The sequence below is a fragment of the Candidatus Methylomirabilota bacterium genome (assembly GCA_035764725.1).
GTDB lineage: Bacteria > Methylomirabilota > Methylomirabilia > Rokubacteriales > CSP1-6 > DASRWT01.
Window position 1 is genome coordinate 1 of record DASTYT010000046.1, and the last position, 56,064, is coordinate 56,064.

Below are 56,064 nucleotides of genomic sequence, written 5' to 3' on the forward strand. Positions count from 1 at the left end.
CCGCCACCGCCGCCGGCACCACCGCCGCCGCCGCCAGCACCACCGCCACCGCCGCCACCGCCCTTGGCAATGAGGGTCATTCCATCTGGCAAGGCGGTTCCGTCCGATGACCGAATTACCGTCCGGTCCTTCTTTGACTCAGTAGTAAATGCGAGCGCGCTTATCGCGGCTAGGGGAATGACCGCGCCGAATGCAAAGAGAACCGCCAAGATAAGTGGAAGGATGACGCGCGCTGTGGGACGCATCGGCGGAGGACTCGTGCAATCGTTGTGCCTCCGGCGTCGACGAGCCGCAGTGCCCACGAGATGCGACCAGAGGCGCGGTCTGCTCGCGGTGGGGGAGGGGAGCGGAGCCTGTCACGTCTTCGAAACGCTCTGAACCTCCACCACCGACAGGTGACTGGCAGGACGCGTGGTTCAGTCAGATCCAGATATCATTCGCGGCAGTCCGCCCCCCACCCTCGTGACCTGTATTGAGGACCCCGCGAGGCTCGATGAGGAGTAACTTGACCTCCCTCTCCGCATACGGCTTGTGCTCGAGGCCCTTTGCGACGACGAACATCTCTCCCGCCGAAACGTGGACGGCGCCATCCCGAAAATCGATCCGGAGATCACCTTCCAGGACGATGAACGTCTCATCGGTATCTTTGTGGTCGTGCCAGATGAAGTCGCCTTGCAGCTTCACGACCTTGAACTGGTAGTCGTTCATCTCGGCGATGACCTTGGGCTGCCATTGCTCGTTGAACAGCCCGAACTTCTGGCGAAAGTTGATCGATTTGTAGTCCACGTGGTTCCTCCATCATCCTGCTAGCGTCCGAGGTCGATGCCGAACCGTGAACCGACGACCGCGCTCATTCGATGAGCTGATCGGCCCGGATCAAGAGCGACTGAGAGCCTTCGCGGTCTTGAGGTTGATGATGAGCTCAAACTTCGTCGGCTGCTCCACGGGGAGGTCGCCAGGCTTGGCGCCTCTGAGGATCCGGTCGACAAAGAAAATGATCCGTGCCCGGTGAGCCAGGAACATTCCGTCGGGAGGTACCGAGAGAGCTTGCACGCGCTCACGGGTCATCGCCGAGAACGCACCCTGAAGCTCTTGCGGGTCCTGCACGGGCATCGCATGAAGCTGTACCTTGAGGCGCTGCGCTGCGTCTTCGATCACCTTCAAACTCGGTCCGTGTATCGGGTTGGCGGGGTTCCAGAGGACGGCAATCCGACCGGCTTCGGGTACTGCCTCCTTGAGGATCTCCAGACGTTTCGCGTTCAGCTCCACACCTGCAAGGTGTGTCCAACCCGTGATATTGCCCCCAGGCCGAGCCAGGCGACCGACAAGTCCACTCCCGACGGGGTCGGCGACAAATCCGATGACGATTGGTATCGTCGTGGTGGCTCGCTTGGCCGCCAGCGCGGATGGCGTTGTCGAGGCGAAGATAATGTCAACCTTGACGCTCACCAGGTCCGCCGCAAGCTCGGCGAGGAGATCGTGTCGCCCGTTGGCGTGTCGAACCTCCATGACCAGGTTCTGCCCGTCGATCCCACCCCGCTCGCGAAGCCCGCGACGGAACGCCTCCACGTGCGGCGTGCCGGGGGCCGCCGATCCGAATTCGAGATAGCCGACACGGGCTATCCTTGGGGCCACTTGTGCCTCAGAGGCAGGTCCGGTACCGAATACGGCGAGAACGACGACAGCGACTGCCGCCAACGTCTTGTGGGCTGGGCCAGTCATATCGTCAGAGCGCGCCTCCTCGTCCCTTGGCTAGGCTGCCTTCCCTCTGAGGGCGCGCCGACTATAGCGCGCCCAATCGCGGGCCAGCAACGCTTGGCCGTCACAGCGGAGACGGGGACGGGGGTAGGTCGGACTCTCAGTGCGTAGGTGAGACGGTCCCGCTCTCAGCCCCGACGCCCTAGCACCCAGGCTCGCACTCTTCCGCTCCCCCAGATGGGCGGGGGTGTGAAGGCGGCGAGGCCGGTGTGCTCGGCGAGCGCGCGAATCAGCGTGCGCAGATCGCCCTGGGCGCCCGGATCGTGCAAGCGAAGCGAGAGCGCGGCGGAAGCCAGGCGAGCCGCCGCCGAGAGCAGGAACAGGACGTGGAGGTTGGTCCACGGCTCTCCGGCCAGCTCGAAGTGCGAAGGGATGTGGCTGGCGAGCTGACCGGCCAGCACCGACGCCGCGCCGAAGCCAAGGCCTCCGGCGGTGGCGAAGGCGCCGACGTAGAAAGGCCGCGACACCCGAGGAGCGAGGCCGATGGTGAGATCGAAGGCCGCGATGCCGTGACCTGCCCACAGAAAACCGGCGAGCACCGCATCGAAGGCGATCAGCCATAGGTGGTCGGGCGTGATGAAGAACCACGTGAGCGGGGATGACGCAATGCCGAAGGAGCAGAAGACCAGCACCGGTCCCGCGCCCACTCGGTCCACCGCGTAGCCCCAAAGCCCGGCCGAGACGATGCGCAGCGCGGCCACCCCGACGCCGTGGGCCGCCACAACCAGGAAGCCGGTGTGAAGGTTCGTCAGCATGTGGTAGGCGAAGAAGCTGGCCGAGATGCCTATGGCCGCGTTCCAGGCGACGAGATAGCCGAGGAACGGGAGGATCTGCCGGTCGCCGAGCGCGAACCGGAGCGCCTGCCGGGCGGACATGCCGGGCTCGGCGGGCCCGAGGGGCTCGTGCTGACGCCGCATCAGCACCACGCTGGCCACGCCGGCGAGGCAGGCGACAAAGGTGAGCGCGCACAGGGCAGCGCCGGTCCATCCGATGAGGGCAAGGCGGTCGAGCAGGACGGCGGCCCCGAGCGAGGTCAGTGTGCCCGCGACGCTGATGTAGATGGTCCGCCGGCCGACGAAGCGGCCACGGATGCGGTCCGGCACCAGGTCGCCCATCCAGGCCACCCACGCGCTGTTGCCGACCACGCTGAACATCGTGCTGACGGCCACGATGACCATGAAGAGGTGGAGCTTCGTCGACGCATCCACGGCGAGTGTCGGGAGGGCGAGCAGAGGCAGGAAGGTGAGTCGCGAGATGCCGACGGCCCAGAGCGTGACGGCCTTGCGGCTGCGCGTGCCGGTCAGCCACGCCGCGGGCAGGCTCACGACCTGAGCGCCCAGCGGGAGGGCGCCGAGGAAGCCGATCACCGCCGCGCTCGCGCCGAGGTACAGCGCCCAGCCGACGATCACGGCCCCGCTGGCGCAGGCCGCGAAGACCTCGGCGGAGGCGCCCTCCGCGACGGCGGCGTTGAGCGAGCGGCGGAGGGGGCGGGCCGGCGCGGGAGTCCGGGCCGCCGTCCGATCGGATCGCGGCGAGCCGGTGAGGGCAGGGCTGGAGCCGGGAAGCGGTTCGCCGGGCTGGGGGACCGAGAAGGCCGAAGCGATGCGAGCGAGCGACGCGAGAACGATGGAGGCGCGGAGTGTCTTCACGACTGCAGAACGCTATGCACGTCCTGGGCCAGGCGCGTAGCGTGGGATTTCGCGGAGAAGCTTGTGGCTCGCCTAGATCGGGAATCCTGACCCGACGATCGTTGTCAACGCGTTGACGTAGGTGGGCGGTGCGTGGGGCCCAGGGCGGTCAGTCCTTCGGTTTCTGTCTGAGCACCGTGATGATCGCCCCTCCGATCACTACCGCGGAGGCGAGGCTCGCCAGGGCCAGCAATCGCGCGCCGCGCATCACCCCGCGCTGCAGCTGCTCGAACTGACTCAACTCGATGCGGATCTTCAGATTGCCGGTCTTGACCGAATAGATTCCGCGACGGACTTCCTTGGGCAGGTCGGCGAACAGCTCCGCATATTGCGTGACGATCTTGAGGGCGCGCTTCCCCACGGCGCGCGGCGACAGCTGGTCGGTCACGACCTCCTGAAGGGTGGGCTGGATTGCGACCATGATGTCGAAATCTGGGTCGAGCTTCTTGAAGGCTCCTTCGAGCGAGACGAACACCTTGAGGAGCATGGCCTGATCCGGCGGCATGGACAGATTGTTGTCCCGGACCAGGCTCAACAGGGCTCCGACCATGGCCGACAGATCGGTGAGGCCCATCGATTTGCCGGCATACTCACCTAGAAAGTCGGCGACGGCGGCCGTCAACTCTCCGGGGTCGTCTCCCTCTCGGCCCGCCCACTGCAGGAGAATCTCGCAGAGACCCTCGGCGTCGTTCTCGAACATGGCCTGCAGCAGCTTCAGGATCTGCTGTCGCCTGACCTCGGAGACGCGGCCCATCATGCCGAAGTCGACGAACGCGATCCGCCCACCCGGCAAGATGAAGAAATTCCCCGGGTGCGGATCGGCGTGGAACAACCCGTCGACCATGATCATCTTGAGCACCGCGCTCGCCCCCCTCTGGGCGATGCGCTTGCGGTCCATTCCGGCCGCATCGAGGGCTTCCAGGTTCACGCCCGGGATGCCGTCCACGAATTCCTGGACGTTGATGCGCTCCCGCGTCCATTCCCAGTAGATCTTGGGAATCACGATCTGCGGATTGCCTTCGAAATTGGCCGCCACCTGCTCGGCGTTCTGTCCTTCCGTGACGAAGTTGAGCTCGTTCCCGAGCGACTTTGCGAATTGCCGGACGACCTTCTGCGGATGATAGGCGGCGAGCTCCGGGACATGCTTTTCCGCGAGCGCCGCGAGATGCGCGAGCAAGCGCATGTCCGCGTCGATCCTCGGTCGGACCCCGGGGCGCTGGATCTTGAGCACCACGTCGGTCCCATCCTTCAACGTCGCCCGGTGAACCTGGGCTACCGACGCGGCGGCGACCGGTGTGGGGTCGACCTCGTCGAACAGCTCTTCGAGGGGTGCTCCCAGATCGTGTTCGACCTGCTGGCGGATCTCTTTGAAATCGACCCGGGGGGCGTGCGCCTGGAGCTTCTCGAACTCCGTGATCCACTCGGGTCCGAACAAGTCCGGGCGCGTGGCAAGGATCTGGCCGAGCTTGATGAAGGTCGGCCCGAGCGTCTCGAAGGCCCAGCGGACACGCTGGGGGCGATCGAGGTGGGCGAGGTCCTCGCCGCCCTTCCACCCCATGAACCTGCTGGTGCGCTCGGCCAGGTCCTCGAGGCCCATCTGCTTGAAGAGGTCCCCGAACCCGACGATCGTGAAGACCCGGATGATCTCCTGCAATCGACCCAGATCGGAAATCCTGGCTTCCGACGTCATCGTCCACCTCACAGGGGCGTGCGCCCCACTGCCGGACCCCGGACCTGACGTGCCCCGAGGCTGGGCGACGGGCCGTCGCGGTCCGCCGTGAGCGTGCCGTTCAGCGCTTCTTGGAGCTGCGGGGCTTGCCCGTGCCGGCCAGCTTCTGGACGGTCGCGGTCAACGTCTCGACTCGCTTGGCGAGCGCCTGGAGCTCCCGGTTCGCGGACACGCCGACCTGGGTCAACGCGCGTCCCATCTCGTTCACCTTCGATTCGGCGACCTTGCGGGTACGCGACTCGAGGCCCTTCCCTTCCTTGACCAGGGCATTGAACACCCTCGCTCCCTCTTCCTGCGTCTTCGAAAACGCGCCCAGGCCCGCGAGCCAGATCTGCTGTGCCGAATCGCGGACCATCGACGCCAACTGATCGCTTCCGCGCTCCGCGCTCGCCTTCCGCTTCTTCGCCATGTTTGACTCCTTTGCTCGAGAGTGCTGCTGGACGAGTCCGGGCAACCGGCCTAGAGGGTACACACCCAGCGGCTAGCTTCCCCCACGTACAGCGCCGACACCCGGGTGTCAAGGGCTTTTCTCCACGTCACGCTCGCTTCCCGCGCAGTCCCCTGACTTCCTGCATGACGAGCTGGACGCCGTTGGTTGAGGTCCAGTACAGGACCATGCCGGCGGGAAACGTGTAGAAGAGGAGGAAGAACGCCAGCGTCATGGCCATGAGCGTGCGGCGCTGGCGGCGCTCGAGGCTCGGCGTGAGGACGGGCGAGCGGAACCGCAGGAGCGTCGCCAGCGAGACGGCGCTCATCAGGAACGGCAAGAGATTCAGGTAGCACCCGAAGAAGGGCGCGCAGAGAGGCAGCGGGAGCAGGTGGTCCGGCTGCGAGAGATCTGAGATCCAGAGGAAGGACACGCGGTAGAGATCGAAATCCTCCGCCAGCATGTCGAAGACGGCGATGAATACGGGCAGCTGGATGGCGACGCCGAGGAGGCTCTTCAGCGTATACAGCGGGTGCACGCCCGCCGCGCGATAGAGCGCCCAGATCCGCCGTGTTTGCTCCTCGCCACGATGCGCCGCGCGGATCGCGTCGATGCTGGGCTGAAGCCGCGCCTGGGTCGCGTTGACCTGCTCCTGGAGCCGCTCGGCGAGCATCGTCAGGGGTAGGAGGAGGATCTTGACCGAGAGGGCGAGGGCGATGATCGCGACGCCCGGATGCGGGACGATCGCGCTCAGTGCGCGCAGAAGATGTAGCAGCCCGAAGCTCAGGGCGCGGAGCGGCGACCAGAGGCCCGAGAAGAGTAAGCCCTCGAGTGCCGGGTCGGCGTCGGACAGGGCCTGACGCTCGACCGGCCCGGAGTAGAACGTGTAGCGCCATGAGGGCCCTTCGGACCTCAGGGCGATGCCGAGGCCGGGGCGGGGTTCGCGGATGCTGGCGCCGTCCGGACGAACGAGCAGGGCCCAGAATCGGCTCCGTGCGCCGACCCATTCACCGGAGCCGACACGCGAGGCGTCGCCGGGCTCGTCCTTCAGGGCGCGGGCTTTCCCCCGCGCGACGTGCACACGGCCCGCGCGCTCGAGCATCGCGGCGAAGCCGGCGGTCGTCGCCGCGGTCAGGCCGCGGCCCGCGTCCAGCTCGAGCATCAGATGCCGCCCGGCGGCGAAGGCGGCGGCATTCGACCCGAGGAGCCGCACGGTCAGCACGACGTCGTAGCCTTCCTTCGACACCTCGAAGGTCTTGACGATGCGTACACTGTCGACCGGCAGCTCGGCCTGGAAGGTCACCGTTCGGGCGCGCGCGTCCTCCGTGAGGTCGGCGGTGAAGCGCAGACGTTGGAAGTCGAGCGGTGAGTCCCTCTCGCGAAGGGTCAGCTGGAGGGGGGATGGCTCGCGGGGGTCGGTCACTCGGATGGCCGTCCCCGACCCCTGATCGGCTTGCGCGCAGGACGGATGGCAGGCCCGCCAGGCCACCGGGATGGCGCCGTCACGGGAAAACTCCAGGTCCAGGCGCCGGGTCGACACGCGAACGGTGCGGTCGCCGACTTCGGCCGCCGAGGCGTACGGCGCCACGAGGCCCGCGAGCGCCACCAGTCCCAGCAGCGCGCCCGTCACTAGCGGTAGAACCGGCTCATCTCCCGCCATGCGGCCCGCAGCGCGTCCGGGGAAACGCTCGGGGACGGTATGAGGCGGTACTGCGGATCGCGAACCTCGAAGCCGGACGCGTAGACGATGGTCACGCGTCCCGGCTGGATCAAGGCATGGTCCGTCCGGCTGCCGGCGACGAGCCACTCCCACTCGGCGCTCGAAAAGAGGCTCTTCCCGCTCGCATAGTCGGACGGCGGGTTCGTGCAGCCGAAAAGCTCAGTGAGCAGGGTCGGTGCGAGGTCGTTGTGTGAGGTTCGCCGCGTCACCCGCTGCGGGGCATGACCGGGCCAGCGCAGGAGGAGCGGGGTGCGTAGCTGGTAGTCCGTGAAGGCGGTGCCATGCCCCTTGAAGCCCAGCCCGGCCTCGTCGAACTCGATGCCGTGATCGGACGTCACGATGACCACGGTCTTGTCGTTGAGCCCTCGGCGTGCCAGATCCTCCAGCACCGCGCCCACCAGGGAGTCGACGAAGTGCACGGCGGTCAGGTATCGGCCGTGCCGGCGGCGTTGCTGAACCGTGCCGCCCGGCGCCTCCGCCACCACCGGGGGATAGCCGTCGGGCGGATCGAGGGCAATCGCGGCGTTGTAGTACAGGAAGCCGAGGAACGGGCGCGCCGGGTCCCGTCGCTGGAGCCACTCGTACCACTCTCCGGTCAACGCCCGGTCGCGCGTGGCGGATACGGTGGACTCGCCGCCGGCCAACCGCGTCTCCTCACGGAGGTTCGGCATCTGCGCGAACGCGGTGCGGTCGAGTCCGACGACGGGGCGGGAGACGGGGGCGCTCGAGAACAATCCGAGCTGATAGCCGTGCTGACGGAACATGTCCATCAACACGGGAGGACGCGCCAAGGCGTAGAACGCATCGAAGTACGTCGGCGGGATCCCGTAGAAGAGCGAGAACATGCCGGTCTGTGATGTATTGCCGCCGCTGTAGTGAGCGTCGAACCGCATCGCGCTCGACGCGAATTCGGAGAGCCTGGGCGCGGCCGCGTTCAGGGCGTCCGCACGCATGCCGTCGATCACGACGAGTAGGACGTTGAGGGCAGGAACGCGCGGGTCGCACCGCAGCGGGGCAATCGGATAGTTCAGCGTCCCCCCGGACACACCCCCCAGCGCGGAGACGAAGGCTCGCTCGCGCGCCTGGCTCCGATCCACCAGGCGCAGCTTGACGAGAACATTGGACTTGATCGGCGCGTAGAGCGGGAGGTATCGATCGAACGCCGTGACGGGAACGTAGAAGTAGGGATCCGCCGCCGCGTGGATGAGCTGACTGCTCACGAGGCAGATCCCGAGCACGAGGGGGAGGACCCAGCCGAGTCGCGACGTGGAGGGGAGCGCCGTGCGTCGCCAGACCCAGACCGCAACCATCGCCTCGATGGCGAGGGCCAGGAGGAAGTAGAGGGCCAAGAATCCCCAGGTGGTTGGCTCCAGTATGCGGAATGTGAGGGCGTTGAGGTGGTAGCGCTGCTCGGCGAAGACCAGGGTGTCGAGCACGAGGAAGGCGACGAGGGCGCTGACGAGGACGACACCGAGAGGCAGCACCACGCGCGGCCATGGCAGGAGCAGCAACAACGGTATGAGCACGAGCAGGGGGCTGTAGGCGAGCGCGGCCATGTGGCCCGCGGAGGCCACGACCGCATAGGTCCAGGCGGCCGCAGGTGACATGGGGGCTGAGTACTGCCAGAGATACTGCGCCCCGATGAGGGCGAGCACCGCCGCATTGACCAGGGCGAACCAGTTGGCCCAGCGGAGCAGCCGGCGCCGCATGCTCACCTGGCTGCGGCTCGCTCGTCGGCGATACGGGCGATCTCGCGGGCTCCTACCTCCACGCTGCGCCCGAAGTTGAAGACCCACGTGGCCCGCAGCCCGGCCATGCGGTCCCGGAACTCTCGCGCCCCGCGAACCAGGTTTGCCACGTAGGCCGGGGCCTCCGCCAGCCGATTCAGCGGGAGCACCGTGCCGAGCTCCCGGCGGATCCGCATTTCCATGGGTTCGAGACCTAGCTCCGCGTAGTTCGGGTTCCGCACGCGAGGCGGGACGTCGACGAACAGCACCGGCTTGCCCAGCCCGAGCGCGTATTCGATCGCCATGGCGGACCAGTCACAGATCAGCACGTCGGACTCCAGCAGCGAGTCCATTTCTCCCATCCGGTCCACATGCCTGAACCCCGCGTCCCCTCCGAATCGGGCCGTCAGGCGCTGGATCACACGCGGCGCCAGACGGGCGGTCTGGTAGTGGGGGCGGAGGATCACGCGTAGTCCCGCGCTCAGCAGCGCATCGATCAATGGCTCCCCGCAGACGTGCAGGATCGAGTGCTCGCCCCACGTCGGCGCCAGCAGGACGGTGGTCGGCGGGGACGGGGGGTGCGCCGCCGCCGCGGCCTCGACGAGCCGCTCGAGGCGCGTGTAGCCGTGAGGGAAGAGATGCTTGGGTGGCAGACCCTTCAGCTCCTCGCGCCGGCGGATCTCCGCCACGTGGTGGGGGCCCACGCAGAAGAGGCTGTCGTAGTGGTCGTACGAGTTCTCGTGATCCACCAGGTGGGTGCTCCCCATGCTGTGGAACACGTACAGGTAGTGCACGGGATGCCGGGATCGTTTGAGGTGGAAGTTCTGGAGGTCCAGCATGGTCAGGACCAGGACGTCGGTCTCGAGCATCTGGAAGAACCACGTCAGCACGGCGCCGGAGCCGATGCGGAACGCGTGAAGGCCCGGACGCGAGCCGGGCGGCAGGGCAGCGGTCTTTTCGGAGGTGACGTGGCACACGGTGCGTGACAGCCGCCCGACCAGGAAGTCGATGAGCGGCTGCAGATGGTGCCAGTCCTGATGGCTCTCGGAGTAGAAAATGATTCGGCGGTCGGCCGGTGGGAGCTTCAGTAGCCGGCGGTAACTCCTCCAGTCCTGCCAGATCCCGAGCGTCACCTCGACGGAGGGGCTACCTGTGGGCGGGGGAGCCGCCGTCCCCTTCGGGTCGCGGTCCCCGCCTCGGGCGCCTGAACAGGCCGGTCACCCGGTACCAGAACATCTTGACGGCGAGACCCACCGCGGCGGCGATGCCGATCAACGCCGAGACCAGCATGCTGCCGGTGCCGGGATCGAGATAGGCCTGCGCGGGCGAAGCCATCGCCAGCCCGACCACAACGACGAACGAGACGCAAAGCACCCAGCGGATGATCATTGGTCAAACTCTAGCAGACTTGGCGGTGATCGAGGTCGTTCGATCTACGCCCTCTCACACGCATCGCCGCCCGCTCGGACGTGGCACCCCATCCCTGTAGCCATGCGAGGGCCAGTGGCGCTCCGTAGCTGCCGCCCCGCTCGATGAACTCCCAGATCGGCTCGCCGGCGAGTGGGCGTAGGCCCTCGGTGCCGAGCTTGAAGGCGACGACGAAGAGGAGCAGCGGGCGCGTTGGCCACCCGAGGACGAGGAGACCCAGTGCGCCCTCGACCCACCCCGCCCAGGGGCGGAGCGGGTGGCCCGCGAGCGTGGCGGGGTCGATCCCGATCGCCGCGGCATATCCGCTCCAGTCCTTGTGCATGGCGAAGTCGAAGCCCGCATGACCGATCAGCAACAGCGCGGTGGTGATCCGGAGGATCCTGCCGACCGCGCGGGCCCGGTCTTCGGTGAGCGGAGGCATCGGGCGTGTCGAGAACCAGTCGGCCAGTGACCGGCCGGGGCCGAGCAGGACCAGGAACGCCAGCGGAACGCCGTAGTTGCCGGCGCGCTCGAGGAGCTCCCACACGCCCTGGCCCGCGAGCGGGCGCAGGCAAGCCGTCTGGAAGCCCCAGAACGTCATGTAGAGAAGGACCGCCCGTCGCGGCTGGAACAGGGTGAGCACGCCCACCGTGATGTCGACGGTCCCGACCACGGGCATCAGCCGCCACGCCCACGGTTCGGGGATGCCGAAGATGGCGAAGTACGGAAGCCACGCCGCCTTCGTGATGATGCCGAACGCCCCGTGGCCGATGAAGCAGGCGGCCACGGCCACGCGCAGGATCCACTGGAGCACCGCCGTGTCCTGCGTCCCGCGTGCCGGTGGCTGGACTTCCTGATCACTGTCGATCGTCGCGACCTGACCCATGACCATCCCTCCCGCGTGGCGGACCGAGGGGAACGGTGTGCCGCCGGACACCGCGCGACGGACGCGCGAGGCCCGGCGGCCCGTTGCCTGCCTTACTTCCTCGGCGGTTGGAGATAGAGCGCGGCCGTTCGTTGTCCTATCTTCCGGCCCAGGGCGATCCCGTCCTCACAGGCGCTCCGGAAATGGATCCCGGCGTAGACGCGTGAGTCGGCGCTCTCGCGTGCCGCCTGGGAGAAGCTCGTGAACGATCGGGTGATGCCGTCGAAGGGCTTGCCACTCGTGACCGTGAAGCTCATCTGGTCCCCTCCCAGAGCGCTCGCCAGTGTCACCGCGGCGGCAGCGCTGAACGTGCTCTGGGTGGAGGGGTAGTCCGAGACCGCGGGGGTGTTCTGGTGGCTGTCCCACGTGGGGTCGCCGACCGTCGCGTCGTTGCCGTCATTGTCGCCCTCGCGGATGGCGGTGATGGGCCGCCACAGGTCATAGACGTACCGGATCCTGAAGCCCGCGATGTAGGAGTCCGCCATCGCGAGGTTCATGAGGGCCAGGACGCGGGCGCTCTCCCACGCGTCGAGGCGGCGCGTGGTGGCCACCGTGCGCGCGATCGTGTTCCAGTTGCCCGGGCCCTCGAACCAGAAGCGCGCGATCTGAGTCTGGTCCTCGGTGCGCAGCGTGCTGACCTTCCCGCCGATGTTCTTCACCTCGTTGTAGTCGCGCGCGTAGGTCGGGCTGACCAACGCCGGCGGGCCGGGCAGCCAGTACTGCGAGGGGGACAGCAGCGTGAACGGCGTGACGTTCCCCCAGTTCGGGAGCGCCGAGGGCGTATATCCTCGCGCCAGGTCCGGATTGGCGATGGGGGGATTCGGGGGTACCGGATTCGGGTGCGGCCGCCACTTCCCCGGCCCGACGCCCGGCGTGTACGGCGCATCGCGGAAGGCTCCGTCGTCCTTGCGGAGCGCGAGCATTGCGGCACCGGCGGCGCGCCCGACCGCCACGCCCTTGTTGCGAGCGGGACCATCGGTCACGCGGGCGAGCGATGTGGCGTACGCCTGATCGACGAGGGCGAACGTCGCCGCCTTCTGCCCCGGGGTGCCATAGTTGCCGACCACCCCCATGAGCACCGTGTGCGCGGCCGCTGCGACGGCAGCATCGGGCGACGCGGCCGCCTCGGCGGGGCCCTCGAAGTAGTAGGCGTCGTAGCGGCGGCTGATCGCATTCAGCGTGTCATGCACCGCCGCCTGCACCATGGCCAGCGTGCGTGTCGCGACGATGTTGTTCTGCCCGCTGGCCGCGATGGCCTGCATCGTCGTCTCATTCCACTGGAGGACTTCGTTGGCGAAGGCGCCCGGGGCCAGGCCGAGGACCCACAGGCCGATCATCAGGCTGACGGTCGGGACCACGCTACGGGCGGCTCTGAAGCCGGATCTCATGGGCGAACCTCCTTCGGTATGAAGGCGACCTGAGCGTGATGGGACGTAGGAAAACCGTCGATCTTCGGGCATCACCTCCCGACGGCCCGCTGGGAATGGTCGGATGGCCCCGGTCCGTCAACCGGCGTCATGCGGAAGAGGTGCCAGACGTTGACGAGCTTGTCGTTCGCCTCGCAATTCGCGCACTTGGTCGCTGGCGCGGGCGCACGGGACCGACGCACGGCACCGACGTTCTGCCCGACGGGAGCTGGAACCGTGCCCGCCCGAGGCCCCTCAAGCGGTCGGTCGCGTGCCGACCAGCACGGGCTGAAAGAAGCGGTCGTCCAGGCGGCGAACGTGCTCGAAGCCGACCGCGCGCATCAGCTCGGCGACCTCGGCCACAGGGATCGCGAGATAGCGGCTCCTGAGGATCGTGGGGGCATCGCTCGAGTCCCGAGCGACGATCTCGATCGCGAGCTCGTAGTGTCGTCCGTGCCAGGTCCAGACCTGGCGCACGCGGTAGCGGCGCCCCGCCCACACACGCTCGCCCCATGGCTGCGCGTCGACCGTTCCGGCGGGCGGCGGTGGTCCGTAGTCCCGCATGGAGATCAAGCAGCCGCCACCCCGCCGCGCGCAGCGAAAGCATTCGGCGAGGGCAGTCTGGATCTCGACCTCCGTCTCGAGATGGGGCAGGGCATTGTCGCAGACGAGAACGACGTCGACGCTCTCGCCGCGGACGGGCAGTGCCCGAAAGTCGGCCACGAGACAGGGAACCATCAACCGCCGCCGCGCCCCTTCCCGGGTGGCGCGGGCCACCGCCCCCGGCGAGAGATCCGCGCCGATCACACGGAACCCGAGCTCCAGCAGTCCGATGGCCTGGGTGCCGATACCCACGGCCGCGTCGAGCACCGAGCGTGCGTCGGCGCCCCAGTGCTCGCCGATGATCGAGGCCAAGCGGCTTCCCTGTCGCCCGACGGCGGCGTCCCAGTTTTCGTAAACGAGGTGATACAGCGGCGCCAGACCGTCGTAGAAGGCTTGCACCGACATAGCTGGTAGGATAGCGCCGGCTGGCGCCCTATCACTGGCCTGTCGTCAAAGAGGAGAACGTGCCATGGAGATGCTCTTCGCCACATTCCCCTCGAAGTCGTTGTTCATCGTGCGGGTGGTCCTCGGCGTCATCTTCTTCGCGCATGGGGCCCAGAAGGTGTTCGGCTGGTTCGGCGGGCCCGGGCTTCGCGGCGTCATCGGCTACTTCAAGCAATCGCTCGGCATCCCCGCGCCGCTGGCGGTCCTGGCCGCCTTCGTGGAGCTCCTGGGCGGGCTCGCCATGGTCTTCGGCATCCTGGTCCGTCCCGCCGCGGTGGGGCTCATCCTCGTCATGCTGGTGGCGATCGCCAAGGTGCATTGGCCCAACGGCTTCTTCATCAACTGGGGGCTCCAGCCTGGCAAGGGACACGGGTACGAGATGAATCTGGCGTTGATCGCCATGGCGCTGGCGGTGCTGGTGGGCGGAGCGGGGATCTTGTCGATCGACCGCCTGATCAATCCCTGGTAGCCGGGCATGAACCCGCTCGAGATGGAGGTGGAGGAGTGGCCGTGGTGGGCCGACCCGAGCTTCGTGGTCGCGGTCGTGATCATCGCGGTGGCGGCATGGTGGGTGTGGTCGGGGCGCGCTCCCCACTAGCGCGCAGCCGGGAGGCGCCCGTGTCCTTCTACCGCCGACACATTCTCCCGAGGCTCACGCACCTCGCGATGAGTGACGGCGCGGTCGCCGCCGAACGAGCGCGCTGGATTCCGTTCGCGGGCGGCGTCGTGCTCGAGATCGGCGTCGGCTCGGGGCTGAACGTGCCGTTCTATGGCCAGGGCGTCGGCAAGCTGTACGCGCTCGAGCCTTCCGACCCGCTCCGGCGCATGGCGGGGTCGCGCGCGTCGCGGGCGCGGTTTCCGGTGGAGCTCCTCGCCGCCTCCGCCGAGGCCATCCCGCTGCCCACGGCCTCGGTCGAGTGGGTGGTCACGACCTGGACCCTCTGCTCGATCGGGCAGCCGGGCCTCGCGCTGCGGGAGCTCCAGCGTGTGCTCCGTCCGGAGGGGCGCGTGCTCTTCGTGGAGCACGGGCGCTCGCCGGATCCGGGAGTCCTCAGATGGCAGGATCGGCTGACGCCGATCTGGCGCCGCTGCGCGGGAGGCTGCCACCTGAATCGGCCGATCGATCAGCTGCTCGAGGCGGGCGGCTTCGCGTTCGAGCGACTGGAGCGGGGTTACATCCGCGGACCCCGCTTCGGCGCGTACCTGTACCGGGGCATCGCGCGGAAGGCCGCCTGACGGAGGCGTTAGCGCGTGGCCGTGCCCTCGACGCCGGCGCGCGCGGCCCGATCGGCGGCGAGCGTCTTCAGCGAGTCCTGCTCGAGCATGAGCACGTGCTTGGCGATGACCCGATAGGTCCACTGGCCGGGCGCGGTCTCGCCGTTGAACTGCTCGTCGGTGAGCCCGGCGAGCGAGCCGATGAACCGCGCACGCTCCTCCAGCCACTCCGCGATCAGTCGCTGCATCGGCGAGGCCGTGATTCGCGATTCGTAGCGTCCCTCGAGGACCTGGCCGGTGTGAATCTTCTCGTGATCGATATCGTTGGTGATCAGTGTCCAGAGGTCCTTGCCCTGGGCGCAGCCGTGCGACGAGGGCAGGGGCAGCTCCCGGTCTGAGGCTTCAAGGAGCGCGTCCATCGTGGCCATCGTCTGCTGGAGCAGTTCACGTACGGCTTCGCGCACCGTCGCGGCCATGGCGTCCTCCCGTGGGGGTTGCGTGTGGGGCCGTCCCGCACACTGTAGCGCGCTCGCGGAGGAGAGGCTGAATCAGCAGGTGGCCGAGGCCCAGAGCGTCACGTCCAGCGAATCCCGCGACGCCGAGCTCCATGTCGTCGTGTCCCTGCCGAGGCTGCGCATGGTACGTGCCGAACAGACCGTCCCACCAGGACAGGGTGAAGCCGAAGTTGCGGTCCCGCTCCGCGCCGTCGATCGAGTGGTGCACACGGTGCATGTCCGGCGTGACGATGACCATCCGGAGCAAACGGTCGGCTCGCTCGGGCAGCCGCAGGTTGGCATGGCTGAAGAGGGATCCGGCGTTCAGCAGGATCTCGAACGCGATGGCGCCGGCGATGGGCGCGCCCAGGGTCCCGACGACCCCGACCCTGATTCCCGCTGATAGCAGAATCTCGACCGGGTGAAACCGGACGCCGGTCGTCACGTCCAGGTCGAGGTCTGTGTGATGGACGCGGTGCAGTCGCCACAGCGCGGGGAGCGCATGGAACAACACGTGCTGCAGGTAAATCGCGAGGTCGAGCAGCACGATCGACGCTGCGATGGCGACCCAGGCCGGCAGCGGCCCGACCGCTTGCAGCAGACCCCAGCCCCGCGTCTCCGCGAGCCCGGCGACCGCCACCGCGCTGAGGAAGGGCAGGGCCCGCACCAGCGCCGTGTCCACGACGACGAGCCCGAAGTTGCCGGCCCACCGCGGCCGGCGCCCGATCGCGCGACGGCGCCGCGGCGCCGCGGCCTCGGCGGCGGCGAGGAGCGCCAGGCAGACCAAGAACGCGCCCAGCCTCAGGAGCGGTTCAGGGCTCGCGAGCTCCATCGCCTGACCCTAGCGCCGCGTCTTGCATAACCGCCAATCCGATGTTCTTATCCAGCCGATAAGGCGAAGCTTATGCCACCGACCATGCGGCAGCTCGAGGTGTTCCTGGCCGTAGCCCGTGCCGGGAGCTTTCGGCGGGCGGCCGAGCGGGTCCACCTGAGTCAGCCGGCGCTGTCGCAGCACGTGGGCGAGCTCGAGCGCGGGCTGGGGGCACGCCTCTTCGAGCGGCGCGGGCGCACGGTGACGCTGACCGAGGCCGGGCGCATCCTGGAGGATCACGCACTCCGCGTGCTGGCGACCCTGGATGGCGCCCGGCAGGCCATCGCCGACCTGGCCGGTGGCGCGCGGGGCTCCCTCGTCGTCGGCGCGAGCACGACGCCGGGCCTCTATCTCCTGCCGGGGCTGATGGGCGCGTTCGAGCGCGAGCAGCCCGGGATCTCAGTGGACCTCCGCATCGCCAACTCCCGGACGATCGAGGACCAGGTGCGCGCCAATGAGCTGGACCTCGGCGTCGTCGGAGGACATGGGCTCGGCCCGGGCGAGGAGTGCCTCGCTGCGGGGATACTCGACGAGCTGATCCTCATCGTGGCGCCGGTCCATGCCTGGGCGCGCCGTGCCCGGCGCGAGCCTTCCGACCTGGTGCGGGAGCGATTGCTGATACGCGAGGATGGATCGGCGAGCCGGCAGGTGACGGAGCGCGCGCTGCAGCGGGCCGGCGTGAAGGTCGGGCGGATGCTGGTGCTCGGCCACACCGAAGCGATCAAGCAGGCGGTGATGGCGGGGCTCGGTGTGGCGTTCGTCTCGATCTATGCCGCGCGGGGAGAGCTCGAGAGCGGCCGGCTCCAGCGCGTGCGCCTCCAGGGCCTCCAGATCCATCGGCACTTCCACGTCATCCACAACGAAGCGCGGGCGCTGACGATCCGCTCCAAGGCCTTCATCGCGGCGCTCCAGCGCTTCGGTCAGCCTGCCGTCGCTCGGCCAGCGCGCCCGAGCGCCCGCTGAGCCCGAGGCGGGGACGGGCTCGCCAGAGGGCCGCGGCGACGATGGTGCCAAGCGCGCTGGTGGCGCCGGCGGCGAGGAAGCCCACGCCGTACCCTCGGTGGGTGATCACCGGCCCTAGGCCAAGTGAGCCGACGGCGAGGCCGAGGTACAGGTGCTGTAGCCGCCCATGACGAGGCCTCGGGTTGCGGCTGTCGCCGCCCCGGCCAGCGCGGTGCTGATCGCCACGAACGCCATGCCGCTCACCCCGCCGAAGGGGGCCGCGAGAACGAGCAGCGGCACGCCCGCGGCGGTGTGAGGGGATAACGTCGCCACCGCCGAGGCGACGAGGAGACCAGCCACCGCGCAAGGTGCGGGCCGGCCGGTACGATCGATCAGCCAAGCCGCGGGAAAGCGGGCCAGCGTGTTCGACAGGCCAAGGATCAGGAAGACGAGGGCGCTCGGGGTGAGCGTGTGTCCAGAGGCGAGGAGCGGCAGGAACGTGAAGACGGTGCCCTGGATCAAGAGGCCGGCGACCGCGGCGATCCATCCGGCCCAGACGGCGGGGTTCCCCCGGAGATCCGCGAGTCGCGCGATCGAGCGCGATCCGGCGTGAGCGGGGGGCGCCGCCGGGACCGCCAGTCCGACGATCATGGCGATGCCGGTGACGCCTGCGCTCGCGAGGAAGGCCAGACGATAGCTCGACCACTGCGCGACGAGGCCTCCGAGGAATGGACCGATGGCGATAGCGCCGTAGTGGGCGGTCGAGTACCAGGCATAGGCCTGACCGGTCCGCCCCGTCGTGGCCGTGTCGGCCACGAGCGAGAGCACGCTCGGCGTGAACGCGGCGATCCCGAGGCCGGCGAGTCCGTAGATTCCGAGCAACGCGACCTCGCCCTCGGCGTACGGCAGGGCGAGCGATGTCACGGTGATGGAGGAGAGTGAGGACACACACCAAGAGCAACATGACGACGTGCCGCGCGCTCGAGGCCCGCTCAGGAGGCGTCGGTGAGGCGGCGGACGGTCGGACTGGCGATCAGCTCGCGCAACGTCCGCACGAGATCCGGCGACTCGTAGAACGGGTGCTGGCGGAAGACCTCGCCATACTCCTGCTCGAAGGCCCTTACCGCTTCCGAGCGCGCGGCGACGAGGTCGCTCACCTGCCGCACTCGCTCGCGGGCGAAGAGGAGATTGGCCGGGTCCACGTAGCCGGCCTGGATGAATCCCCGCGTCTTCTTGGCGCAGCGACACGGGTTCGCTCGGTTCACGAGGCCGCACTTGTCGTCCATGAAGCTATGGAGATCGCGCCGGGCGCGCGCCAGGCGCTGGCGGAAATTGTCGGCGCTGATCTCGACCAGATCGGCCCCGACCGCGTCGCTGACCCCGAGGATCTCGCCGAGGATGTATACGAGGCGCTGATCGCGATCGAGACAGAGCAGCATCCCCGTGGTGCAGCTGATGCGCGCCTCGTCCACCAGCAGGCGCAGGTCGGCCGGGACGCTGCGCGGGTCCGGGAGGTCGAGATCCGGTGTCGTGTCGAGCCCGTGGGCGAAGCACGCGAAGCTCGGTGTGGCCGGCTCGGAGCGGCCTCGCTTCGTGTTGAGCACGTGGTTGACGACGATGCGATACAGCCAGGTGCGGAAGCGGCTCCGGCCCTCGAACGACGAGAGCCGGGTGAGCGCCTTGATCAGGATCTCCTGCGTTGCGTCCTCCGCGTCCTGCGGGTGCCCGAGCATCCGGATGGCGATGTTGTAGATCCAGGTTTGATGGCGCGCCGCGAGCTCCTCGAGGGCACGTCGGTCGCCCGCCTGGGCCCGCGTGACCAGGGCGCGGTCGCCCTCCTCCCCCTCGGGATCATCGAATGGCCGTCCCGTCTCCATGCCCACCTCCCCCGCTGGCATCTTCTTCACTCCGATTGGACACCGACCGGAGCGGGGTGTGACGGAGCCTCAACCCCGCGCGATGTTCTCCATGGCGCGCACGTCCTCGGGGGACAGCTCGAAGTCGTAAGCGCCCAGGTCCTCGCGCATGTGATCGGGATCGGTGGTGCCGGTGAGAGGCTGCATGCCGACCCGGAGCGCGAAGTTGAACACCGCTTGGGCCGGGGTGTGTCCCACGCGCCGCACCAGGGTCGCGAAGGCCGGGGTGCGGAGCTGGTCCAGGTTCGCGGTGAGGAGAGAGAAGCCCTGGTAGACGATGCCGCGCTCGCGGCAGAACGCCCGGATCTCGCGGTCCCAGCCGGTGACGGCGAAGCAGCGGTTCTGGACGAACGCGGGCGGTGTCGTGGCACGCGCGCAGAGCAGCTCGAGCTGGTCCAAGCCGACGTTGCTGACGCCGATCAGCCGCGTCTTGCCGGCGGCGTGGAGCTCTTCCATGGCGGCCCAGACCGCCAGGTCGGACGGGCCGAGCCCCACGCGGCGCGACGGCCCGTGAAGCACGTAGGAGTCGATGGTGTCGACGCGCAGGTGCTCGAGGGAGCGGGCGAAGGACTGGCGCACCTGGGTGGCGTCGTCGGCCTCGGGATCGTAGGGCAGACGATGGTCCTGCCCGCCCCGCGAGGTGAACTTCGTCTGGATGAAGAGCTCGGCGCGCGTCACCAGGCCCGCCGCGATGGCGCCCCCGATGCCCGCGCCCACGCCCGCTTCGTGGTAGTGGCGGCGCTGATTGGCGGTGTCGATACCGCGGAAGCCCGCCTCCAGGGCCAGACGCGTCAGTCGCTCAGTGGCATCTTCCTTCCAGGCCGTGCCGTAGACGAAGCTCGGCACGCGCACACCCGCGACCTCGAGCTGACGAGCGACCACGCCCGGATAGTATCAGTCCTTCTTCTGCTCGCGCGCGTCCTGGCGGGCGCCCTGCTTGGTATTCCGCTTGTCCTGCCGGCACTCGGCGCGCGTCTTGTCGTCGCCCTTCTTGCACTCCACCTTCTCCTTGCGCGCGTCCTCACGCCCGGTCTGCCGCGTGTCGCGGGCGTTCTGCCGATCGTCCCGGCGGTCCTGGCGATTCTCCGCTCCGGGGGTCTGGGCGTCCGCCGTCACCGATAGCGTGAGCGGTGCGGCGGCGGCCAGGACCAGCACCGACATCGAAACACAGAGAGCCCTTTTCCCGTTCATCGCGCCTCCTTGGTTGCTCGAGTGTGGGAGCCGGCCCGCCCTCCGCGCAATGGGACATTGGTCCTACCCCCGCTGCCACTCCGGCTTGCTCGTCCGCTCGCCGATCTGCCATCGAAGCTTGCGGGCTCCAAGTGCTCGAAAAGCGAGTCAGAGCCCACGCCGCGGCCCCACGAGCCGCCACGTCAGCTTGCACCCGTTGCCAGGAAACCCTCGAAAAGCTGGGCGAGCTCCGGGGCATGCCCGTTGCACTGCGAGAGGCCGATGCTTGACACCAGTTGTCGTGAACAGCGTTCGTCATGAACAGGAGGATGGCCATGCGCCGAGTCATTGTCGCGGTTGTCGCTTTCGCGCTCACGGTCGCGTTTCCGATGCTCGGGCTCACCTCGGACCAGGGGCACACCATTGCCGTGCCCGACACGCTCAAGTGGGTCGAGCCCCCCGTGCTGCCGGGCGCGCGGCTCGCCGTCGTGCAGGGTGATCCCGGCAAGGAGGGCCCCTTCGTCTACCGGCTGAAGATGCCCGCCGGCTACAAGGTTCCCCCGCACTATCACAAGGCCAGCGAGAACGTCACAGTGCTCGCCGGGACGTTCTCGATCGGGATGGGCAAGGAGTTCGACGCGAAGAACGGACAGGAGCTGCCGACCGGCGGCTTCTTCTCGGTCCCGCCGCAGCACCCGCACTATGCCTGGGCGGGCGGTCAGGAAACCGTCGTGCAAGTCCATGGCGTGGGGCCGACCGACCTCACGTTCGTGAATCCGGCGGACGATCCGCGGAAGAAGTAGTCCCGCGGGGGTTTTGGCCCGCACGCGCCGTCTCCCTCCGGCGCGCGCGGGCCGGGCCCTGCTGGTTTTGCTACCATCCTGATGGCGCCGACGTGATCGTCCGCCAGAGGGGAGCGTCAACAACAATGGCAATCCAGCATGAGGTGACAGAGCGGGTGATGTGGCCGCGCGGGCGGCGCACCGTGCACGCACGACCGATCGCGCCCCGCCTTCCGAGCCTGGAGGGTCGGACGATCGGGCAGCTCTGGGACGATCTCTTCCGCGGCGACGAGATCTTCCCCATCCTCGAGCGAGAGATCGGCCGCCGGTGGCCCGGCGTGGCATTCGTTCCCTATTCCGTCTTCGGCTCGACGCACGGGTCGGACGAGCGCCGCGTCCTCGCCGAGCTCCCGGCCCGCCTGCGCGAGCTCAAGGTCGACGCCGTCATCTCGGGGATGGCCTGCTGAGGGAGCTGCACGCCCGCCGTGCTGCGGGCGAGCGCGGTCGCCGAGAACGCCGGTGTCCCCACCGTGTCGCTGACGTGCGAGGGGTTCGTGACCCAGGCCGCGACGACCTCGACTGGGCTGGGGCTGCCGGCGCTGCCCATCGCCATCGTGCCCGGCCACGTCGACGTGCAGACGGCGACGGAGCTCGAGGACAACGTCGTCGCCGTGACGGTCGACGGCGTCGTGCGCGGCCTCACCCTGGCGCCCGATGAGATCAGCGAGAAGGAGGAGCCGGGGCCCGACGACATCGTGTTCGAAGGGACCTTCGACGAGATCAACCGTCACTTCTACGAGCAGGGCTGGAGCGACGGGCTTCCCATCGTGCCGCCCACGGAAGCGCGGGTCGCCGAGTTCCTGCGCCACACGCGCCGCTCACCGCAGCAGGAGCTCGGCGTGCTGCTGCCCGACCGCCGCAGCGCGACCATCCGGACCGTCGCGGTCAACGGTGTGATGGCCGGCTGCCGGCCCGAGTACATGCCGGTGCTGGTTGCGCTCGTCGAGGCCATGGCCGATCCCGGCTACGGCGTCGAGCACAGCGGCAACACGCCGGGCTCGGACACCCTCATCGTCGTCAACGGCCCCATCGTCAAGGCGCTGGGCTTCAACTACGAGCAGGGCGCCCTCCGCGACGGCTTCCAGGCCAATACCGCCATCGGCCGCTTCTGGCGGCTCTACCTCCGAAACGTGGCCGGATTCCTGCCCCACAAGACCGACAAGGCGACCTTCGGCAACACGTGGCGCGTGGTGCTGGCGGAGAACGAGGACGTGATCCGCCGCATCGGGTGGACGACCCTCGCCGAGGACGCCGGCGTGCCGCGCGGACGGAGCGCGGTGACCATCTCCCGCTATACCGGGGGCGGCGTGCTGGCCTGCGTGTTCGGGAGCCGGCCCGAGCAGATGATCCCGTACCTGGCCGACGGGCTCGTGCGCCATGTCGGATGGGAGGTGATCTTCACCGTGGGTATGGCGGTGGGCGCCCAGAAGCCGCTTCTCATCCTGTCGCCGATCCTCGCCGAGACCCTGGCGCGGGCGGGGCTGGCGAAATCCGACGTCCAGGAGCTCCTGTGGCGGCAGGCGCGCATCCCCGCGCGGCAATTCGAGCGCCTCATCGGCCCGTGGACCAATCTGGCCCCGGGCCATCCGCGCCTCGTCGACCTGGTGGCGCGTGGCCGCGCGGACGGCGTGTTCGCGGAGTCCGACGACCCCGAGCGCCTCGTCCCCATCGTCGCGCGACCGGGGGACATCACCGTCGCGGTGAGCGGCGACCCGCTGCGCACGAACGCCTACGTCTTCGGGCACAACGGGATCCTCGGCTATCCCACCACCAAGCCGGTGGACGACCCCGTCTAACCGCCTCGCGTGCTGATCAACGATTGAACGCGGACGGCTCGTAGGCGCGGGCGCGCTCGTCGCGATCGGTGCCCGCGAGCTCGGTCGCCGGGTCGCCGGCCACCCGCGTGTGGCGCATCACGCGCGCCTCGCGGTAGTCGTACGGGCGCGCCCGGTGCAGCACGCAGCGGTTGTCCCAGATGACGACGTCGCCCGGCCGCCACGCGTGGGCGTACGTCCGCGGGGGCCGGCAGGCGAAGTCGACGAGCTCGGACAGGAGCCGCTCCGACTCCGCTTCCGGAAGGCCGGGAATGCCGTAGGCGTGGCGGCCGATGAAGAGGGCGGGCCGGCCCGTGACCGGATGCACCTTCACCAGCGGGCGTAGCGGCGCCCCCTTGGTATGAAAGCCGTACCCGGCGCCGGTCTCCACCATGTGCCCGATCTTGGCCTGGGAGTGATAGAGCGAGTGGTGCGCCGAGAGCCCGGCGATCCGGCGCCGCGTCGCCTCGTCCAGCGCGTCGTAGGCGGCACGCATGTCCGCCCACTCCGTCTCGCCGCCCGCCAACGGCACGACCTGCGCCGAGAGGCACGAGGCCTTGGCGGCGAGCGGCATGTACGAGCTGTCGGTGTGCCAGCCCTCGTTGCCCCGCAGCGACTTGTAGCGATGCTCGGCGGCTTCCATGATGGTGCCGTCCGGCTTCACGTTGCTGATCGCCACCGCCTTCTGCTCGGGGTCCGCGGCCAGCGGCTCGATGTCACCGAACCGCCGGGCGAACGCCACTTGCTCCGCCTCGCTCAGATGCTGACCAGGGAAGATCAGGACGGCGTGCTCGAGAAAGGCTCGCTCCACCGCGCTCCAGGTGGGCTCGTCCATGTGGGCGAGCGCGAGACCGGTGACCACCGCGCCCAGCGTGGCTTTGGTCGGGGTGACGGCTGGCGGCATGGGATCCTCCTGGGTCGGGAGCATGCGTCGGCCCCGGGACACAGTCAAGTCAGTCGGTCGTCGCACGCCTCATACCGAAAGCCCACGTCAATGCGGATGACGCTATGCCGTTCTTACACGCCTTCTAGCATCTTCTTCAGGACCAGATTACCCAGGGGCGCTTGTCGTCGACGTTCGGAAGTCGGCGTGGTGCCGTTACAAGTTGGCGGTGGCACATGCGATGCAACCCGCAAGTGTGGGCCTTAAACCGTTGGAGGTGACGACCATGATCGACATTCGTTGGAAAGGCCTCGGGATCGGACACGCTGCGGCTCTGCTGCTCACCGCACCGACGAAGGCGCTCGCGCAGGCTCCCACGACGCCCTTGCCGACCACTCCGACCGCCACGGTGGACGGCGGTGGGGTCGGCCTGGTCGGGGTGGTCGCGGCGCTGATCTTCCTCATTGTGGCCGTCGGGATCGCCGTGAAGTTCTACGACGTCAAGCGCAAGCGTGAGGAGGAGGGCGTCGTGCTCCAAGCGCGGCTCTCCGACGCGCTGCTCCTTCATCCCAGCCTGGTCGGGATGCCGGTGGTCGCGAGCGTCCACATGCCGTTGAGGCGCAGCGCGCCCCCGCTCGTCGAGGTGAAGGGCACGGTCGCGAACCAGGCCTCACGTGAGATCGCGATCCAGCTGGTCCAGCGTGAGCTCGCCGGCGTCCACGCCGAGGTCGAGGACGAGATCCTCGTCGACCCGCTGGCGATCAAGCGCGTCGCGGCCTAGCGCGGTTTCACCACCGAGGTGGCCGGGGCGGGTGAAGGGGAGCCGGCGCTAGACGAGCGTCAGCTCCCGGTAGCCCTCCGCGGCCACCCGGTCGCACCAGTCGCGGTACTCGGGCGCCGTCCCGCTGTAGCGGGCGACGATGCGGACATTCTTGCCCTCGACGTTCTGGTTGACGCCGGTCATCCACGAATCGACCTCGTTGGCGAGCAGCCCCTCACCCTTCTTCTTGACGAAGGCGGTCCACTCGTCCACCGCGTCGGGCCGGGCGTCGGCCACGTGCAGGCCGTGCCGGCCCATGTGGGCGAGGAGGTCGCGAATCCACTCGACGTTGTACTCGATGCTCCGCGGGATGTTGCCGAGCGCGGTATGGGGCCCCATCACCATGAAGAGATTGGGGAAGCCGTTCACCATGACGCCCACGAAGGTCTCCAGGCCCGCCCGCCACCGCTCCTTGAGGCTCCGGCCCCCGACGCCGCGGATGTCGATGCGGTCCAGGCTGCCGGTGATGGCGTCGAAGCCGGTGGCGTACACGATCATGTCGAAGTCGAGGTCGCGCGCAGTGGTCCGGATTCCCGTGGGCGTGAGGCGCACGATGGGCGTGTCGATGATGCTGATCAGCTCGACGTTGGGCCGGTTGTACACCTCGTAGTAGCCGCTCTCCTGCGGAACCCGTCGCGTGCCGAACCCGTGGTCCTTGGGGATCAGCAGCTCCGCCACCCTCGGGTCCTCGACCCGCTGCCGGATCTTGCCCGCCACGAACTCGGAGAAGAGCGCATTGGCCTTGCGGTCGATGAGCACGTCCTTGAAGTTGCCCATCCAGATCGCGAAGCCGGGACTCGCGTACAGCTCCTCCCAGAACTGCTTACGTTCCTCCGGGCTCACCTCGAAGGTGCCGCGCGGGTCGGTCGTGTGGATGAAGCAGGCGGCCGTCTCCCGGCAGCGCTCGAAGATGGCGGGATATGTCTGGCGGATCTCGGCCATCTCCGCCTTGGTGATGGGGCGATTGTGCAGCGGCGTGCACCAGTTCGGCCGGCGCTGGAACACGGTAAGGTGGCCCGCGGTCTTGGCGATCTCGGTGATGGCCTGCACCCCCGTGGCCCCAGTGCCGATGACGGCCACCCGCTTCCCCTCGAAGGACACGTGATGCTTGGGCCAGAGCCCGGTGTGATAGGCCTCGCCGCGAAAGTCCTCCACGCCGGGAATCCGGGGCAGGGTGGGAGCGGACAGCGGACCGACCGCGGTGACGACGTAGCGCGCGCGACAGCGCACGCCGTCCTCCAAGGTGATCTCCCACGCCTGCCGGCCCTCGTCCCACGTCGCGGCCTTGACGCGGCTGCGGAACTGAATGTCCCGGCGCAGGTCGAACGTGTCGGCGACGTGGTTGAGATAGCGCTCGGTTTCCGGCTGGGGCGCGAAGTGCTCCGTCCAGTCCCACTCCTCCAGCAGCTCCTGGCTGAAGGAATAGCCGTAGGAGTAGCTCTCGGAGTCGAAGCGGCAGCCGGGATAGCGGTTCCAGTACCAGGTGCCGCCGACGCCGGTGCCGGCCTCGAACACGCGAACCCTCTGGCCCAGCTCACGCAGACGGTAGAGCTGATACAGGCCGGAGATGCCGGCGCCGATGATGATGGTGTCGAAGTCCAAGGCGTCTATTGTACGCGACTACGCCTCGTGCTTCCGCCACCTCCTGATCGCGCTCGCGTGAATCGGATAGTGTCCGTAGGTGTCGAGGCGGAGCCGGCGGCGGACCCGGGCCTTAGCGCCGAGCTGGTCCGCGGGCAGGCCCTCGATGAGCGCGATCAGACGCCGGTGCACGGTCTCTTGCTGCGCGAGCACCTCGGAGAGCGTGAGCGCGCTCTTCTGGGCCGTCATGCGGGCGTTGAACGCGTCGATCCCGCCATAGGTGACCGAGTAGCGAGGGGGCCGGCCGCCCCTCAGCATGACGGGCACGTGCTTCAGGGCCTCCTCTTCCCAGGTCGTCACGTGGGCGATGATGTCCTTCACGGACCAGGCCTCCGTGACCCCCGGCTCGAGCAGCTCCGCTTCGGACAGCCCGGCATAGGACTGGGTGAAGCCGAGCCAGGCGGCATCGAGCCGCGTCAGGAGATCCCGCGACATCTTCCAGCGCGCGTGGCGCTCGGGCGTGGAGCTCAGGTACGGGCGGCGATCGACGCCGAGCAGCGTGTACGTCCTGGCCTTCATGCCCGGTATACGCACCGGCCCACGGCTTCGGGTGGAACCGATCAACCGCGATGCAGCGAGTCCCTGAGCTCTCCCACCATGCGCGTCACGTCGGCGGCGGTCACCGGGCGCTGATCGGCGAGGGCCGTGATGCGCGGGTGGAGCGTTCGTCGCGCATAGCCGCGATACGGTGCGGGCAGGGCCATCAGGAGCTCGATGAAGAGATCCTGCAGCTCGTCCGGCCAGCGGCGCTCGTGCTCGCGACGCGCCGGGCCGAAGTCGAAGGGCTCCATCCGGCACTCACCGGTCCGCGCGGCGCGCAGCGCTGCCGTCGCGGTCTCGTCGACCTGGTCGCCGGCCAGGACCACGCCGTACGCCTCGTGGGCACGATCGACGGTAATCAAGCCCGAGGCGACATCCGCCAGCACGGCAGCGGGGGGTCGCGCGAAGCGATCGCCGTGGCCGCCCCCGCCCGGCGTGCGCACGCTCAGCGTGTCACCCGGCTCGAGCGCGAGCAGATCGATCTTCGAGAGGCGCCGCTCGCCCCCCGTGCCCGGGTTGAGCCACACGCTGCCGGTGGCGCCGGCCGTGCCCCCGGCCACGCCCCAGGGCGCGAAGCGCAGCCGCTCCATCCCGCGCGCGGTCACCAGGCCCTCGGGTCGGAATACCTGGAAGTCGAGCCGCACCCCGAAGCCGCCGCGATGTCGGCCAGGCCCCGCGGAATCCGCGATCAGGTGGTAGCGGCGCACGACGATGGGCACCTCGGCTTCCAGCGTCTCGGCCGGCGTCGTCTTCAGGAAGCCGATGGACGAATCGCACCCGTCCACGCCGTCTCGTCCCGGCCGCGCGCCTCCGCCCCCGATCATGGGCTCGATCACCGTCACGTGGCGGCGGCCGGCCTCGGGGTCGGGGAGCGACAGCGCCACCATGCAGCCCTGGCCGCCGCCCGCGGCGGGAATCTGCGCGGGCAGGGCGCGGGCCAGCGCGCCCAGCACCGCGTCGTAGATGCGTAGCACCGTCGCGTAGCGCACGCCGCACGCGGCCGGGAACTTCGGGTTCACGACCGAGCCCTCGGGCAAGGTCATGCGCACGCGGCGCAGGACGCCGGCATTGAGAGGGATGGTGCGGTCGTTGGTCACGAAGTAGTTCACCAGCGCGACGGACATGAACGGGTGCACGCGCCCGGCGGTGGGCACGTTCATGGCCGAGCCCACCTGGACGTCGCTGCTCGTGAAGTCCATGTGGATCTCGCCGTCGGCGATGACGAGCGCGACCTTGAGGCGGATGGGGATGTCGGTCACCACGTCGTCCTCGATGTAATCCGAGAATTCGTAGCGGCCCTCCGGCATGCGGCGGATCAGCGCCTCGACTTTTCGGGCAGAGTAGTCGATCAAATCGTCCATCGCCTTGTCGACGGTGTCGGAGCCGAAGCGGCGGATGAGCTCGTGCACGCGGCGCTCGCCGGTGGTGAGCCCCGCCACGAGGGCCCGGAGATCGCCCCAGTTCTGCTCGGGGATGCGGCAGTTGGCGAGGATCACGTCGAGGAGGTCACGGTTGACCTGACCGCGCACGAAGAGCTTTTTGGGCGGGATGCGGAGACCTTCCTGGAAGATCTCGGAGGCCCGCGGCGAGATCGACGCGGGGACCATGCCCCCCACGTCGGAGCTGTGGAGGAAGCCGGCGCCGTAGGCCACGAGCCGGCCCTCCCAGAAGATCGGGCGGACCAGGTGGATGTCGGGTAGGTGCGTGGCCGCTGCCGCCGAGCCGTAGGGATCATTGGTGATGACGACGTCGCCGGGCTCCAGCGGGCCTACGGCCTCCAGCGTGGTGGCGTAGTTGATCCCGCCGAAGCTCGCCACGCCCAGCTCGACCGGGTAGGCGAAGAACTCGCCCGAGGGATTGAGGAGGCCGCAGGTGAAGTCCGCCGTCTCCTTCACGAACGTCGTGTACGCGGTGCGCTCCACGACATAGGCCATCTCCTCGACCGCGCCCTGGAGATAGTTCCGCAATAGCTCGACGGTCAGGGGATCCAGGCGCATCAGCGCTCCCTCCGCAGCAGCAGGTTGCCGAAGCGATCGACCTCGGCGGCGTGGCCCTCGGGGATCAGCACGGTGGTGTCCGGCTGCTCCACGACGGCGGGCCCCGCGAGCAGCATGCCACGACCCAGCCCCTCGCGCTCGTAGACGCGCGCGCTCGTCCGCCGGCCATCCAGCCACAGGAGGCGCGTGGTGCGCGGCGTCGCCGGCCCCGTGGCGGCAGGCGCCTCGGCCAAGGGCACGCGGGGGCGCGCGGCACGAAGCTGGACGCGCAGGTTGACGATCTCCGCCGGCGCCTCCGTGTCGGCATGGCCGAAGGCGCGCTCGTGGGCCTGATGGAAGGCGGCCAGGATGCGGGGCAGGCCGCCGGCGGCGAGCCAGGCGGGCTCCAGGGGCACCGCAATCTCGTAGGACTGGCCGACATAGCGCATGTCCGCGGCGAGGCCGAAGCTCGGCGCGCCGGCGTCCGCGCCGTGGCGGGCCAGCCAGTCTCCGAGCTCCGCGCAGAGCGCGTCGTAGGCCTCTCGCAGCGCCACCGGCGAGGCCGCCTCCGCCTTCGCGTGCACGGTGCGCACGGCGTCGCTCACGACGTCCGCGCTCAGGGCGCCCAGGGCACAGAGCGTCCCCGGCGAGCGCGGCACGAACACGGTGGAGATGCCGACCTCGCGCGCCACCAGGGCGCCCACCACGGGGCCCGCGCCGCCGAAGGCCACGAGGGCGAAGTCGCGCGCATCCACCGCGGCGCGCGAGAGGATCTTGGTGAACTCCGCGTACATGTTCGAGACGGCGACGCGCACGATGCTCTCGGCGGCCTCGTCCGGCGTGGCGCCGAGGGGCCCGGCGAAGCGCGCCACCGCCTCGTCGGCCAGCTCGCGGTGCAGCGGCATGCGCCCGCCCAGGAATCGCGCGGGGTCGAGGAAGCCGCACACGAGGAACGCGTCGGTGAGCGTCGCGTCCTTGCCGTCGCGCCCATAGCACGCGGGGCCCGGCTGGGCGCCCGTGCTCTGCGGTCCTACCTTCGGGATGCCGACCTCGTCCACCCAGGCGATGGAGCCGCCGCCCGCGCCGATCGCCGTCACCCCGACGACCGGCATCATCACCGGCACGCCACCCACGTGCTCGCTCGTGCTCCAGCGGGGCCGCCCGCCCTCCACCACTGCCATGTCCGCGCTGGTGCCGCCGACGTCGAGCGTGATGACGTTGGTGAGGCCCGCCTGGCCGGCCACGTAGGCGGCGCCAATGACGCCCGAGGCGGGCCCCGACAGCAGCGTCGTCACGGTCTGCGTCCGCGCCGCCGCGACCGGCATGATGCCGCCGTTCGACTTGGTGACGTGGGGCGCGGCGGGCACGCCGCGCGCGGCCAGCGCCTCCTCGAAGCCCTGGAGATACCGGCGCACCTTGGGCTGCACGTAGGCGTCGAGCACGGCCAGGGCCGTCCGCTCGTACTCGCGGGCCTGCGGCCACACGTCCGACGAGAGGCTGACGGGGAGCCCGGGCGCGACCTGCGCGGCGACGGCGCGGGTCCGTTGCTCGTGGACGGGATTGCGATACGAATGGAGGAGCGAGACCACGAGCCCTTCGACGTCCAGCGCGGCCAGGCGATGCGCGGCGGCACGCGCGGACGCCTCGTCGAGGGGCGTGTCGACGCGCCCGTCGGCGCGCAGCCGCTCCCGCACCTCGGCCACCCGCGCCCGCGGGATCAGGGGCAGGGGCCGGACGCCGTCGAGATCGAAGGGGTTGGGCAGCCGCAGCCGCTGCAGCTCGAGCACGTCGCGGAATCCGTCGGTCACGAGGAGCCCGAGGCGCGCGCCGGTTCGTTGGATGAGCGTGTTCACGGCGATCGTCGTGCCGTGCACGACCGTGCCGATCTCCGCCGGGTCGATCCCGTGCTCGCTCGCCAGCTGGGCCAGGCCCGTCCGCACCGCCGCCGCGAACTCGTGCGGCGTCGAGGGCACCTTGAGCCCCCTCAGCGCCCCCGTCCGGGTGTCGAAGACGCTGAAGTCGGTGAAGGTGCCGCCGATGTCGATGCCGAGCCAGTAGCGGAACGCGGAAGCCACCGCGGCCCGGACGCCTGCCTCAGGCAGGCAGGCGCTCGTACATGTCGTGCACCTCGGGGCCGTGGAAGCGCGCCACCCGGTCGGTGGGCGGCAGCTTTTCCGTATAGAAGAACCCCGGCAGCTCGTCGTCCTTCGCGGTGAACCCAGCTTGGCGGTTGAACTCGTGCTCGAGCCGGAGCGTCTCGTGGCCGAGCTGGGTCCAGAACTCCGGGGTGAGACTGGTCCCGCAGGCGCTGTTGATCGCGTCGATGATGAACGCGATGTTCACCTCGGTCACGCTGCGGCCGAAGAGACAGAGCCCGAGCGAGTCCGTGGCCGCGACGTTGGTCTGCACGACCAGGCTCTGGCCGATGATGGCGTTGAGGTCCATCTCGCGGGTATTGAGCCGCGGCAGATTGCCGGCGGTATGGTCCGCGCCCATCGCCGTGGCCATCATGGCCACGCCGGTGGCCTCGACCACGCGGGGATCGTAGGCGCTGATCGCCTGCTTCTTGATGACGGGCACGCGCGCCACCTTGTAGTGCGCACCGACGCGGGCGGTGCCCTGGGCCCAGAGGCGGCCCTTCTCGGTGCCGGCGCGGACCTCGGCCAGGCAGTCGGCCATGAACTTCGCGTCACCGAAGGCGCCGAGCCCGGCCTCCATCAGCACCGCGAGCATGGCGCCGGTCTCGATCGTGTCCACGCCGAGGTCGTTCGCGATGTAGTTGAGCCCGGCGAGGTCGTCGGGATCGGTAAGGCCGCAGTTCGTGCCGAGAAGGCCCAGCGTTTCGTACTCCACCGGGGAGACGATCTCCTTGCCGGAGGCGTCCGCGTAGAGATTGCTGCACTGGATGATGCAGCCGGGCATGCACGCGTGGGTTTGCTCGCCGCCGCGCGAGTTGTTGAGCTCGGTGATGTAGTCGCCGCCCATCTTGAAGCGCTCGCCGGTGGCGAGATCGACCTGGCGTCCCGCGCTGAAGTTCCGCACGGGCAGGCCGCCCATCTGGTTCTGCACGTCGGCCATGCCCATGGTGCCGATCTTCTGATAGAAGTTCGTGATGATGCCGTCGGCCTGCAGCAGCTTCGCGTATTCCTTGACGGCGACGTTGACCTTCTTGACGTCGTGGAACGCGGGCATCTTGTCGAGGTCGACCACGATGGCCTTCACCTTCTTCGAGCCCATCACCGCGCCCACGCCGCCGCGTGCGGCGAGACGCGAGGGTCGGCCGTCCTTGTCGCTGAACGCGATGCCCGCGATCAGGCCGAGATACTCGCCCACCGGCCCACAGAGCCCGACGGTGACCTTCTTGCCGTACTTCGCGTGGAGCATGCGGTCGGCCTCGAAGTTGCCCTTGCCGAGATAGGGCGACCCGTCATCGAAGGCGATCGTGCCGTCCTTCTTGAAGTGGATGACCACCCAGGTCGGCGAGGCGCCGTGCAGCGTGAATCCCGCGACGGACTGCTGGCCGAGGGCGTAGGCGAAGGAGCCGCCGCCATTGGCCTCCTTGATGCCGCCGGTGAGCGGGCTGCGGCAGCCCACGCTGGTGCGGTTGGCGTTCGAGAAGCTCGATCCGGCGAAGGGTCCCGCCGAGAAGATGAGGGGATTCTGCGGCGAGAGCGGATCGACCGTGGCGGCCCCGCATTCGAGCAGGGTCCGGGCGATCAGATTGCGGCCTGCCCTGACGACCTCCTCGCCGTTCAGCTCGCGACTCGTGATGGTCCGGTCGTCCAGGCGGATGTCCAGGTACTTGCGCATCGCTCGCTCCTTCTCGAGTACGGGTGAGGACCCCTGGGGGTCGCCCTAGTCTATCCGATTGCCGGGGGGTCCGCCCACCGGTATCATCCCGTTCTCGTGACGAGACCGAGCCCTGCGACGTGAGCAGCCCACCCCCCTTCTTCGCCCTCGACGGCGATCGCTTCGTGCCCTCCGCGTCGGCGCGGGGGCCCTGGAGCCCGCAACATCAGCACGGCGGTCCGCCCGCCGCCCTCCTGGCGCGCGCATTCGCGCGGCAGGCTCCCTCCGACGCGCAGATCGCGCGGCTGACCTTCGATTTCCTGCGGCCGGTGCCGCTGACGCCGCTCACCGTCGTCACGCGGGTGGTCCGGGCCGGCGCGAAGGTGCAGCGCTTCGCGGGCTCGCTGGCCACCGAGGACGGCACCACGGTCATGGAGGCGAGCTGTCTCGCGATGCGCGTGGCGCCGGCCAGCGTCGCGGTGACGCCCGACGCCCCGGCGGCGCCCCCGCCGCCCGAGGCGGGCGCGCCCTTCGACCTCCCGCTGATCCGGGGCGAGGAGGGCTATCATCGCGCCGTGGAGTGCCGCCTCGCGCGGGGCGTCTGGGGACGCGGGCCCACCGCGGTGTGGGTGCGGCTCCGCGTGCCGCTGGTCGCCGGCGAGGCGCCGACGCCGCTTGAATCACTCGTGACGGCGGCCGACACGGCGAGCGGCGTGGCCCTCGTCGTGGATCCCGCGCGCGCCACGTTCGTCAACGGTGATCTCACCATCGCGCTCCACCGGACCCCGATCGGCGAGTGGATCTGCCTCGACGCTGCCACCACCGGCGAGCCGCACGGCATCGGCCTGGCCCGCGCGCGCCTCTGGGACGGAGCGGGCCTCGTGGGGCGCTCGCTCCAGACGCTCCTGCTCGAGACGCGCGCGTAGCTAGCGGTGCTCGCTGGTCGCCACGCCCGGCACGGCCTTCCTCACCACGCGGTCGCGCATGATCGTGCTGACCGGGGGGAACGCCTTCCGGGCCTCGGGCGGCACGGGCTTCCACTCTGACGTGCCCGGGCGGCCTTTGAAGTAGTCGAACGGCTGCGCGCCGGGCCCTCCGGGGCGGCCCACCACGATGCGCCCCACCATTCCCGCCGCCTCGTGCGGCATGCAGAAATAGTCGTAGACGCCGGGTACCCGTAGCGTCACCTCGAAGTGGTTGCCAGGGTTCACGAGGAACTTCGAGTCCCACGGCTCGGCCCCCTCGGGGATGCGCAGCGAGTGCCGGTCGTTCTTCGGGTGATACGCGCTCGTGGTGTGGACGTTCGAGTGCACGATCCAGCGCACCGTCTGCCCGGGCTCGATGCGGATCCCGATCGGGTCGAACCACACCGTGGTGCCCAGGGGGTCACTCATCATGTGGATCTCGACCGGGCCCGCCGCGTGGGCGGAGCGGGGCACCGCGAGGCCGGCGAGCCAGAGCCCGCCGGCCTCGAGCAGCTCACGCCGTGTCACTTGAGGCTCGCCGCCTTCTCGGGCGACACGTACCAGACGACGACGTGATAGTGCGGCTCGGCGACGCCGGGATGGCCGGCGTTGAAGTAGACGTCGACGTGATCCACCTTCTCCTTCGCCGCGGTCAGATTGTTGAAGCCCTTGTGGGCGTCCAGGTCCTTCAGCGGGATCATGTAGACGGTGCTGACCAGCTTCCCGTCCTTGTCGTAGGCGAGGAAGGGGCCAGCCGGGAGCGTCTTGGGATCGACGTAGAGGGTGCCCAACCCCGGCAGGAAGTCGGGGAGCGCCACCAGCCCGCTGACCTTCTGATAATTGCCGCCGGGCGGCGCTTTCTCCTGCGCCGATGCGGGTGCGACCATCGCCGCGGCGGCGAGGGCCACTGCCAGAACCGAGAACCGAAGACCCTTCTGTGACATGTCCGTTCCTCCTCCTCTGGGGTGCGATGCCGAGCTGTCTCGTCATGGCTTGGTGTCGGAGGAGGGCGGGATCTTACGTGCGGTCGTCGGGCTCCGAGCGCAGGAGGTCGCGCAGCGTCTCGAACTCATCGCGGCAGACTCCGCACTGCCGAAGGTGATGGGCGAGACGGATCAGGATCGGGGCATCGGTGGCGCCCGCCAGGTCGAGCTCGACCCCAGGGGAGAGCAGGTCGAAGCACTCCGAGCAGGAGATCTCCTCGGCCTCCGTCTCGGAGACGTCACGCAGCAGACGCTCGATCACACGTGGGTCCACAGATCGCTCCACTCTCTAGTAACTCCGGGCGGGCAAATCTTACCCCGCCTCGCCGAACATTCCGAGCACCTCGCCGGGCGCGAAGCCCCGAGCCTCGAGCCGCGTCTTGAGCTTCCACCGGGCGTCGTGCAGGAGCTTGTAGACGGCGTTGCGCGACGAGCCCCAGTGCCGGACCAGCTCGTCGAGCGGCACCTCGTCGACCACGATGGCCTTGAGCGCCTGCCGCTGCCGCTCGGAGAGCTCGGTCTCGATGATCTCCTCGATCACCTTCCATGCCTCGCCGCGCCGGGCCGCTTGATCCGGGTCGACGGAACGCGCGTCGGTCTCGAGGCGCCACGTCGAGGGGCCGGCCTGGTCGAGCAATGCGTCGAGGGAGACGGGCTTCCAGGCCTCGCGGCGGCCGGCGACCAGCGCCATGTTGATGGCGAACTTGTACGCCCACGTCGTGAAGCGGCTGTCGCCGCGGAAGTCCGGCAGGCGGTCCAGAATGGCCACCAGCGCGTTCTGGGCACAGTCCTCGGCGAGCTGATCCACGTCGAACGCGCCGTGGCGACCCGCGCGGCTCTGGCCGCGCTGCAGCGCGAAGCGCGCCGCCCGGACCAGGAGGACCCGCAGCTCGTGGAGCGCGGCGGCTTGCGCTTCGCCGCGCCCCGCCAGCGCCTGGATCCACTGATCATTCGTCCTCATCGGCGTCCCGGAGGCCAGGATAGCAGTCTTGACCCTCCCCCGCGGATGAGGTAATAAGGACATATCCCGGTAGGGAAAGGTAAGATCATATGAATACACGGCTTACGGCCCCGATCGGCATCCTGGATGAGCACCCCGAGTGGTCGACTCGCCTCATCGCCGAGCTGACCCGGCGAGGCCTGCCCTGGGAGAAGATCGATCACTCGAATCACGCCTTCGACCCCCATGACCGCCGTCCCGCGTACTCGGTCATCGTCAACCGCTCGAGCCCCTCGTCGCACACACGGGGGCATGCGGGCGTGCTCTTCTACGCCGAGGCCTTCCTCGCTCACGTGGAGTCGCTCGGCATTCCCGTGATCAACCGCGTCGCCGCGTACCGGTTCGAGAAGTCGAAGGCGCTGCAGCTCGGGCTCTTCGAGCGGTTGGGCGTGCGCTATCCGCGCGCGGTCGTCGTGAACCACCGCGACCAGGTCCTCAAGGCGCTCGACGAGGTGCGCTTCCCGCTCGTGATCAAGCCCAATGTCGGCGGCTCCGGCGCCGGTATCGTGCGGTTCTCGACGCGCGAGGAGCTCGCCGAGCGTCTCGACACCCTCGCCTTCGGGCCCGACGGGACCGCGCTGGTGCAGGAGTTCATCGAATCAGAAGATGGGGCGATCGTCCGCGTCGAGGTGCTGGACGGAACCTACCTCTACGCCATCCGAATCGTCCGTGACCGCGACGCCGGCTTCAATCTCTGCCCCGCGGACATCTGCCAGACTGGGCCGGCGCCGGCCGCCGCGCCCGCCGTGGAGCTCGGCGCCTGCCCGGTGGACGTCAAGCCGGGGCTCGACGTGCGCGGCTACGACGCCCCCGCGGAGGCCATCGATACGGTGATCCGCCTCACCCGGGCCGCGTCGATCGACGTGGGCGGCGTGGAATACCTCGTCAACAAGGCCGACGGGAAGATCTACTACTACGACGTCAACGCCACCTCGAACTTCGTGGCGAACGCGCCGGCCGTCGTGGGCTTCGAGCCGACGGAGCGCTTCGTGGACTTCATCGTCGAGGTCGCTCAGCACGGCGGCCGGCCCGGCCGGAGCGCGTAGCCCGGCTCAGGGCGTCGGGTACACTGGAGGTCGATCCCCGGAGGCTCGACCTCATGGCCCAGCTTTCGTTGTTTCCCTCCGCGCACGAGACCGTGCTCGTCGACGACGAGCGCGGCCGTGTCGTCTACTGGCCCGACTGCGTTCCGACCGAGACGGCGGGCGCCTGGCTCGCGGAGCTCCGCGAGTCGGTGCCGTGGAAGACGGAGCGCCGCCGCATGTACGACCGCGACGTGGACGTGCCGCGGCTCCAGGCGCACTTCTCCCTCGTCACGGACGAGGGCGGAGCGCCGCCCGCGCTTCGCCTCGCGGCGGCGCACGTCGTGGCCGCGACCGGCGTGGCCTTCAACAGCGTGGGCCTCAATTTCTATCGCGACGGCCGGGACAGCGTGGCGCCGCACAACGACCACCTCGACGAGATCGTCGAGCGTTTTCCCATCGCGCTGCTCTCGCTGGGCGAGACCCGTCGCATGACCATCCGCGCCAAGGCGCCCCCGCGCCGGGTCCTCCACGTGGACCTCGCGGCGGGGAGCCTCCTCCTCATGAGCTACGAGACGCAGCTCCACTACACGCACGGGATCCCGAAGACCACCGAGCGGGTGGGGCCGCGGATCAGTCTCGCCTTTCGCGTGAGGCCCGCGGAGAGCCCCAAGAGGCCCTTCAGCGCAGCTCGCGGCAGGTGACGAGCTGGGGCGCGGGCCGGGCCGCCGCGAGGGGCGCGCGCGAGCCCACCAGGACCAGGCGCAGATCCGACGGGCTCGCGGACCGCGCGCACAGCGTGCGGAAGCCAGCGAGATACGCCCGGCGCTCGGGATAGGGCGGCGTCTTCACGTCCCGCATGGCCCACGGCAGGAGCCGCACGATGAGCCGGCCGTCGGTGCCCGTTTCGGCCACCGCGCGGGCGTGCGGGCCCAGGCTCGGCGCGGCGCCGCGCTCGGCGGCGAGCCATGCCTCGTCCACGTTCAGCGAGTAGAGCGAGAACGAGAGGTAGGCGTCCCAGAGCCCCACCGGGTGGAGCGCGGGGAGGACGCCCACCAGCACGACCAGCGTGCGGTGATACCAGCCGCTGGACCACAGCAGCGCGCGCGGCGGGTCGGCCTCGTTCCAGAAGAGCAGCAGGACGAGGATGCCGAGCGCGAGGTTCCAGGGCCAGACGACGGGATTCCAGCGCTGGCCGAGCGGCCCCAGGGCGAGCAGCAGCAGGCCGTGCATGAGCGCCGCCGCGAGGGCCGCCGGGCGTCGCGTGGGCGGCAGCAGAAGCCCCACGCCGATCAGCGCCTCCCCGACGCCCAGCAGCATGCCGAGCGGGGCCAGCCATCCCGACGGCAACGCCGCCGCCGCGCCCAGCGGCGCCAGAGCCCACGGCAGTACCGAGGGGCCGAAGTCCGGATTCAGCTTGCTGACGCCGCTCCAGATGTAGGTCGCCACCAGCACGAGCTGACACGCCTGACGCGGCCGATCGACGAAGGCGAAAGCGGCCAGCAGCAGCGCGCCCTGATAGAGCCACGGCTGCAGGCGGTTCTGGTCCCCGACCACGAGCAGGGCCGCGACGGCGATGAAGGGCAGGGGCGTCCAGGCACGCGGGACGAGGGCGAGGGCGAGGAGGACGAGGAGAAGGAGGACTGTCCACGCCGAGAGCGCGTCCGGGACGGCCGGAAGCGGCAGCCAGGGCGCGGTCGGGAACTCGCGGCTGGTCCCCCAGAGCGGCCAGCTCAGCGCGATGCACGCGGCGAGCATGGCCACGACGAGCGCGCGCGTCCCGCCCAGGCGTGCCCCCAGGGGGTCGCGCCGCGTCAACGCGTCAGGGATGCGGGCCCCACGGCGCGGCGGGTGCTCCAGGAATGCACCACGGGGAGCACTTCCTTGGCGTAGAGACGGAGCCCGGTCTCGGCCACGTCGAGGGGCGTGCCCCCGAAGCGGAACGACGTCGCCAGCTCGAAATCGCCCACGAGGCCGCGCCGCTCCTCGAGCTTGCGCAGGATGCGGTCGGGGGTGCCCCAGACCGCGGCCTCCATGAAGGCGGAGACGATCCCGTCCATGCCGATCTCGCGAGCCATCGCGATCTTCTGGGCGTAGGCGTCGTAGCCCTTCACGGTGCTGAAGTGCGGCCCCAGCAGCTCGTAGTGGTAGAAATTGCTCTCCACGAACTTGCCCATGTAGCGGCGCGCCTTTTCCTCGGCGCCGTCGAGCGTGGGCGTGCACACGCAGAAGTCGGCGAGGAGGGGCGGCCCCGCCTCGTGCCCGTGCATCGCGCGCACGAGCTCGCGATGCTTCTGGATCGCGGGCATGCGGATGGGCCAGGGCCGGTCCGCGAACATGACCATCCTGGCGTCGAGGCGGGCGGCCGAGACGACCGAGTCGTCGGACGAGGCCACCGCGTAGAGGCGGCCGTCGAAGCGGCGAGTCGGGCGTGGGCGGATCTCGGTGCGCGGCTGCGGGTAGAACGGCCCATGGCCCTCCATGACGCCGGTGTGGAGGGCCCGCAGGATCATCTGCGAGGCCTCGTCGAAGCGCTCGCGCGATTCGTCCATCGTGCCGCGGAAGGCCTCGAATTCGCGCCGGGCGAGCCCCCGGCCGATGCCGAGGCGCAAGCGGCCCCGGCTCAGGTGATCGAGCATGGAGACCTGCTCGGCCACCCGCAGGGGATCGTGCCAGGGCAGGATCACCGCGGCGGTGCCGAGACCGATGTCGCGACACTCGGCGGCGAGATAGGACATGAGCTGCAGGTTGTCGGGGCAGAACGAGTAGTCGTTGAAGTGGTGCTCGACCGACCAGAGCACGTCGAAGCCCAGGTCCGCGGCGAGCCGGGCGAGGCGCAGCTCCTCATCCCAGACCTGCGCGTCGGAGACATCGGTCCAGCCGTAGCTGGCGAACACCATTTGCAGGCCGACGTCCATCGGAGACTCCTCCCGGGCACGCGGGCGCCGAGCCCAAGCGGCCGGCGTCATGATTTCACGATTGCCGGCCGCGCACAATCGAGCGATGCTACCGGCCATGAGCGCGAACACTCGACCCGTCGCCGTCGTCGTGGGGGCCACGTCCAAGTGGCAAGCAGATGGCCGCAACACCAAGCTGGCGCACGGCAAGGCGCTGGACGACCGTGACGTGCCGGTCGGCGTGCGCTGGGGCGTGGGCGGCGCCATCGCCCAGAAGTTCGCCCGGGAAGGCTTCGTGACCGTGCTGACGACCCGCAAGGCCGCGAACGCGGCTCCGCTCGAGAAGGCCATTCAGGAGCATGGCGGCACGGCCTTCACCGTCGAGCTGGACCTCGTGTCGCAGGACTCGATCACGAAGGCGTTCGCCACCATTCGCGAGCGGGCGGGCGATCCCGCGGTGCTCGTCTACAACGCGGGCTATCTCGAGGGGCGTGACCTTCCGCCCGACAAGGAGCTGCTGGAGCACGTGCCGCTGGACATCTTCGAGACCGCGCAGCACATCGCGAGCCGTGGCCCCTTCCTCGTCGCCAAGGAAGTCCTCCCGGCGATGCGGAAGCGCGGCCACGGCTCCTTCCTCATCTCGAACAACGCCTCGTCGCTGCGGGGCCGCAAGCGCCTCACCGGGCAGTCGCTGTACTACCCGCGCGTGATGATGCGCACGCTGGCGCAGGTGCTCACGGAGGAGTACTCCGAGCACGGCGTCCACGTGGCCAACGTCGTGATCGACGGCCTTATCGACTCGCCGGGCACCCGCGCGCTGGCCCGGGCGCGGGAGCATCCCGAGATCGTGATGAACCCCGAGAAGATCGCGGAGGCCTTTTACTACCTCCACACACAGGACCGATCCTGCTGGACGCATGAGCTCCAGCTCACGCCCTACTCGACCAAGCCGAGCTTCTAGCGGTCGGCGAGCGGCCGGCTAGCGCCCGGCTTGGGCGATGACGCCGGCTCCGAGGAGGCGCTCGATCTCCGCGGCGGCGATCCCGGCGGCGCGCAGCACCTCGACGGTGTGCTGCCCGATCTCGGGGGCGAAGGTCGCCGGCGCCTTGTCCGCGTCGCCGACCTGGAGCGGGCTCGACACGGTGTGGGAGGCGCCGAACCGCGGGTCGTCGGTCGGCACGAGCGCGCCGCTCGCGCGCATCTGCTCGTCGCGGGGAATGTCGTCGAGAGTCGCGACCACGCCGAACGCCACGCCGGTCGTTTCCAGAATTGGCGACCACGCCGCCCAGTCCCGGCTGGCGAACAGCTCGTCGAGCAGGCCGGTGAGGACTCGCGCGTTGGTGTGGCGGGCGGCCCGTGTCGCGAAGCGCGGATCGGTCAGGAGGTCCTCGCGGCCGATCCCCCGCGCGAAGGGCTCCCAGTGGCGCTCGTCGCCCGTGATCGTGAGCATGAACCAGCGTCCGTCGCGGCACCGGTACATGTTGGCGAGGGCGCTGATCGCCTCCTCGCGGGGCGGGCGCACCTCCGTACGCACGCCGCAGAGGATGCCCTGCACGGGGATCGCGTTCATCCAGAGTCCGTTGGCCAGGAGCGAGGTCGAGACCTTGGTGCCGCGCCCGGTGCGCTCGCGCTGAAAGAGCCCCGCCATGATCGCGGCGAAGAGCGCGGTCCCGGTGGGGTGATCGCCCATGCCCGGGAGCGAGCGGGCAGGGGGCACGTCCGGTGAGGCACGCACCAGGTCCATGAGCCCGGTGCGGGCCCAGAGCGCGATGCTGTCGAAGCCGGGCTTGCTGGCCTCCTCACCCGCCTCGCCGTAGGCGCTGATCGACGCATAGACCAGGCGCGGGTTCAGTGGGGCGAGGTCCTCGTAGCGCACGCGGAGCCGCGCCCGCGAGTCCAGCGGCGCGTTGGTCACGAACACGTCGACGTCCTTCACCAGACGGCGCAGGAGCCGCTGCCCGTCCTCCGTGCGGAGGTCGATGGCGACGCTCCGCTTGGTGCGGTTGTCGACGATCCAGGGATAGTTGTACACGCTCGCCGGATATCCGGAGCCGCGCACGCGGTAGACGTCTCCGGTGGGCGGCTCCACCTTGATGACGTCGGCGCCGAAGTCCGCCATCATCGTGGTCGAGACCGGACCCGCGATGAAGTTGGCCGCGTCGATCACGCGGATGCCCTCGAGGAAGCGCGCCATGGTCGGGACCTCCGGTGGCGAACGTAACACGAACCCGCGCCGCTCGGTCTTCGAGCCACCATCCACCTGATGCCGCTCACCATTTGCGAGGCCGCGGCGACGTGCCGCATACTCCGGGAGATGATCGTGACGCGACGCACATTCCTGGCCGGACTGGTACCCGTCGCTACCGTCGCTACCTCGCCAGCCGCGAGCTGGAGTCAACCTCGCGCGCGCCTTGGCTATCTGTCGGGCGGTCACAAGGACGAGAATGCCGCGAACACGGTGGACATCCTGCGTGCGGGCCTTCGCGAGCTCGGATGGCGTGCCGGCGACAACCTCCTGATCGAGGAACGCTATGCGGGCGGGGACTCCGCAAGCCTCCCGCGCCTGGCCCGAGAGCTGGTCGCGCAGCGTCCCGATGTGCTCGCCTGCACGGGCTCGACGGAGACGCGCGCGCTTCAAGCCGCGACGGGCACGATTCCGATCGTGTTCCTGCAGGTCGCGGCGGATCCGGTGGCCGCCGGCTTCGTCCAGACCATCGTGCGCCCGGGGCGCAACATTACTGGCTTCACGCAGGCACCGCAGTTTCTGTGGAGCAAGCGGATCGCGCTGCTGACGGACGTCCTCGGCCGCCCGCCCCGCCGTCTCGCCTGGCTCGGCACTCCAGGTAATACGACGACCGCGACGAGTTGGCCCGATGCCCGTGACGCGGCGGCTCAGTTCAAGTGCGACGTGATCCGTGTGGACGCCAGCGGACGGGCCGACCTCGAGCGCGCCTTCGAGATGATCAAGGGCCGGGACGCGCTGCTGGTGCAGTTCGACTTCTTGTTTGCGGTCGAGCGGCGTCGCATAGCCGAGCTCGCGGCTCGCCATCGGATCCCCGCCATCTACGAGAATCGGATGCAGGTGCTGGGCGGCGGGCTCATGTCCTATGGGGCCGATCTGCGGGAGAACTACCGGCAAGGCGCGGGGTACGTGCACCGCATCCTCAACGGGTCGGTAGTGGGGGACCTGCCCGTGGTGCAGCCGAGCCGCTTCGAGTTCGTGCTCAACTTGAAGGCCGCCCGGGCGCTTGGCCTGAAGATCACGCCGGTCTTCCTCGCGCGCGCGGACGAGGTCGTCGAGTAGCCAAGCCCGATTTGACAGGGGCGAGCGGGGTGGCCACCCTGAGCGATAGGGAGGTGCGAGCCATGCATACCACCCCAATTCGCGGGCTGGCCGGCACGCTGGTCCTCGCTGCCGCGCTGCTGCTGCCCTCGGCCGTGCTGGCCGCCGATGACCAGGCGCTCGACGTGACGCAGGATCGTGTCTATCGCGAGGGCGTGTATCTGGTCGTGGACGCGCTGGTCCAGAACCACACCGGGGCCTACATCGACGGGGTGGAAGCCACCGTCGTGTTCCTCGACTTCTTCGACACGCTCCTGCGCGCCGAGCCCACCGTGCTGACCCCGGTGACGCTGGCGCCCGGCCAGTCGGCGTCCTTGCGGGTCGCCGTCCCGTACAACGATAGTGTGCGCAAGCTCGAGTACCGGTTCACCTGGCGCCAGCAGGGGACGCAGCTCCAGTCGAGCGTGCGGCGGGACATCTGGAAGGGCTCCGCGGTGCGCTGACCAGCGCTGCGCGGTGCGCGGCGCCGGCTACTGGCCCGGCAGCTTCGTGCTGAGCTCTTCCACCTTCTCGTCGCGGAAGATCGTCACGCGGAGATCGTCCCCCGGCTTGAGGGTCTCGAGGGACTTGAGGACCTTGCCAAGATCCTCGTTGCTGGCGGTGGTGATGCCCTGGACGGAGAGGATGATGTCCCCGCCCACCGGGACCGGCTTGCCGTCGACCAGCGCCATGCGGGCACCCCCGCGGAGCCCCATCTGGTCGCTGATCGTGCCCTTCACGACCTGCTTGATGAGGAAGCCCCCCGCCTGCGGGAGCTTGAACGCCTCGGCCATCTCGCCGGTGAGCAGGACCGCGTCCAGCCCGTAGAAGCGGCGGTTCTTCTCGAGCAGCAGCGTGCGCACGGTGTTCGCGGTGACGACGAACCCGAGGCCCTCGCTGCCCCCCGACTTGCTGATGTTGTGGCTGACGATGCCGATCAGGTCGCCGGCGCGGCTGAACATGGGGCCGCCGGAGTTGCCGGTGTTGATCACCGCGTCGGTCTGGAAGAACTCGGCCAGGGGGAAGTCCTTGGTGACGGTGTTCGGCTCCCAGCGGGCGCTGATGACGCCTTGGCTCAGGGAATGGCCCAGTCCATACGGCGCGCCGACGATGAAGACCGGGTCGCCGACCCGGACCGAATCGGAATCGACGAGCTTGGCTACCGCGGCGTCGCGGGGAACCACCTCTGCCTGGATGATCGAGATGTCCGCCCGAGGCTCGGAGCTGATCACGCGTGCGGGTACGGGGTCCTCGCCGAGGAACTCGACCATGATCTCGTTCATCGTGTGGACCACGTGTGCGGCGGTGGCGATCTTGCCGTCGGCAGAGATCAGCACGCCGGAGCCGATTTCGCGGAAGCGCGCGAATCCGTCCTCGGTGAGCTCTTCCCCCTTTGCCCGGATTACGACTACCGAGGGATTCACCCGACGGTACGCCTCGCCGAGCGTCTCGCCGGCCCCCGGCGTCGGCGCGATCAGGGGCAGGGCCATCAGCAAGGCCAGCCCGAGGCCGCCACGGCGGCGCATCAGTCCGGCCAAGTGTGGAGGAGGTAGAGCGCCTTCACGAGCGGGCTCGCGTCGGCGAAGGGTCCGAGCCAGCGCTCGTAGATCTGAACCAGCCCGGAGCGGTAGAGATGCGAGAGCGTGCGGTTCACATTGGCCTGGAAGGCGTTGTCACCCCGGCGCAGCATGAGCGCGTACGGCTCGTACGAGAAGAACTCGGAGCTCAGCTTGAGCTTCGCCGGGTCCTTCGCGGCCGACTGGAGTCCAGCGAGGAGAATGCGGTCCGACGCGTAGGCGTCGATCTTGCCTTCCTCGAGCGCCCGAAGTCCCTCGCCATGAATGGTCACGGTAACGATGGTGGCCTGGACGCCGGCGGCTGACATCGCCTGCGCGAGGGCCTTCTCGGTGGTCGTGTGCGGGATGAGCCCGACCCGCTTTCCGCCGAGATCCTTCAGCGTGCTGATGCCGGACTGGGCGGTGGCGAGCAGGCTACCGCCGTCGACGAAGATCATGTGGCTGAAGGCGACCTGCTCCATCCGGCTGAAGGTGATGGTGGTCGAGCCGCACTCGAGATCGATCGCGCCCTTGACCAGCTTCGAGATGCGATCGGCGGGTGTCACCGCCAGCCACGCGACCTTGAGCTCGGGCAGCTTCAGGGTCTGTCGCAGTCCGGCGACCACCTGCAGGCAGAGATCGACCGAGTAGCCGGTCGGCTTGCCGTCGCTGCCAATGAATGAGAAAGGCCGCGCGGTCTCGCGGTGGCCCAAGGTGATGACCCCCGTCTCCTTGATCTTGTCGAGCGTGGGGCGAATCTCCTGGGCCGCGGCCGGACCGGCGGCGGCGAGCAGCAGGATGAGCGCGAAGGCGAGCTTGAGTGACATGACGGTGGCTCCCTGGCCGACCACGGGGTCGAGGAAGAGAGTTCCAGACCTCCGCGACGCGACGCTATGAGACCTTCGTCCCATGGACCCACGCGCGGCAATCATCCTCGCGATCGGGTACGCGGTCGGGAGGATCCGGCTCGGCGGCGTGACCCTTGGCGCGGTGGTAGGCGTGCTCATCGCCGGGGTGATCATAGGACAGCTCGGAGTCAAGGTCTCCGCCGATCTCAAGACCGCCTCTTCCTGCTCTTCCTGTCGCGATCGGCTCCCGCAGCGGCCCCCAGTTCGCTCACCTACCGAGGCTGAGCCGGCGCGACGCGATTTGACTTGCCTGCGCCGCCCTTCTGGCAGACTCCTCTCATGCCGTGGTCACCCGATGGGAATGCCCTGCGCGGCCGTCTGGCTATCGTGGCCGGCGCGACGCGCGGTGCGGGGCGGGGGATCGCCGCCGCCCTGGGCGAGATGGGCGCCACTGTCGTGTGCACCGGCCGCAGCACGCGGGACGGGGGGCCGACCCGCTCCGACTACCGTGATCGGCCGGAGACCATCGAGGAGACGGCCGAGCTGGTCACCCGCCTCGGCGGCACGGGGATCGCGATGGCCGTCGACCATCTCGAGCGCGCCCAGGTCAAGTCGCTGGCCGAGCGGATCCGCGCCAAACACGGTCACGTCGACGTGCTCGTCAACGACATCTGGGGCGCGGAGGTGCTCAAGGGGGGACCCGCGGAGTGGAACACCCCGATCTGGCGCCACGACCTCGAAAAAGGCCTCCGGATCGTCAGGCTCGGCCTGGAGACGCACCTCGTGACATCCCACTACCTGCTGCCGCTCGTCATCGATCGGCCCGGTGGGCTGCTCATCGAGGTGACGGACGGCACCACGGACTACAACGCGGCGCACTACCGCATCTCGGTCTTCTATGATCTGGTGAAGGTCGCGGTGAACCGGCTGGCCTTCTCGCAGGGGCACGAGCTGAAAGCCCACGGCGCCACTGCCGTGGCGATCACCCCGGGCTGGCTCCGCTCCGAGATGATGCTCGACAACTTCGGTGTGACCGAGGACACGTGGCGCGACGCGCCCGGACGGTCCGCGCCGCCCGCCTTCGCGCATTCCGAGTCGCCGCGCTTCGTCGGGCGCGCCGTCGCGGCGCTCGCCGCGGATCCCGACCGGGCGCGCTGGAATCAGCAGTCGGTCACGTCGGGCCAGCTCGCCGCCGCGTACGGCTTCACCGACGTCGACGGCTCCCAGCCGGACATCTGGCGGGGCATGGACTAGCCCTCGGCCCGCGCGCGGGCCGAGGGCCCGTCACGCGGGCTTCACTGGGGTACGTACACCATCCACATCACGCCGAAGCGATCGGTGAGCATCCCGAAGCGCGGCGAGAAGAAGGTCTTGGTCAGCGGCATCTGCACCTTGCCGTCCTGGCTGAGGGCGCCGAAGAACCGGTCGGCCTCGGTCTCGTCCGCCACGATGAGCGACAGGGCGAACCCCTCGAAGCTCGGCTTGCCCTGCGCATGCCCGTCCGAGAGCATGAGGTCGCTGCCACCGATCTTGATATGGCCGTGCATGACCTTGTCCGACATGCCCGGGGGCGCCATGCCCGGATCGGGGCTGTCCTTGTAGCGCATGAGCCCCACCACTTCCGCCCCGACGGCGCGGCGGTAGAACTCGACCGCCTCGTCACAGCGGCCGTCGAAGAAGAGATATGCCTGGATCTGGGTCTTGGCTGTGTTCACAGGCCCTCCTTTGGTGTCCGGTACGCGGAGTCACCGGCTCGCCTATACGTCGAACGACCAGAGGGCAGATCGACAGCCCTACTACTGGATGACCTCGTCGGCCCGTCCTACGAGCGAGGACGGCAGCGAGAGCCCGAGGGACTTTGCCGTCTTGAGGTTGATGATGAACTCGAACTTCGACGGCTGCTCCACGGGGAGATCGCCCGGCTTGGCGCCCCGGAGGATCCGGTCCACGTAGCTGGCGGCGCTGCGCATCTGGGCGGCGGCGGAAGGGCTGTAGGTCGCGAGGCCGCCGGCGTCGACGTAGCCGCGATGCCCGTACATCGCGGGCACCCGGGCCTTTGCCGCGAGCTGGACGATCTTGGGGAGATGGACGAGGAACGTGCCATCCCAGGGGACGAGCACCGCCCCCGCGTGATCCCGGCCGATGGTCGCGAACGCGCGCTCGATGTCCTCCGGACCGTGGGCCTCGAGGCTCTGGAGCTGTGTACCCAGCGAGCGCGCCGCCACCTTCGCCTGCTCCAGCGCGAGCCGATGGCCCGGGTTGGCGGGATTGAGCAGCACGGTCTGGCGCGTGGCGCTCGGGGCGAGCTGCTTGAGCAGCTCGAGCTGCTTGCCGATGATCGCGGAGGCCAGGAAGGAGGTGCCGGTGACGTTCCCGCCGGGATGCGCGAGGCTCGCGACGAGCTGGTTCCCCACGGGGTCGCCCACGCTGACCATCACGATCGGGGTGGTCGGGCTCGCCTGCTGGGCGGCCAGCACGTTCTGCACCGCCGGGGCGACGATGACGTCGACCTTGAGCCGGACCAGCTCCGCCGCCAACGCGGGCAGCCGCTCGTAGTGGCCTTCCGAGGAGCGGTGCTCGAGCACGATGTTCCGCCCGTCCTCGTAACCGAGATCGCGCAGACCCTGCTCGAACACGCCCCAGAGCCGGGCGCCGCCGGGATCGCTGAGCGGGACATTGCCGAGCACGCCGATCCGGTACTTCACGGCCTGCTGCGCGCGAGCGGCGAGAGGTCCCGCGAGCGCGCCACCCACGGCGAGGGCCAGGAAGCGCCGGCGGCGCATCAGGCGGCGAGCCCCCGCGCGCTGCGGCGCAGAACTCGACCGGGCAGCGCGCCGGTGTGCTCCGCGCCGTCGACGACCACGGCGCCGTTCACCACCACCGTGCGGATACCCGCCGCGTAGCGATGAGGATCCGTGTAGGTCCCGCGCTCGCCGACGGTGGCCGGATCGAAGACGGTGAGGTCGGCGGCGAGGCCCTCGCGCACGAGGCCGCGGTCGACCAGGCCGAGGGCGGCGGCGCTGCCGCCCGTCATCTTCCACACCGCGGCTTCGAGCGAGAGGGTCTTGAGCTCCCGCACGTAGCGGCCGAGCACGCGCGCGAAGGTGCCGTAGTAGCGGGGGTGCGGCTTGCCGCCGGCGGTGGGACCGTAGGGCGCCATCGCGACCCCGTCGGAGCCGATCACGACCCAGGGCGTCCCAAGAATGGTCTGCACGTCGTCCTCGGCCATGGACTCGAAGACCACGCGCGTCGCGCCCCGGTCGGCGAGGAGCACGTCGCACAAGGTTTCGAGCCCGTCCCGGCCCCGCTCGGTGGCGATCTCGCCGATGGTGCGCCCCGCGTGCTCCGGATGCGCCACCGTGAGCGCGATGCGGACCGCGTCCCAGGACGGGAGCCGACCGAATGCCCCGCAGCCACGGGCCGCGATCTCGTCGGCCACGCGCGTGCGCACGGCCTTGTCGCCCAGGCGCGCCACCATGGCCTCCATGCCTCCCTCCTGGATCCAGGGGGGCAGGAGATTGCGCAGCGGATTGGTGGCGGTGGTGTAGGGGTACTGATCGCAGTCCACTCGGACACCGCGCGCCCGCGCGGCTTCGATGCGCTCCACCAGGCGCGCGGCCGCGCCCCAGTTCTCCGTGCCCGAGACCTTGAGATGGCCAATCTGCACGTGCACGCCCGAGCGCTCGCCCACCGCGATGGCCTCGTCCACCGCGTCGAACACGCTGCCGGCCTCGTTCCGGATGTGGGAGGCATAGGCGGCGTCGTGTCGGCGCAGCACGTCGCCGAGCGCCCGCATCTCCTCCGCCGAGGCGAACGACCCGGGTGGGGTGAACAGGCCCGATGAGAGCCCGATGGCCCCCGCGTCGAGGCCTTCCTCCAGATAGCGCGTCATGCGCGTCAGCTCGTCGGGGCGCAGCGGCCGTGGCTCCATGCCGGCCACGATCAGGCGCAGCGTGTTATGGCCTACCTGGAAGGCGACGTTCACCGACGTGGGCGGAAACTCCTCCACGTAGCGGGCGAAGCTCGTCTCGCGGAAGTCGTACCAGGGGCCGCTCGCGGCCAGGTAGTCACGGAGCGCGGCCACCCGATCGGCGGGCACCGGCGCGACCGAATACCCGCAGTTGCCGACCACTTCGGTGGTCACGCCCTGGCGGATCTTGCTCTCTGCCCGCGGGTTCGTGGGGAGGGCATAGTCCGAGTGGGTATGGATGTCGATGAAGCCGGGCGCCACCACGTGGCCGGTGGCGTCGATCACGCGCGCGGCCTCCCCCAGCTCGCGGCCGACGGCGACGATGCGGCCCTTCGCCACCGCGACGTCGAGCAGGCGGGCGGGGGCGCCGGTGCCGTCCACGACGCTCCCGCCCCGGACGATCAGATCGTGCATGGCGGGGCAGTATACCGTGGCGCGGCTGTAGAATAGCGACGACCTCCATGGATTCCAACGCATACGACGCCCTCGTCATCGGCGCCGGGCTCTCCGGGATGTATCAGCTCCACCGTCTGCGCGACCTGGGCGTGCGCGCCCGCGTGCTCGAGGCGGGGAGCGGGGTCGGCGGCACGTGGTACTGGAACCGCTATCCCGGCGCGCGCTTCGACTCCGAGAGCTGGACCTACGGCTATTCTTTCTCCGACGAGATCCTGCGCGAGTGGGAATGGTCCGAGCACTTCGCGCCGCAGCCCGAGACCCTGCGCTACTGCGACTTCGTCGCGGACAAGCTCGACCTGCGCCGGGACATCGAGTTCGGCTGTCGCGTGAAGGCCGCCGGCTACGACGAGGCGGCGAACGAATGGGAGATCGAGGCCGAGGACGGCCGGCGCTGGCGGACCCGCTTCCTCATCACCGCGGTGGGACCGCTGTCGGCACCTACCATGCCCACCATCCCCGGCGTCGAGGACTTCCGAGGGGAGGCGTATCACACCGGGCGCTGGCCCCACGAGCCCGTGACCTTCGCGGGCAAGCGGGTGGGAGTGATCGGCACGGGCGCCACTGCGGTGCAGGCCATCACCGAGATCGCCAAGACCGTGGGCCATCTCACGGTGTTTCAGCGCACGCCGAACTGGTGCGCGCCGCTCCATAATAGCCGGATCACCCCGGAGGAGCAGGGGCGCATCAAGGCCAGCTACGCAGAGATCTTCGAGACCTGCCGGAACTCCTTCGGCTGCTTCATCCACCAGGCCGACCCGCGGCACGCGCTGGAGGTGAGCCCGGAGGAGCGCGAGGCCTTCTACGAGAAGCTCTACGCCGCGCCAGGCTTCGGCATCTGGATGGGCAACTTCCGCGACGTGCTGATCAACGCGGAGGCCAACGCGACCATCACCGAGTTCGTGCGCCGCAAGATCCGCGCGCGGGTCACGGACCCGACGCTCGCCGAAAAGCTCATCCCCACCAATCACGGGTTCGGCACGCGGCGGGTTCCCCTCGAGAGCGGCTACTACGAGGTGTACAACCAGCCGAACGTGCGGCTGGTCGATCTCCGCGAGACGCCCATCGAGCGCATCACCCCCGTCGGGATCAAGACCACGGCGACCGAGCACGCGCTGGACATGATCATCTATGCCACCGGCTTCGACGCCATCACCGGCTCGTTCGACCGCATCGACATCCGCGGCCGGGGCGGCCGGCGGCTGCGGGACAAGTGGGCCGGGGGGCCGCGGACCTATCTCGGGCTTCAGGTCGAGGGCTTCCCGAACCTCTTCACGCTGGTCGGGCCGCACAACGCCGCGACCTTCTGCAATATCCCGCGCTGCATCGAGCAGAACGTGGAGTGGGTGACCGCGCTGTTGCGCCACATGCAGGCGCAGGGCCACACCCGCGTGGAGCCGACGACCGAGGCGGAGGAGGGCTGGACCCAGCACGTGCTGGACACCGGGCGCCGCATGCTCTTCACCCAGGTCGACTCGTGGATGATGGGCATCAACTCCAATGTCGAGGGCAAGAACACGCGTACCTTCGTGGTCTATGCCGGGGGCGCGCCGAAGTACCGGGAGCGGTGCGACGAGGTTGCGGCCGGCGGCTACACGGGGTTCACCTTCGCCTAACGTGTTCCGCGCATGCAGCATCTGAACGACCGCCTGCTCTTCTCGCCGTCGGACCTCGGCGGCTTCCTGGCCTGCGAGCATCTCACCCAGCTCGACCTCGCGGTGGCCCTGCGCGAGGCCCGCCGGCCCAGCTACGAGAACGCCTACGCCGAGCTCCTCCGCACCAAAGGGCAGGAGCACGAGCAGGCGTTCCTGGACGCCATCCGGAAGGGCGGCCACGCCGTGGTCGAGATCGGCCTCGACCGGACGCGCGACTTCGAGGCGGGCGCCCGCCGCACCCTGGGCGCCATGCGCGAGGGCGCCGAGTACATCTACCAAGCGGTGTTCTTCACCGGTGGGTGGCGGGGGGTGGGCGACTTCCTGGAGCGGGTGGAGCGGCCGTCCGCGCTCGGGGCCTGGAGCTATCACGTGCTCGACACCAAGCTCGCCCGGCATCCGCGGCCCGAGCACGCCTTGCAGCTCTCCTTCTACAGCCAGGCGCTCGAGGCGGCGCAGGGCGTCGCGGCGGAGCTGGCCTACGTGGTGCTGGGCACGCGCGAGCGCGTGCCGATCCGGCTGGTCGACGTCAACGCGTACTACCGCCGCGTGCGCGGGCGCTTCGAGGCGGCGGTCGCGACGCGCACGTCCACCGGGCCGTACCCCTGCCACTACTGCGCGTTCTGCGACTATCGGCGGCCGTGCGACGAGCGGCTCGAGCGCGAGGATCACGTGGTGCGCGTCGCCGGGATCCGTCGCGACCAGGTCAAGCGACTCTTTGCCGGCGGCTTCGCCACGTTGACCTCGCTCGCCCAGATGCCGCCGGGCACGCGGGTGCCGCGCGTGGCGGCGAGCACCCTGGACGGCCTGCGCGATCAGGCGGGCCTCCAGCTCGTGCGCCAGCGAACGGGCGCGCTCGAGTGGCATCCGCTCCCGGTCGAGGACGGGCGCGGCTTCATGGCGCTGCCGCTCCGCTCGCCGGGCGATCTGGTCCTCGACCTCGAGGGCCATCCCTTCTTCGAGCCGTCACGCGGGCTCGAGTATCTCTTCGGGATGCTCCTCCTCGACGAGGAGCCGCCCCGCTTCGAGACCCTGTGGGCGCACGATCGCGACGGGGAGCGCCGCGCCTTCGAGGGCTTCGTGGACCTGGTGCACGAGCGGCTGACGCGCTTTCCCGACCTGCACGTCTATCACTTCAGCGGCTCCGAGCCGAGCACGCTCAAGCGCCTCATGGCCGAGCACGGCACGCGCGACGCCCAGGTGGACGAGCTCCTCCGGCGCCGCGTGTTCGTGGACCTCCATACGATCCTGCGGCGGGCCCTCCGTGCCGGCGTGTCCAGCTACTCCCTGAAGGACGTCGAGGCGCTCTACGGTTTCGCGCGGTCCGCCGATGTCGAGTCGGGCACGCAGGCGATCCTCAACTACGAGCGGTGGCGGCACGTACGAGAGCCCGCGCTGCTCGACGCCATCGCGGCGTACAACCGGGAGGACTGCCTCGCCACGCTCGGATTGCTCGAGTGGCTGCATGGGGTGCGGCCGGCGGAGCTGCCGTGGCCCGCGCCACCGGACGTCACGCCGGCCGGGCCGGACGCCGCGGCGGCACAGGACGCGCGCCAGCAGCTCCGCGAGGCGCTGATTCTCGGCGAGGAGCCGGGCTCGTCGCGCTGGCTCGCGGGCGAGCTCCTCGAGTATCACCGCCGCGAGGCCCGGCCGGCGTGGTGGGCCTTCTTCGACCGCCTCGGGAAGTCCCCCGAGGAGCTGCTCGAGGACACGGAAGCGATCGCGTATCTCGACGCCGACACGAGCCGGCCGCCGGAGCGGGTGAAGCGGTCGCTCGTGCACACGCTCGTCTACCCGCCGCAGGACCACAAGCTCAGGCCGGGCGAGAGTGTCTACGATCCCGCCACCGGTCAGCTCGCGGGCAAGATCGAGGCGATCGACGACACCAACGAGCGCATGGGGCGTCTTCGCCTGGTCCGTGGTCCGAAGTTCGCGGGCGATCCCTTGCCGCAGGCGGTCGTGGCGGGCGGGCCGCTGGAAGACCGGACGCAGCGCGCCGCGCTGCTGCGGCTCGCGGAGTCGCTGCGCGCGGGCGACGGCCGCTACCCGGCGCCGCGCGCGGTGCTCGCGCGGGAGCGGCCGCGCATCCGAGGCCTGGCCCCGGACGTCCCGATACAGACCACCGACCTCGAGGCGATGAAGGCGCGAGCGCGCGGGCTCGACGGCAGTTATCTCTTCCTCCAGGGGCCGCCGGGGACCGGCAAGACCTGGACGGGCGCGCGGATCGTCGTCGATCTCCTCCGACACGGCCGGCGTGTGGGCATCGCGTCGCAGAGCCACAAGGCCATTCACAACCTGCTCGGCGAGATCGAGCAGGTGGCCTTGCAGGAAGGCATCGCCTTCAAGGGGCTCAAGAAGTCCAGCGCCGACAATCCCGAGTCCGAGTACCACGGCGCGCTCATCACAAGCGAGAGCGACAACGCCCGCTTTGCGCGCGCGGGGGCGGAGGTCCGGCTCATGGCGGGTACCGCGTGGCTCTTCTCCAGAGAGGAGCTGGACGGCGCGCTCGACGATCTCGTCATCGACGAGGCCGGCCAGATCTCCCTGGCGGACGCGCTGGCCATGGGCACAGCGGCGCGCAATGTGATCCTCCTGGGCGACCCGCTGCAGCTCGCTCAGGTGTCGCAGGGCGTGCACCCGCCCGGCACGGGCGCGTCCGTGCTGGAGCACCTCCTCGGCGATGCCGCCACCGTGCCCGAGGACCGCGGCGTGTTCCTCGAGCGGAGCTTTCGCATGCATCCCGGCGTCTCCGACTTCATCTCGGAGATCGTGTACGCGGGACGGCTGCACTCGGACGCCTCGGCGGCGCGTCGCGCGACGTCGCTGGGCACCGGTATCCGCTTCCTTCCTGTGGAGCACGAGGGGAACCGCTCGTCCTCGGACGAGGAGGTGGCCCGCGTGGCCGCGGCGATCGCGGCGATGCGCGCCGGCACGTTCACCGACGCCGCGGGGGCGACGCGCCCGCTTCGCCTCGAGGACTTCATGGTGGTGGCGCCGTACAACGCCCAGGTGCTCCGGCTGCGGGCCGGCCTTCCCGCGGGCGTGCGCGTTGGCACCGTCGACAAGTTCCAGGGGCAGGAGGCGCCGGTGGTGTTCTTCTCGATGGCGACCTCCACTGGCGAGGACGTGCCGCGGAGCCTCGCCTTCCTCTTCTCGCGCAATCGCCTGAACGTGGCCATCTCGCGCGCGCAGTGCCTGGCCGTGCTCGTGTGCTCGCCTCGGCTGCTGGAAGCCCGCTGCCAGTCGCTCGAGGAGATGCAGCTCGTCAACGCCCTTTGCCGCCTCGTGGAGTACGCGTCGCCCGCCGGCTGAGGCGAATCGACCCGTCGGGCACTCTCGTACCGGTCGGCGCACGCGAAAGCGGGCGCGGCACACCTCTTGCTCCGGTGGATTCCAGCAGGCGATTCCTCCGAAGGAGAGTCGAGATCGTCAAGACAACCCTCACACTATTGACGGCGGGGATCCTCGTCCTCGGACCGTCTCTGAGCTTCGCGCAGACTGGCGGCGGCAGCGGCACGTCGGGCGGGTCATCGAGTGGGGCGTCCGGTTCCGGATGGAGCGGAACGTCCGGCACGAGCGGGACCGGTCCCGGAGTGCCCGGACCGGGCAGTCCGAACCCGGGCCCAACCAATCCCGGGGCTCCGGGCGGCTCCGGCAGCATGTCCACCCCGAGCCCCGTCCCGAACCCCGCGCCGACCCCGCCGGGTAATCCGACCGGTCGCATGCCCGTGCCGTCGCCGGCGCCGAGCGGGCCGAGCAATCCCGCCGATACGACCGGCCCGTCCGGAAACGTGAAAGGCGATCCGGGATGTCCGCCGGGCTGGGGCCGGCTCCCCGGCAGCTCGGCGTGCCGTCCGGTGTCGCAGCTCCCGAACAGGTAACTCGAGGCTTACGGTTGCGCGGTAGCTCCGCCGGCGAGCATGGCGCGGATCTCTTCGTCGGACAGTCCCGCCTCCTTGAGGATCTCCACGCTGTGCTCGCCGAGGCGCGGCTGATGGCGCCGGATGTCGCCGGGCGTGCGACTGTACGTGGCGGGAATGTCGGGCGTCCGCAGCGGGCCCTCGCTCGGATGCTCGATGGTCTTCCAGAAGCCGGTGGCCTCGAGCTGCGGGTCGGTCAGGATCGAATCCAGGGTGTTGACGACCGTGGCGGGCACGTTCGCCGCGTCCAGCAGCGCGAGCCACTCGGCGTTGGTGCGCGTGCCCGCGATCTTCCCCAGCTCTTCGTAGAGCAGCTCGATGTGCGTGAGGCGTGACGCGAGCGTGCGGAAGCGCGGGTCGGCCAGGAGATCTTCGCGGCCGGCCACGCGAAAGAACGTCTGCCAGTGCGTGTCGGTGTAGGGGATGATCGCGAGATAGCCGTCCTTGGTGGGAAAGGGCCGGCGCCAGCGGTTCAGCACGCGCTTGTAACCGGGCGTGTCCAGCGCAGGAAGGAACGTCTCCCCGTAGAGGTGCTCGACCATCATCCACGCCACCACCGTCTCGAACATCGGCACCTCGATGGCCTGGCCCTCGCCGGTGCGGGCCTTGTGGAAGAGGCCCGCGAGGAGCGCGTGCGCCACCGCCATCGAGCTGGTCTTGTCGGCCACAATGGTGGGGAGATAGCGTGGGTCTCCGACCAGGGGCGCTTGCAGCGACGCCAGGCCTGAC

The 56,064-nt window shown here is 69.5% G+C and carries 54 protein-coding genes (1 of these 54 only partly in view); 17 read left to right on the plus strand and 37 right to left on the minus strand.

Translation table 11 applies throughout. The features are described 5' to 3' along the window. Positions 1–420 precede the first annotated feature (420 nt). The 12 genes from VFX14_06405 to VFX14_06460 form a co-directional block, all read right to left on the minus strand. Positions 421–786 (minus strand): cupin domain-containing protein, encoded by a 366-nt coding sequence (locus tag VFX14_06405; protein HEU5189301.1) that lies wholly within the window; start codon positions 784–786, stop codon positions 421–423. Positions 787–876: 90 nt separating this feature from the next. Continuing rightward, positions 877–1,722, minus strand: a complete 846-nt coding sequence (locus VFX14_06410; protein ID HEU5189302.1) for an ABC transporter substrate-binding protein — start codon at positions 1,720–1,722, stop codon at positions 877–879. Between the two features lie 164 nt (positions 1,723–1,886). Further along, the gene (locus VFX14_06415; GenBank protein HEU5189303.1) at positions 1,887–3,407 is read right to left on the minus strand and encodes an MFS transporter; all 1,521 of its coding nucleotides are present in this window, start codon (positions 3,405–3,407) and stop codon (positions 1,887–1,889) included. 148 nt (positions 3,408–3,555) lie between these two features. Then, positions 3,556–5,136 carry an AarF/UbiB family protein gene (locus tag VFX14_06420; GenBank protein ID HEU5189304.1) on the minus strand — a complete coding sequence of 527 codons (1,581 nt, stop codon included), beginning with the start codon at positions 5,134–5,136 and terminating at the stop codon, positions 3,556–3,558. Between the two features lie 100 nt (positions 5,137–5,236). Beyond that, positions 5,237–5,584 carry a phasin family protein gene (locus VFX14_06425; protein ID HEU5189305.1) on the minus strand — a complete coding sequence of 116 codons (348 nt, stop codon included), beginning with the start codon at positions 5,582–5,584 and terminating at the stop codon, positions 5,237–5,239. Positions 5,585–5,711: 127 nt separating this feature from the next. Next, positions 5,712–7,232, minus strand: a complete 1,521-nt coding sequence (yidC, locus tag VFX14_06430; protein HEU5189306.1) for a membrane protein insertase YidC — start codon at positions 7,230–7,232, stop codon at positions 5,712–5,714. Continuing rightward, a complete protein-coding gene (locus VFX14_06435) occupies positions 7,232–9,031 on the minus strand; it encodes a DUF3413 domain-containing protein (GenBank protein HEU5189307.1) in 1,800 nt (599 codons plus the stop codon). Before VFX14_06435 ends, yidC begins: the two co-directional genes overlap by 1 nt. Before the next feature lie 2 nt (positions 9,032–9,033). Further along, entirely contained in the window at positions 9,034–10,182 is a 1,149-nt protein-coding gene (locus tag VFX14_06440) for a hypothetical protein (protein HEU5189308.1), read from the minus strand. Positions 10,183–10,195: 13 nt separating this feature from the next. Beyond that, on the minus strand, positions 10,196–10,438 hold the full coding sequence (locus tag VFX14_06445) for a hypothetical protein (GenBank protein HEU5189309.1): 243 nt from the start codon (positions 10,436–10,438) through the stop codon (positions 10,196–10,198). Positions 10,439–10,448: 10 nt separating this feature from the next. Then, complete coding sequence (locus VFX14_06450) at positions 10,449–11,342, minus strand: hypothetical protein (protein ID HEU5189310.1); 894 nt, start codon at positions 11,340–11,342, stop codon at positions 10,449–10,451. A 92-nt stretch (positions 11,343–11,434) separates the two neighbouring features. Then, positions 11,435–12,769: a vanadium-dependent haloperoxidase gene (locus VFX14_06455; GenBank protein HEU5189311.1), complete on the minus strand. Its 1,335-nt coding sequence runs from the start codon at positions 12,767–12,769 to the stop codon at positions 11,435–11,437. Positions 12,770–13,042: 273 nt separating this feature from the next. Next, positions 13,043–13,795 carry a class I SAM-dependent methyltransferase gene (locus VFX14_06460; GenBank protein ID HEU5189312.1) on the minus strand — a complete coding sequence of 251 codons (753 nt, stop codon included), beginning with the start codon at positions 13,793–13,795 and terminating at the stop codon, positions 13,043–13,045. A 64-nt stretch (positions 13,796–13,859) separates the two neighbouring features. On the opposite strand from VFX14_06460, the gene VFX14_06465 reads away from it, so the two are divergent. The 3 genes from VFX14_06465 to VFX14_06475 are packed head-to-tail and all read left to right on the plus strand — an operon-like array spanning position 13,860 to position 15,070. After that, on the plus strand, positions 13,860–14,303 hold the full coding sequence (locus tag VFX14_06465) for a DoxX family protein (protein ID HEU5189313.1): 444 nt from the start codon (positions 13,860–13,862) through the stop codon (positions 14,301–14,303). Between the two features lie 6 nt (positions 14,304–14,309). Then, entirely contained in the window at positions 14,310–14,432 is a 123-nt protein-coding gene (locus tag VFX14_06470; protein HEU5189314.1) for a hypothetical protein, read from the plus strand. Between the two features lie 20 nt (positions 14,433–14,452). Next, the gene (locus VFX14_06475) at positions 14,453–15,070 is read left to right on the plus strand and encodes a class I SAM-dependent methyltransferase (GenBank protein ID HEU5189315.1); all 618 of its coding nucleotides are present in this window, start codon (positions 14,453–14,455) and stop codon (positions 15,068–15,070) included. A gap of 8 nt (positions 15,071–15,078) precedes the next feature. On the opposite strand, the gene VFX14_06480 is transcribed toward VFX14_06475, so the two are convergent. Both VFX14_06480 and VFX14_06485 read right to left on the minus strand, forming a co-directional pair. Beyond that, positions 15,079–15,525 (minus strand): hypothetical protein, encoded by a 447-nt coding sequence (locus tag VFX14_06480; protein ID HEU5189316.1) that lies wholly within the window; start codon positions 15,523–15,525, stop codon positions 15,079–15,081. Then, positions 15,494–16,375 carry a sterol desaturase family protein gene (locus VFX14_06485; GenBank protein HEU5189317.1) on the minus strand — a complete coding sequence of 294 codons (882 nt, stop codon included), beginning with the start codon at positions 16,373–16,375 and terminating at the stop codon, positions 15,494–15,496. Before VFX14_06485 ends, VFX14_06480 begins: the two co-directional genes overlap by 32 nt. Positions 16,376–16,447: 72 nt before the next feature. Here VFX14_06485 and VFX14_06490 point away from each other — a divergent pair, with 72 nt between their 5' ends. Beyond that, the gene (locus VFX14_06490; protein ID HEU5189318.1) at positions 16,448–17,377 is read left to right on the plus strand and encodes a LysR substrate-binding domain-containing protein; all 930 of its coding nucleotides are present in this window, start codon (positions 16,448–16,450) and stop codon (positions 17,375–17,377) included. A 114-nt stretch (positions 17,378–17,491) separates the two neighbouring features. Here the strand turns inward: VFX14_06490 and VFX14_06495 are convergent, their stop codons facing one another. The 4 genes from VFX14_06495 to VFX14_06510 all read right to left on the minus strand — a co-directional run bounded on the left by VFX14_06495 (position 17,492) and on the right by VFX14_06510 (position 20,463). Next, on the minus strand, positions 17,492–18,304 hold the full coding sequence (locus VFX14_06495) for an MFS transporter (protein HEU5189319.1): 813 nt from the start codon (positions 18,302–18,304) through the stop codon (positions 17,492–17,494). A 44-nt stretch (positions 18,305–18,348) separates the two neighbouring features. Next, positions 18,349–19,233: an RNA polymerase sigma factor gene (locus VFX14_06500; GenBank protein HEU5189320.1), complete on the minus strand. Its 885-nt coding sequence runs from the start codon at positions 19,231–19,233 to the stop codon at positions 18,349–18,351. A 69-nt stretch (positions 19,234–19,302) separates the two neighbouring features. After that, a complete protein-coding gene (locus tag VFX14_06505) occupies positions 19,303–20,154 on the minus strand; it encodes an aldo/keto reductase (protein HEU5189321.1) in 852 nt (283 codons plus the stop codon). A 12-nt stretch (positions 20,155–20,166) separates the two neighbouring features. Then, complete coding sequence (locus tag VFX14_06510; protein ID HEU5189322.1) at positions 20,167–20,463, minus strand: hypothetical protein; 297 nt, start codon at positions 20,461–20,463, stop codon at positions 20,167–20,169. A 314-nt stretch (positions 20,464–20,777) separates the two neighbouring features. On the opposite strand from VFX14_06510, the gene VFX14_06515 reads away from it, so the two are divergent. From VFX14_06515 to VFX14_06525, 3 genes are all read left to right on the plus strand, one after another. Further along, entirely contained in the window at positions 20,778–21,245 is a 468-nt protein-coding gene (locus VFX14_06515; GenBank protein ID HEU5189323.1) for a cupin domain-containing protein, read from the plus strand. A 125-nt stretch (positions 21,246–21,370) separates the two neighbouring features. After that, entirely contained in the window at positions 21,371–21,691 is a 321-nt protein-coding gene (locus VFX14_06520) for a hypothetical protein (GenBank protein ID HEU5189324.1), read from the plus strand. Between the two features lie 18 nt (positions 21,692–21,709). After that, entirely contained in the window at positions 21,710–23,080 is a 1,371-nt protein-coding gene (locus tag VFX14_06525; GenBank protein HEU5189325.1) for a UGSC family (seleno)protein, read from the plus strand. Between the two features lie 16 nt (positions 23,081–23,096). Here VFX14_06525 and VFX14_06530 read toward each other — a convergent pair whose 3' ends face one another. After that, on the minus strand, positions 23,097–24,002 hold the full coding sequence (locus VFX14_06530) for a TauD/TfdA family dioxygenase (GenBank protein HEU5189326.1): 906 nt from the start codon (positions 24,000–24,002) through the stop codon (positions 23,097–23,099). A gap of 265 nt (positions 24,003–24,267) precedes the next feature. Here VFX14_06530 and VFX14_06535 point away from each other — a divergent pair, with 265 nt between their 5' ends. Next, positions 24,268–24,762: a hypothetical protein gene (locus VFX14_06535; protein ID HEU5189327.1), complete on the plus strand. Its 495-nt coding sequence runs from the start codon at positions 24,268–24,270 to the stop codon at positions 24,760–24,762. Between the two features lie 48 nt (positions 24,763–24,810). On the opposite strand, the gene VFX14_06540 is transcribed toward VFX14_06535, so the two are convergent. From VFX14_06540 to VFX14_06560, 5 genes are read right to left on the minus strand one after another with little or no spacing between them, the layout of a single operon-like run. Further along, positions 24,811–26,403, minus strand: coding sequence for an NAD(P)/FAD-dependent oxidoreductase (locus VFX14_06540; protein ID HEU5189328.1), 1,593 nt, complete (start codon positions 26,401–26,403; stop codon positions 24,811–24,813). An 18-nt stretch (positions 26,404–26,421) separates the two neighbouring features. Continuing rightward, positions 26,422–26,961, minus strand: coding sequence for a DinB family protein (locus VFX14_06545; protein ID HEU5189329.1), 540 nt, complete (start codon positions 26,959–26,961; stop codon positions 26,422–26,424). 41 nt (positions 26,962–27,002) lie between these two features. Beyond that, complete coding sequence (locus VFX14_06550) at positions 27,003–28,979, minus strand: hydantoinase B/oxoprolinase family protein (GenBank protein HEU5189330.1); 1,977 nt, start codon at positions 28,977–28,979, stop codon at positions 27,003–27,005. Further along, positions 28,979–31,033 (minus strand): hydantoinase/oxoprolinase family protein, encoded by a 2,055-nt coding sequence (locus tag VFX14_06555; protein HEU5189331.1) that lies wholly within the window; start codon positions 31,031–31,033, stop codon positions 28,979–28,981. Before VFX14_06555 ends, VFX14_06550 begins: the two co-directional genes overlap by 1 nt. A gap of 19 nt (positions 31,034–31,052) precedes the next feature. Beyond that, on the minus strand, positions 31,053–32,768 hold the full coding sequence (locus VFX14_06560) for an aldehyde ferredoxin oxidoreductase C-terminal domain-containing protein (protein ID HEU5189332.1): 1,716 nt from the start codon (positions 32,766–32,768) through the stop codon (positions 31,053–31,055). 119 nt (positions 32,769–32,887) lie between these two features. On the opposite strand from VFX14_06560, the gene VFX14_06565 reads away from it, so the two are divergent. Further along, positions 32,888–33,673: a thioesterase family protein gene (locus VFX14_06565; protein ID HEU5189333.1), complete on the plus strand. Its 786-nt coding sequence runs from the start codon at positions 32,888–32,890 to the stop codon at positions 33,671–33,673. On the opposite strand, the gene VFX14_06570 is transcribed toward VFX14_06565, so the two are convergent. From VFX14_06570 to VFX14_06585, 4 genes are all read right to left on the minus strand, one after another. Next, entirely contained in the window at positions 33,674–34,240 is a 567-nt protein-coding gene (locus VFX14_06570; GenBank protein HEU5189334.1) for a plastocyanin/azurin family copper-binding protein, read from the minus strand. After that, positions 34,237–34,599, minus strand: coding sequence for a DUF5602 domain-containing protein (locus VFX14_06575; protein ID HEU5189335.1), 363 nt, complete (start codon positions 34,597–34,599; stop codon positions 34,237–34,239). Before VFX14_06575 ends, VFX14_06570 begins: the two co-directional genes overlap by 4 nt. A 130-nt stretch (positions 34,600–34,729) precedes the next feature. Next, the gene (locus VFX14_06580; protein ID HEU5189336.1) at positions 34,730–34,969 is read right to left on the minus strand and encodes a hypothetical protein; all 240 of its coding nucleotides are present in this window, start codon (positions 34,967–34,969) and stop codon (positions 34,730–34,732) included. A 39-nt stretch (positions 34,970–35,008) separates the two neighbouring features. Then, entirely contained in the window at positions 35,009–35,656 is a 648-nt protein-coding gene (locus tag VFX14_06585; GenBank protein ID HEU5189337.1) for a sigma-70 family RNA polymerase sigma factor, read from the minus strand. Between the two features lie 89 nt (positions 35,657–35,745). Between VFX14_06585 and VFX14_06590 the strand changes: the two genes are divergently transcribed. Further along, entirely contained in the window at positions 35,746–36,741 is a 996-nt protein-coding gene (locus VFX14_06590) for a hypothetical protein (protein ID HEU5189338.1), read from the plus strand. A gap of 53 nt (positions 36,742–36,794) precedes the next feature. Continuing rightward, positions 36,795–37,421, plus strand: a complete 627-nt coding sequence (locus tag VFX14_06595; protein ID HEU5189339.1) for an alpha-ketoglutarate-dependent dioxygenase AlkB — start codon at positions 36,795–36,797, stop codon at positions 37,419–37,421. On the opposite strand, the gene VFX14_06600 is transcribed toward VFX14_06595, so the two are convergent. Together VFX14_06600 and VFX14_06605 are read right to left on the minus strand one after the other, a co-directional pair. Beyond that, positions 37,399–38,535 (minus strand): hypothetical protein, encoded by a 1,137-nt coding sequence (locus VFX14_06600; GenBank protein HEU5189340.1) that lies wholly within the window; start codon positions 38,533–38,535, stop codon positions 37,399–37,401. The genes VFX14_06595 and VFX14_06600 overlap by 23 nt on opposite strands. Continuing rightward, positions 38,532–39,635, minus strand: a complete 1,104-nt coding sequence (locus VFX14_06605; protein ID HEU5189341.1) for an LLM class flavin-dependent oxidoreductase — start codon at positions 39,633–39,635, stop codon at positions 38,532–38,534. Before VFX14_06605 ends, VFX14_06600 begins: the two co-directional genes overlap by 4 nt. Before the next feature lie 97 nt (positions 39,636–39,732). Here VFX14_06605 and VFX14_06610 point away from each other — a divergent pair, with 97 nt between their 5' ends. Continuing rightward, entirely contained in the window at positions 39,733–40,575 is an 843-nt protein-coding gene (locus VFX14_06610) for an SDR family NAD(P)-dependent oxidoreductase (GenBank protein HEU5189342.1), read from the plus strand. Between the two features lie 18 nt (positions 40,576–40,593). On the opposite strand, the gene VFX14_06615 is transcribed toward VFX14_06610, so the two are convergent. After that, on the minus strand, positions 40,594–41,808 hold the full coding sequence (locus VFX14_06615; protein HEU5189343.1) for a CoA transferase: 1,215 nt from the start codon (positions 41,806–41,808) through the stop codon (positions 40,594–40,596). Positions 41,809–41,928: 120 nt separating this feature from the next. On the opposite strand from VFX14_06615, the gene VFX14_06620 reads away from it, so the two are divergent. Both VFX14_06620 and VFX14_06625 read left to right on the plus strand, forming a co-directional pair. Beyond that, positions 41,929–42,918, plus strand: a complete 990-nt coding sequence (locus VFX14_06620; GenBank protein ID HEU5189344.1) for an ABC transporter substrate-binding protein — start codon at positions 41,929–41,931, stop codon at positions 42,916–42,918. A gap of 62 nt (positions 42,919–42,980) precedes the next feature. After that, positions 42,981–43,400, plus strand: coding sequence for a hypothetical protein (locus tag VFX14_06625; protein HEU5189345.1), 420 nt, complete (start codon positions 42,981–42,983; stop codon positions 43,398–43,400). Between the two features lie 27 nt (positions 43,401–43,427). Here the strand turns inward: VFX14_06625 and VFX14_06630 are convergent, their stop codons facing one another. Together VFX14_06630 and VFX14_06635 are read right to left on the minus strand one after the other, a co-directional pair. Further along, entirely contained in the window at positions 43,428–44,462 is a 1,035-nt protein-coding gene (locus VFX14_06630) for a trypsin-like peptidase domain-containing protein (GenBank protein HEU5189346.1), read from the minus strand. Next, on the minus strand, positions 44,462–45,319 hold the full coding sequence (locus VFX14_06635) for an amino acid ABC transporter substrate-binding protein (protein ID HEU5189347.1): 858 nt from the start codon (positions 45,317–45,319) through the stop codon (positions 44,462–44,464). Before VFX14_06635 ends, VFX14_06630 begins: the two co-directional genes overlap by 1 nt. Before the next feature lie 360 nt (positions 45,320–45,679). Here VFX14_06635 and VFX14_06640 point away from each other — a divergent pair, with 360 nt between their 5' ends. Further along, complete coding sequence (locus VFX14_06640) at positions 45,680–46,594, plus strand: SDR family oxidoreductase (protein HEU5189348.1); 915 nt, start codon at positions 45,680–45,682, stop codon at positions 46,592–46,594. A 41-nt stretch (positions 46,595–46,635) separates the two neighbouring features. On the opposite strand, the gene VFX14_06645 is transcribed toward VFX14_06640, so the two are convergent. From VFX14_06645 to VFX14_06655, 3 genes are all read right to left on the minus strand, one after another. Next, the gene (locus VFX14_06645; GenBank protein HEU5189349.1) at positions 46,636–47,055 is read right to left on the minus strand and encodes a VOC family protein; all 420 of its coding nucleotides are present in this window, start codon (positions 47,053–47,055) and stop codon (positions 46,636–46,638) included. An 81-nt stretch (positions 47,056–47,136) separates the two neighbouring features. Next, positions 47,137–48,123, minus strand: a complete 987-nt coding sequence (locus tag VFX14_06650; protein ID HEU5189350.1) for an ABC transporter substrate-binding protein — start codon at positions 48,121–48,123, stop codon at positions 47,137–47,139. After that, a complete protein-coding gene (locus VFX14_06655) occupies positions 48,123–49,724 on the minus strand; it encodes a D-aminoacylase (protein ID HEU5189351.1) in 1,602 nt (533 codons plus the stop codon). Before VFX14_06655 ends, VFX14_06650 begins: the two co-directional genes overlap by 1 nt. Positions 49,725–49,771: 47 nt before the next feature. On the opposite strand from VFX14_06655, the gene VFX14_06660 reads away from it, so the two are divergent. Together VFX14_06660 and VFX14_06665 are read left to right on the plus strand one after the other, a co-directional pair. Next, complete coding sequence (locus VFX14_06660; protein ID HEU5189352.1) at positions 49,772–51,379, plus strand: NAD(P)/FAD-dependent oxidoreductase; 1,608 nt, start codon at positions 49,772–49,774, stop codon at positions 51,377–51,379. 12 nt (positions 51,380–51,391) lie between these two features. Further along, positions 51,392–54,727, plus strand: a complete 3,336-nt coding sequence (locus tag VFX14_06665; protein HEU5189353.1) for a TM0106 family RecB-like putative nuclease — start codon at positions 51,392–51,394, stop codon at positions 54,725–54,727. Between the two features lie 577 nt (positions 54,728–55,304). Here VFX14_06665 and VFX14_06670 read toward each other — a convergent pair. Then, positions 55,305–56,064, minus strand: the 3' portion of a protein-coding gene (locus VFX14_06670; protein ID HEU5189354.1) for a CoA transferase. It continues 434 nt past the right edge of the window; only the last 760 of its 1,194 coding nucleotides appear in the window; the start codon falls outside the window, past its right edge — the gene reads right to left on this strand; its stop codon occupies positions 55,305–55,307.

What these genes read in the sequence shown, in the direction of transcription:
- VFX14_06625 (HEU5189345.1), top strand. Translation starts at nt 42,981, where the DNA reads ATGCATACCACCCCAATTCGCGGGCTGGCCGGCACGCTGGTCCTCGCT.
- VFX14_06560 (HEU5189332.1), bottom strand. Translation starts at nt 32,768, where the DNA reads ATGCGCAAGTACCTGGACATCCGCCTGGACGACCGGACCATCACGAGT.
- VFX14_06435 (HEU5189307.1), bottom strand. Translation starts at nt 9,031, where the DNA reads ATGCGGCGCCGGCTGCTCCGCTGGGCCAACTGGTTCGCCCTGGTCAAT.
- VFX14_06460 (HEU5189312.1), bottom strand. Translation starts at nt 13,795, where the DNA reads ATGTCGGTGCAAGCCTTCTACGACGGTCTGGCGCCGCTGTATCACCTC.
- VFX14_06480 (HEU5189316.1), bottom strand. Translation starts at nt 15,525, where the DNA reads ATGGCCGCGACGGTGCGCGAAGCCGTACGTGAACTGCTCCAGCAGACG.
- VFX14_06425 (HEU5189305.1), bottom strand. Translation starts at nt 5,584, where the DNA reads ATGGCGAAGAAGCGGAAGGCGAGCGCGGAGCGCGGAAGCGATCAGTTG.
- VFX14_06490 (HEU5189318.1), top strand. Translation starts at nt 16,448, where the DNA reads ATGCCACCGACCATGCGGCAGCTCGAGGTGTTCCTGGCCGTAGCCCGT.
- VFX14_06650 (HEU5189350.1), bottom strand. Translation starts at nt 48,123, where the DNA reads ATGCGCCGCCGGCGCTTCCTGGCCCTCGCCGTGGGTGGCGCGCTCGCG.
- VFX14_06630 (HEU5189346.1), bottom strand. Translation starts at nt 44,462, where the DNA reads ATGCGCCGCCGTGGCGGCCTCGGGCTGGCCTTGCTGATGGCCCTGCCC.
- VFX14_06520 (HEU5189324.1), top strand. Translation starts at nt 21,371, where the DNA reads ATGGCAATCCAGCATGAGGTGACAGAGCGGGTGATGTGGCCGCGCGGG.
- VFX14_06590 (HEU5189338.1), top strand. Translation starts at nt 35,746, where the DNA reads ATGAATACACGGCTTACGGCCCCGATCGGCATCCTGGATGAGCACCCC.
- VFX14_06575 (HEU5189335.1), bottom strand. Translation starts at nt 34,599, where the DNA reads ATGGTCGCACCCGCATCGGCGCAGGAGAAAGCGCCGCCCGGCGGCAAT.
- VFX14_06420 (HEU5189304.1), bottom strand. Translation starts at nt 5,136, where the DNA reads ATGACGTCGGAAGCCAGGATTTCCGATCTGGGTCGATTGCAGGAGATC.
- VFX14_06550 (HEU5189330.1), bottom strand. Translation starts at nt 28,979, where the DNA reads ATGCGCCTGGATCCCCTGACCGTCGAGCTATTGCGGAACTATCTCCAG.
- VFX14_06595 (HEU5189339.1), top strand. Translation starts at nt 36,795, where the DNA reads ATGGCCCAGCTTTCGTTGTTTCCCTCCGCGCACGAGACCGTGCTCGTC.
- VFX14_06635 (HEU5189347.1), bottom strand. Translation starts at nt 45,319, where the DNA reads ATGTCACTCAAGCTCGCCTTCGCGCTCATCCTGCTGCTCGCCGCCGCC.
- VFX14_06510 (HEU5189322.1), bottom strand. Translation starts at nt 20,463, where the DNA reads ATGAACGGGAAAAGGGCTCTCTGTGTTTCGATGTCGGTGCTGGTCCTG.
- VFX14_06615 (HEU5189343.1), bottom strand. Translation starts at nt 41,808, where the DNA reads ATGGCGCGCTTCCTCGAGGGCATCCGCGTGATCGACGCGGCCAACTTC.
- VFX14_06530 (HEU5189326.1), bottom strand. Translation starts at nt 24,002, where the DNA reads ATGCCGCCAGCCGTCACCCCGACCAAAGCCACGCTGGGCGCGGTGGTC.
- VFX14_06535 (HEU5189327.1), top strand. Translation starts at nt 24,268, where the DNA reads ATGATCGACATTCGTTGGAAAGGCCTCGGGATCGGACACGCTGCGGCT.
- VFX14_06465 (HEU5189313.1), top strand. Translation starts at nt 13,860, where the DNA reads ATGGAGATGCTCTTCGCCACATTCCCCTCGAAGTCGTTGTTCATCGTG.
- VFX14_06455 (HEU5189311.1), bottom strand. Translation starts at nt 12,769, where the DNA reads ATGAGATCCGGCTTCAGAGCCGCCCGTAGCGTGGTCCCGACCGTCAGC.
- VFX14_06445 (HEU5189309.1), bottom strand. Translation starts at nt 10,438, where the DNA reads ATGATCATCCGCTGGGTGCTTTGCGTCTCGTTCGTCGTTGTGGTCGGG.
- VFX14_06605 (HEU5189341.1), bottom strand. Translation starts at nt 39,635, where the DNA reads ATGGACGTCGGCCTGCAAATGGTGTTCGCCAGCTACGGCTGGACCGAT.
- VFX14_06545 (HEU5189329.1), bottom strand. Translation starts at nt 26,961, where the DNA reads ATGAAGGCCAGGACGTACACGCTGCTCGGCGTCGATCGCCGCCCGTAC.
- VFX14_06640 (HEU5189348.1), top strand. Translation starts at nt 45,680, where the DNA reads ATGCCGTGGTCACCCGATGGGAATGCCCTGCGCGGCCGTCTGGCTATC.
- VFX14_06620 (HEU5189344.1), top strand. Translation starts at nt 41,929, where the DNA reads ATGATCGTGACGCGACGCACATTCCTGGCCGGACTGGTACCCGTCGCT.
- VFX14_06660 (HEU5189352.1), top strand. Translation starts at nt 49,772, where the DNA reads ATGGATTCCAACGCATACGACGCCCTCGTCATCGGCGCCGGGCTCTCC.
- VFX14_06655 (HEU5189351.1), bottom strand. Translation starts at nt 49,724, where the DNA reads ATGCACGATCTGATCGTCCGGGGCGGGAGCGTCGTGGACGGCACCGGC.
- VFX14_06665 (HEU5189353.1), top strand. Translation starts at nt 51,392, where the DNA reads ATGCAGCATCTGAACGACCGCCTGCTCTTCTCGCCGTCGGACCTCGGC.
- VFX14_06485 (HEU5189317.1), bottom strand. Translation starts at nt 16,375, where the DNA reads ATGGAGCTCGCGAGCCCTGAACCGCTCCTGAGGCTGGGCGCGTTCTTG.
- VFX14_06470 (HEU5189314.1), top strand. Translation starts at nt 14,310, where the DNA reads ATGAACCCGCTCGAGATGGAGGTGGAGGAGTGGCCGTGGTGGGCCGAC.
- VFX14_06515 (HEU5189323.1), top strand. Translation starts at nt 20,778, where the DNA reads ATGCGCCGAGTCATTGTCGCGGTTGTCGCTTTCGCGCTCACGGTCGCG.
- VFX14_06410 (HEU5189302.1), bottom strand. Translation starts at nt 1,722, where the DNA reads ATGACTGGCCCAGCCCACAAGACGTTGGCGGCAGTCGCTGTCGTCGTT.
- VFX14_06585 (HEU5189337.1), bottom strand. Translation starts at nt 35,656, where the DNA reads ATGAGGACGAATGATCAGTGGATCCAGGCGCTGGCGGGGCGCGGCGAA.
- VFX14_06450 (HEU5189310.1), bottom strand. Translation starts at nt 11,342, where the DNA reads ATGGGTCAGGTCGCGACGATCGACAGTGATCAGGAAGTCCAGCCACCG.
- VFX14_06610 (HEU5189342.1), top strand. Translation starts at nt 39,733, where the DNA reads ATGAGCGCGAACACTCGACCCGTCGCCGTCGTCGTGGGGGCCACGTCC.
- VFX14_06500 (HEU5189320.1), bottom strand. Translation starts at nt 19,233, where the DNA reads ATGGAGACGGGACGGCCATTCGATGATCCCGAGGGGGAGGAGGGCGAC.